This is a genomic window from Variovorax sp. Varisp85, from assembly GCF_047304045.1.
Classification (GTDB): domain Bacteria; phylum Pseudomonadota; class Gammaproteobacteria; order Burkholderiales; family Burkholderiaceae_C; genus Variovorax.
This window is the reverse complement of sequence record NZ_JBGLYN010000043.1, coordinates 1-52,783: the sequence shown is the minus strand read 5'-3', so window position 1 is coordinate 52,783 and position 52,783 is coordinate 1. Positions and strand designations below refer to the sequence as shown.

The window sequence follows — 52,783 nt, the reverse complement described above, 5'->3', positions numbered from 1 at the left end:
CCCCCCCCCCCCCCCCCCCGCCCCCCGCCGAGCGCAGCGATGGCGCGTTCGGTTTTCCAATCCCTTCTGGCTGCGCCGAGGAGCGCAGCGGTTCGCGGATCAGGGCCCGCCCTTGTCTGAGCGAAGCGAGTTTGGGCGGGACCCCGCGAACCGCGAGCACCGCAGGTTGCCCGGAGCGAAGCGCAGGGACGCAGACAGTAGGGTCGCCTTTCTTTTGCCTACGTTTCTTTGGCGAAGCAAAGAAAAGTAGGTCGCCCGCCGGGGCGAGACCCGGCCCCGGGAAACAAACCAAGTCAAGCAACGTCAAGCCAACACCCACATCACGGTAGCCAGTGGCGGCACACTGATCGAAACAGAGTCCGCCTTCCCATGCCATGGCACGGGAGAACTCTCGACAACGCCGTTACCGACCCCACTGCCCCCATAAATCGAGCCGTCCGTATTGACAATCTCCCGATAAGAGCCAGCACAAGGAACCCCCAGCCGATACCCATGCCGAGGCACCGGCGTGAAATTGCAGACCGCCACCACGAACGCCCCATCCCGAGCCCGCCGAACAAACGCAAACACCGACTGGTCCGCATCGTCATGCACGATCCATTCGAACCCCGCACCCTCATGGTCGAGCTCATGCAGCGCAGGAAAGTGCCGATACACGTTGTTCAGGTCGCGCACCAGCCGCCGCACCCCTTGATGCGCCGCATGCTCCAGCAGATGCCAGTCGAGGCCGCGGTCGGCATTCCACTCCGCGTACTGCGCGAACTCGCCCCCCATGAACAGCAGCTTCTTTCCCGGATACGCCCAGAGGTAGCCATACAGGTTACGCAGGCCCGCGAACTTCTGCCACTCGTCGCCAGGCATCCGCCCGATCATCGAGCCTTTGCCGTGCACCACTTCGTCGTGCGACAGCGGCAGCACGAAGTTCTCGCTGTGCGCGTACATCAGCCCGAAGGTGATCTGCTGGTGGCGATGCTTGCGGTAGACCGGATCGGTGCCCGCATACGCCAGCGTGTCGTTCATCCACCCCATGTTCCACTTGTAGTGAAAGCCCAGCCCGCCGTCTTCCGGCGGCCGGGTCACGCCGGGGAAGCTCGTAGATTCCTCAGCCACCGTCACGGCCCCGGGCCGCTCGATGCCCACCACGCGGTTCATGCGCCGCAGGAAGTCGATGGCCTCCAGGTTCTCGCGCCCGCCGAGCACGTTCGGCACCCACTCGCCGGCCTTGCGGCTGTAGTCGCGGTACAGCATCGAAGCCACCGCATCCACGCGCAGGCCGTCCACGCCGTAGCGCTCCAGCCAGTACAGCGCATTGCCGACGAGGTAGTTGCGCACCTCCGTGCGTGCGTAGTTGAAGATCAGCGTCTGCCAGTCGTTGTGGAAGCCTTCGCGCGGGTCGGCGTACTCGTACAGCGCGGTGCCGTCGAAGCGGCCGAGGCCGTGCGAATCGGTCGGGAAGTGCGCGGGCACCCAATCGAGGATCACGCCCAGCCCTGCGGCATGCGCCGCTTCCACGAAATGCCGGAAGTCGCCCGGCGTGCCGAAGCGCGAGGTGGGCGCGTAGAGCCCGATCGGCTGGTAGCCCCATGAGCCGTCGAAGGGGTGTTCGCTGATCGGCAGCAGCTCGATGTGCGTGAAGCCCATGTCGCGCGCGTAGGGCACCAGCGTGTCGGCCAGCTCGCGGTAGTCCAGCCATTCGTGGCCGTTGTTCTTGCGGCGCCACGAGCCCAGGTGCACTTCGTAGATGCTGATCGGCGCATGGCGCCCGTTCGCGGCGGCGCGGCCTTCGGGCAGCTTCACCGGCGCGGGCAGGGGCTGCACCACGCAGGCGGTGTCGGGCCGCAGCTGCGACGAGAACGCGAAGGGATCGGCCTTGCGCAGCACCTCGCCCTGCGCCGACAGGATCTCGAACTCGTAGCTGTCGCCCACCGTCACATGCGGCGCGAAGATCTCCCACACGCCGCACTCGCGGCGCAGCCGCATCATGTGGCGCCGGCCGTCCCAGTTGTTGAAGCTGCCCACCACCGACACGCGCTTTGCGTTCGGCGCCCAGACGGCAAAGGCCACGCCCTTCACGCCGTCCATCTCGCGCAGGTGCGCACCCAGCCGCTCCCACGGCCGCAGGTGCGTGCCCTCGGCCAGCAGCCACACGTCGGTTTCGCCGAGCACGAACGGAAAGCGGTAGGGGTCTTCGAGCCGCGAGGTGTGCGCCTCCCAGTCGACCTGGAACGAGTAGCCCATGCGGGCCTCCGCGGCCGGGACCAATCCGCTGAACAGGTCCGATTCGGCATGCCGTGCCAGGATCGCAAGCGGCCAGCCGGTGCGCGAATGCAGCACGGCCACGCGCTGCGCACCGGGCAGCAATGCGCGCACTTCCAGGCCTTCGGGCGTCTCGTGCGGGCCCAGCACGGCGAACGGGTCGCCATGCTCCGCGCGCATCAGCGCATGGACTTCGGATTCGGGCAGCGGCTTGGAGGAGGGCATGGTGCTCAGCTTTGTCCTTCGGCGGCGGGCGTGCCGAAGAAGACGCCGTACGGCGCCAGCGCGAGCATGCGCTTTCCGCCTTCGGCCTGCATGACGGCGCTCGGCGCGAGCGGATGTCCGACGAGAGGCATCAGGGCTTCGGCCAGCGGCATCGAAACCGGTTCGCTCCCGAGGTTGAAGACCGCCTGCAGCGACGAATGCCCGTCGCGCCGCTCGAAATGCAGCAGAGGGTCGGGCGCATCGATGAAGCGGATGCCGCCGGTGCGCAGCAGGGGCTGCGTGCGCCGCCAGTGCAGCAGCGTGCGGCTGAAGGCGAGCATCGAATCGGGCCGCGCGGCCTGCCGTTCGACGGCCAGCGGAAGGTGGGGGCCGTACACCGGCAGCCAGGGCGTACCGGTGGTGAAGCCGCCGTTCGGCGCCGCGGTGGTCCACGGCATCGGCGTGCGGCAGCCGTCGCGGCCCTTGAACTCGGGCCAGAACGCGCGGCCGTACGGGTCCTGCAGCAGTTCGAAGGGCACTTCGGCCTCGGGCAGGCCCAGTTCCTCGCCCTGGTAGATGCTGGCGCTGCCGCGCAGTGCGAGCAGCAGCGCCAGCCAGAGCCGGTCGCGCCGGGCGTCGGCCGGGCCGCCGTCGCTCCATCGCGTGGCGACGCGCGGCACATCGTGGTTCGACACCGCCCAGCAACCCCAGCCGCCGGTGGGCGCCAGCGCGTCGTCGAGCGCCTCGACCTGGTGGCGCAGGTGGGCGGGGCGGTGGTCTGCCGTCAGCAGGCTGAAGCTGTAGGCCAGGTGCAGGCGCTTGCCGAGCTCGGTGTATTGCGCCATGACGGGCGGCGCGTTCTCGTCGCCGACCTCGCCCAGCGCCACCGCGCCGTAATCGTCGAGCAGGCGGCGCAGGCTTTCGAGGAAGGCCAGGTTCTCCATCTGGCTCTTGTCGTACAAGTGCTGCTGCATCGCGTAGGGGTTGTCGGCGCGCACTGTGCTGACCCCGTCGATCGACGCCGGTGAGGCCGGCGGGTTGTCGCGCAGCAGCGCATCGTGAAACTGGTGGTTGCAGGCGTCGAAGCGAAAGCCGTCCACGCCGCGCTCGCACCAGAAGCGCACCTCGCCCAGCAGGGCCTCCTGCACGGCGTCGCAATGGAAGTTGAGGTCGGGCTGCTCGGCGAGGAAGCTGTGCAGGTAGTACTGCCGCCGGCGCGAGTCCCACTGCCAGGCCGAGCCGCCGAACACCGATAGCCAGTTGGTCGGCGGCGTGCCGTCGGCCTTGGGGTCGGCCCAGACGTACCAGTCGGCCTTGGGGTTGTCGCGGCTGCTGCGGCTTTCGGCGAACCATGCGTGCTGGTCGGAGGTGTGCGAAAGCACCTGGTCGATGATGAGCTTCAGGCCCAGCGCGTGCATGCGCGCCAGCATGGCGTCGAAGTCGGCCAGCGTGCCGAACAGCGGGTCGACTGCGCGGTAGTCGGCCACGTCGTAGCCGAAGTCCTTCATCGGCGAGCGGAAGAAAGGGGAAACCCAGACGGCATCGACGCCGAGGCTGGCCACGTGCTCGAGCCGGGACGTGATGCCCGGCAGGTCGCCGATGCCGTCGCCATCGCTGTCCATGAAGCTGCGCGGGTAGATCTGGTAGATCACCGCGCCGCGCCACCATTCGCTGTCGCTCTTGCTGCCCATGCCGGCCCCTGTGGTCTGAAAATCATTGTGGCATGCGAAATCCGGGCCACCCGCGAAGCTTTCTACACTGGGCGTCGTTCCCCGCTCTTCAAGATGACATCAGATTCCGCTTCCTCCCTCGCCGCGCTCGAAGCGCGGCTCGCCCAGGACCTCGAATATCTCGGCTGGCCCGGCCGCAACTGGATGCCCGCCCGACAGGCCGGCGATGAATCCATGCTCGACGTGGCCATCATCGGCGGCGGCCAGGCCGGCCGGGCCGCCTCGGTCGCGCTGGCGCAGCTGGGCATTCGCGCTGTGGTGTTCGACCGCTCGCCCGCGGGCAAGGAGGGGCCCTGGGCGACGACGGCGCGCATGGAGACGCTGCGCTCGCCCAAGGAGCTCACCGGCCCCGCGCTTGGCCTGCCGTCACTCACCTTTCGCGCCTGGTTCGAGGCCCAGTTCGGGCTGGAGGCCTGGACCGCGATGGACAAGATCCCGCGCCTGCAGTGGATGGACTACCTGGTCTGGTACCGCCGCGTGATGGACGTGGACGTGCGCAACGACACCGCGGTGGTCGGCATCCACCCGCTGCCCGATGCGTCCGGCGTGCGGCTGGCCCTGCGCACGCCGCAGGGCGAGCGCAGCGTGCTGGCGCGCCGCGTCGTCCTTGCGACGGGGCGTGACGGCCTCGGCGGGCCGGCCGTTCCGGCTTTCGTCGACGCACTGCCGCGCTCGAAATGGGCGCATTCGTCCGACGACATGGACTACGGCCGGCTCGAAGGCCTGCGCGTGGGCGTGGTCGGCGCTGGCTCCTCGGCCATGGACAGCGCGGCCACCGCGCTGGAGGCCGGTGCGCGCAGCGTCGAGCTGCTGATCCGCCGCAGCGACCTGCCGCGCGTCAACAAGGGCAAGGGGGCGGGTGTGCCGGGGCTCACGCAGGGGCACTACGATTTGCCCGACGAGCTCAAGTGGCGCATCCGCCACTACATCAACGTGGCGAACGTGCCGCCGCCGCACGGCAGCACGCTGCGGGTGTCGGGGCACACCAATGCCTTCTTCAACTTCGGTTGCCCCATCCTCGCCATCGAGCCGCGGGGCGAGGCCATGCGCGTGTCGACGCCGAAGGGGGTTTTCGAATTCGACTTCCTGATCGTCTCGACCGGCTTCAAGGTCGACTGGCCGAACCGTCCGGAGTTTGCCGGCATCTCGGCCCACATCCGGACATGGAAAGACCGCTTCGAGCCCGCGCCCGGCGACGAAGACCAGGAACTGGCCGACTCGCCCGACCTCGGGCCCGCCTTCGAATTCCGGCAGCGCGTGCCGGGCGAATGCGCGGGGCTCGGGCGCATCCACTGCTTCTGCTACCCGGCCGCGCTGTCGCACGGCACGGTGTCGGGCGACATCCCGGCCATCAGCGATGGCGCCAGGCGGCTGGCGAGCGGCATTGCCAGCCTGTTCTACCGCGAGGACTTCGACCACCACTACGCCAACCTCGAGGCCTACGCCGAGCCGGAACTGTTCGGCGACGAATGGACGCCCGCGCTGCCGCCCCAAGAAAGAAACCGACCATGACAAGCACTCCCCACGATGTGATCGATGCCGCCGTCCCGCTGGCGCCGGACCACCCCCTCTGGGCGCTGCGGCGCCAGCGCGACAAGGTCGTTGCAGCCACGCAGGGCAGCTATGACGCGATGTTCTCGCCGGCCGTCGAAGGCCTGTCGGTAAGCGAGCGGCTGCTCGTGGCGCTGCATGCCTGCCGCGTGTCGAAGGCGGACAGCCTGGCCGCGCACTACCGCGACAGGCTGGCGGCCGAAGGCGCGGATGGCGACGTGATCGCTGCCGTGGACGCCGGGCGGCCCGTGGCCGATGCGCGCCTGCAGGCCGTGCTGGCCTTCACCGGCAAGCTGATCGAGCGCCCCATCGAGGGCGACAAGGCCGCCGTGCAGTCGCTGGCCGCGAGCGGCCTCTCGACGCCCGCCATCGTGGCGATGAGCCAGTTGATCGCCTTCCTCTCGTACCAGATCCGCGTTGCCGCGGGCCTGAAGGCGCTGGTCGCCGCGGAGGCTGCGGCATGACGGCCCCGATCCGCATCAAGGGCTTCACCACCGAGGTGCTCCAGTGGAAGCCGTGGCTCGACACGGTGAACCTCGACACCGCCACGCCGGCCCAGCTGGCCGCACTCGACGAGATGAGCCCGCAGGCGCGCAGCTCGCCGTACTTCCTGGTGCTGGCGCATCAGCCCGAGATACTGCTGCAGCGCTCCATCGCTTTCAACGCGATCATGTTCGCACCGGGCGGCATGCCGCGTGCCGAGCGCGAGCTGGGCGCCACGGTGGAATCGCGCGTCAACGGCTGCGTGTACTGCGCCTCGGTGCATGCGCAGCGCTTCGAGCAGCTGGCCAAGCGCAACGACGTGATCTCGCAGGTGTTCGAGGAGCCGCAAGGCGCCGGCACCACGGCGCGCGAGAAGGCCATCGTCGCGTTCTCGATCCGTCTCGGTGCCGAGCCCGACAAGGTCTCGGCCGACGACGTGCGCGGGTTGAAGGAGGCCGGGCTGACCGAGCAGGAGATCCTCGACCTGATCCATTCGGTCGCCCTGTTCGCCTGGGCCAACCGGCTGATGCTCAACCTCGGGGAGCCGGTGTTCCCCGAAGCCGACGCTTCATAGGCGCTCGAGCAGCCCGGCGACGGTTTCGTTCGCCAGGCCCAGCGGTTCGAGCAGGTCGTTCTCGCAGCGGAAGTCGATGCCGTTGACCAGCGAGGCCGCATCCACGATGGTACGGGTCGCGGGCGTCGGCACGCCGGCGATGGCGCCCAGCGCCTCGACGAACGCCAGGCCGTAGGGCATGTCCTCGGTGACGTAGCGGGTGTTGGCCTGCGTGGGGCCGGGCGGACCGCCGCGCTTGGCGTGCAGCTCGGCGGCGATGTCCTCCAGCTTTGCCGACGCGGTGCCGAAGGAGCGCGCGAAATGCGCTTCGATGGGACCGAGCTCGATGCCGAACGCGGCGGCCACGGCGCGCCGCTCCCGGTCCAGCGCCTCGATCACGCGCGACACGCCGGGCGTCATGCAGTGGTACTGCGGCCAGTTCTCGGCGCGCTCGATGCGCGTCCAGTTGAACACCGCGAGCGGGCCGTGGGACTGCGGATTGACGTTGGCCAGGGCGCTCGCGAGGGCGCTGCCGTCGGGGAAGAAGCCGTCACCGAAGAGGGCGGTGCACAGCGCGACGGCCTCTTCCACCCGCGAGCCGGGCAGGGCGGAGACGCCGACCGCCTTGCGCCGCGTCATCACCCTGACCTGCGTGCCGGACTCGCGGCGCGCGGTCAGCACGGTCGTGCCGAAGCTGGCGACCGTGATCCGCCGGCCTGCGCGCGCAGCTGCTTCGTGCAGATAGAGCGAGGACAGCGAGGCCATCGAGCTGACGATCACGGTCTGGCCGTCGCGCAGGAAAGGGAGCAGCGCGTCCATCACGCGCCTGTGGCCGTTGACGGGGAGGGCGAGCAGCAGCACGTCCGAAGCGGCGCAGAGCCCGGCCGCGCCGTCGGCGACCTCGACCTTCACCGAGAACGACTGGATGCCGCAGGCTTCCAGCGGCTGAGTGCGCAGCCCGTCCGCGCCCCGGCCGCCCGGCGACCACACCGTGACGCCATGGCCCGCCCGCCGCAGCCACGCCGCGCCGGCCAGCGCGATCGCCCCGGCACCCGCAATGCCGACGTGATACCGCTTCGCCGCGACCGTCACAGGCGCATCCCCATTCGTGAACACCGTGGAACCGGCTTTGCCGGGCCACCGGTGTTGCCCCCGGCGGGGGGGGTGGCGAAGCGACACGAAGTGCGCGAAGCCTGGGGGAGAGCCAAGCTAGTCAACCTTGATTCCGCCTTGCTTGATCACTTTCGCCCAGCGCTGGCTGTCTTCCGCCACCACCTTGCCCAGCGCGGCCGGGCCGCCGCAGGTATTGACCGCGCCCAGCTGGGCGAAGCGCTGCTTCGTCTCCGGCAGGTTGCACACCTCGACCAGCGCCGCGGACAGCTTCTCGACGCTCGCCGCCGGCATGCGCGCCGGCGCCATCACGCCGACCCAGACCGGCACTTCCATGCCCGGCAGGCCCGTGGCCTCGCCGATGGTCGGGGCCGTGCCCATGCCGGGCAGCGCCGCATGGGAGAAGGTGCCGAGCACGCGCGCCTTGCCGCTGGCGACCATCGGCTCGATCGAGGCCACGCTGGTCACGATGGCCGCCACCTGCCCGCCCAGCAGGTCCGTCATGGCGGGCGCGGCGCCCCGGTAGGGCACGTGCAGCAGGTTCACGCCGCTCGCCTGCGCCAGCAGCGCCCCGGTCAGGTGTGACACGGTGCCGTTGCCGGTCGAGGCGTAGGTAACCTGGCCTGGCCTGGCCTTGGCGTCGCGCAGCACGTCGGCCACGGTCTTGTAGGGGCTTTCGGTGCGCACGGACAGCGTCATCGGCGTGTCCGCCACCAGGGCCACCGGCACCAGTTCGTGCACCGGGTCGTAGGGGAGCTTGGCCTGCAGGTGGGGTGCGATGGTGATGGCGCCGCCCGTTGCCAGCAGCACCGTGGCCCCGTCCGCCGCCTTGGCCACCGCGTCGGCGGCCACGATGCCGCCGGCGCCGGCCTTGTTGTCGACGATGACGCTCTGGCCAAGCCTGTCGGTGAGCTTGGCGCCCAGGTAGCGGGCGATGACATCCTGGGCGCCGCCGGTGGCGAAGGGCACGACGAGGCGCAGGGGCTTGTCGTTCTGCTGGGCCCACAGCGGCGTGGCGGCAAGGCCGGCGGCGGCCGCGAAGGACAGGGCGAGATGTTTCCAGAGCAATTTCATTGTGTCTTTCCGTCCGCATGAGGCGGCAAGCTGGGGAGCGAGTCTAGTCCGGCGCGATAATCCGTCCTCCCCGGCCACCCCGCGCCGGGTCTTGCCGAACCCGTCATGAATCCCAGCTACAAACCCAGCGACGTCGAGTCCGCTGCCCAGGCGCAATGGAGCGCCGCCGATGCCTACCGCGTCACCGAGGACGCGAGCCGCAAGAAGTACTACGCCTGCTCGATGCTGCCGTACCCCAGCGGCAAGCTGCACATGGGCCACGTGCGCAACTACACCATCAACGACATGCTCACGCGCTACCTGCGCATGAGCGGCTACAACGTGCTGATGCCCATGGGCTGGGACGCCTTCGGCCTGCCGGCCGAGAACGCGGCGCTGAAGAACGGGGTGCCGCCGGCCAAGTGGACCTACGAGAACATCGACTACATGCGCGGCCAGCTCCAGGCCATGGGCCTGGCGATCGACTGGAGCCGCGAGATCGCCACCTGCGATCCGAGCTACTACAAGTGGAACCAGTGGCTGTTCCTGAAGATGCTCGAGAAGGGCATCGCCTACCGCAAGACCCAGGTCGTCAACTGGGACCCGGTCGACCAGACCGTGCTGGCCAACGAGCAGGTGATCGACGGCAAGGGCTGGCGCACCGGCGCCACGGTCGAGCGCCGCGAGATCCCTGGCTACTACCTGAAGATCAGCGACTACGCCGAAGAGCTGCTCGAACACACCCAGCACAAGCTGCCGGGCTGGCCCGAGCGCGTCAAGCTGATGCAGGAGAACTGGATCGGCAAGAGCGAGGGCCTGCGCTTCGCCTTCACGCATGACATCCATGGCGCCGACGGCAAGCTCATCCAGGACGGCCGCATGTACGTGTTCACCACGCGTGCCGACACCATCATGGGCGTGACCTTCTGCGCCGTCGCGCCCGAGCATCCGCTGGCCGCACACGCCGCCACGCTCGATCCGAAGGTCGCGGCCTTCATCGAGGAGTGCAAGGCCGGCGGCACCACCGAGGCCGAACTCGCCACGCAGGAGAAGAAGGGCGTGCCCACCGGCCTCACGGTGATGCATCCGATCACCGAGGAGCAGGTGCCGGTGTGGGTCGGCAACTACGTGCTCATGGGCTATGGCGACGGCGCCGTGATGGGCGTGCCCGCGCATGACGAGCGCGACTTCGCCTTCGCCAACAAGTACGGCATCGAGATCATCCAGGTCGTGCTGGTCGACGACGAGCCGCACTTCGACTATCACAAGTGGCAGGACTGGTACGCCGACAAGCAGCGCGGCGTGACCATCAACTCCGACAACTTCAGCGGCATGACCTACAAGGAGGCCGTGGCCGCCGTGGCGCACGCACTGGGCCAGAAGGACCTGGGCGAGCTGCAGACCACCTGGCGCCTGCGCGACTGGGGCGTGAGCCGCCAGCGCTACTGGGGCACGCCGATCCCGATCATCCATTGCGAAGAGCACGGCGCGGTGCCGGTCCCCGAGAAGGACCTGCCCGTGGTGCTGCCGACCGACTGCGTGCCCGACGGCTCGGGCAACCCGCTGAACAAGCACGAGGGCTTCCACGCCGGTGTGACCTGCCCCGTGTGCGGCAAGGCCGCGCGGCGCGAGACCGACACGATGGACACCTTCGTGGACAGCTCGTGGTACTTCATGCGCTACTGCGACCCGAAGAACGACGACGCCATGGTGGCCGGCGGCGCCGACTACTGGATGCCGATGGACCAGTACATCGGCGGCATCGAGCATGCGATTCTTCACCTGCTGTACGCGCGCTTCTGGACCAAGGTGATGCGCGACCTCGGCCTGGTGAAGGCCGACGAGCCCTTCAGCAAGCTGCTCACGCAGGGCATGGTGCTCAACCACATCTTCTACAAGCGCAACGAGAAGGGCGGCAAGGACTACTTCCCGCCCCTCGAAGTCACGGCGGTGCTCGACGCGCAGGGCCGCATCACCGGCGGCACGCTGGCCGACGGCACGAAGGTCGAGTACGGCGGCGTCGGCAAGATGGGCAAGAGCGAGCGCAACGGCGTCGACCCGCAGGACCTGATCGAGAAGTACGGCGCCGACACCGCGCGCCTGTACACCATGTTCACCGCGCCGCCCGAGGCCACGCTCGAGTGGAACGACGCGGCCGTCGAAGGCAGCTACCGTTTCCTGCGCCGCGTGTGGAACTTCGGCGTGGCGCAGGCGGACGTGGCGCCGGTCGCGATCGAGGGCCAGAGCTTCGGCAAGTCCGCCCAGGCGCTGCGCCGCGAGGTGCACACCGTGCTGCGCCAGGTCGACTACGACTACCAGCGCATGCAATACAACACCGTGGTGTCGGGCGCGATGAAGCTGCTCAACGCGCTGGAGGGCTTCAAGCCCGACGGCAGCACCGGCGACGCGGCCGCGCTGCGCGAAGGCTTCGGCATCCTGCTGCGCTGCCTCTACCCGGCCACGCCGCACATCGCCCAGCAGCTCTGGAACGAACTCGGCTACGACAAGGACCTGGGCGGCCTGCTCGACGCGGCCTGGCCCACGGTCGATGTCGGCGCGCTGGTGCAGGACGAGATCGAACTGATGCTGCAGGTCAACGGCAAGCTGCGCGGCAAGCTCAGCGTGCCGGCCGGCGCTTCGAAGGACGAGATCGAGAAGCTCGCACTCGCCTGCGACGACTTCGTCAACTTCGCCGAAGGCGCTCCGCCCAAGCGCGTGATCGTGGTTCCCGGCCGCCTGGTCAACGTGGTTCTCTGAACGACTCAAGCAAGCATGAACACTCGCAATGTCTCGCTGCCGCGCCGCGGCTTTCTTCTCGGGCTGACGGCGGCGGGCGCATCGCTCTGCCTGGCGGGCTGCGGCTTCGAGCTGCGCAAGGCGCCGGTCTTTGCGTTCAAGACGCTGTCGGTGTCGGGCAACTCGGCCATGATCAACCAGATCCGGCGCGAGCTGCGGGCTACCGGCTCGGTGACGTTGGTGCCGGCCGACCAGTCCTCCACCGCCGACGTGGTGCTCGAGATCCTCGGCGAGGACCGCAACCGCTTCGTGATCTCGACCAATTCGGCCGGCCTCGTGCGCGAGTTGCAGCTGCAGTTGCGCGTGCGCTTCCGCCTGCGCACGCCGGGCGGCAAGGATCTGCTGCCGGCCTCCGAGGTTTCGCAGACGCGCGACCTGAGCTTCAACGAAACCAATGCGCTGGCCAAGGAAGGCGAGGCCGATCTGCTGTTCCGCGACATGCAGGCGGATATCGCGCAGCAGCTGATGCGCCGCTTGGCCGCCGTCAAGGAACTCTGAGGCCGCGCGCTCCGGCCTCCATTCGATTGCCATGCAACTCGCCAGCGCCCAGCTCGGGGCCCACCTGCAGAAGGGCCTGAAGCCGCTCTACACGATCCACGGCGACGAGCCGTTGCTCGCGCAGGAGGCGGCCGACGCCATCCGCACCGCCGCGCGTGCGCAGGGCTACACCGAGCGCAGCTCGTACACCGTGGCCGGCGCGCACTTCGACTGGAGCGCGGTGCTTGCGGCCGGGGGCTCGCTCTCGCTGTTCGCCGACAAGCAGATCGTCGAGATCCGCATTCCCTCGGGCAAGCCCGGCAAGGACGGCAGCGCGGCGCTTCAGCAGCTGGCCGAGGCTGCGCCGGGCAACGACAGCACGCTCACGCTCGTGATGCTGCCGCGGCTGGACAAGGCCACGCGCACCGGCGCCTGGTTCTCGGCGCTGGAGAACAACGGTGCGAGCATCCAGGTCGACCCGATCGAGCGCAACGCGCTGCCGCAATGGATCGCGCAGCGCCTGGGCCAGCAGGGCCAGCGCGTGATGCCCGGCGACGAAGGCCAGCGCACGCTGCAGTTCTTCGCCGATCGCGTGGAGGGCAACCTGCTCGCCGCGCACCAGGAAATCCAGAAGCTCGCGCTGCTGCACCCGGCCGGCGAGCTGAGCTGGGAGCAGGTCGAGGCTGCGGTCAACAACGTGGCGCGCTACGACGTGTTCAAGCTGTCCGAAGCCGTGCTGGCCGGCAATCCGCAGCGCGTGGCGCGCATGCTCGACGGCCTGCAGGCCGAGGGCGAGGCCGAGGTGCTGGTGCACTACACGATCGCGGAGGACATCCGTGCGCTCAAGCGCGTGAAGGACGCCATGGCCTCGGGGCGCCCGCTGCCGATGGCGCTGCGCGAGAACCGCATCTGGGGCCCGCGCGAGCGCGCCTTCGAGCGCGTGCTGCCGCGCCTGGACGACCGCATGCTGGCCCGGCTGCTGCGCGCGGCGCACGTGGTGGACGGCATCGTGAAGGGCCTGAGGCAGCCCGACTGGCCCGCCAGCGGCTGGCAGGCCCTGCAGCGGCTGGCGCTGATGCTGTGCCGCGCCTGCAGCAGCGCGGCGACCGCTCCGCGACGCGCCTGACTCGGCCCGCGCACGATGGCTCCAGCCATCAAAAGGCCCGTGTAAGCCGGGTCACAGGTCGGCGTGGGAAAATGAACACATGAATGCGTTCAACGTCAGCGAGCACATGCAGACCCTGGGTCTGCAAGCCAAAGCCGCTGCATTCCTCATGGCCCGTGCGGATGCAGCCACCAAAAACAAGGCATTGAAGGCGCTGGCCCGGCGCCTGCGCGAAGCCGGCCCGGTGCTGGCCGTAGCCAACCAGAAGGACCTCGAGCGCGCCACGGCCGCCGGCCTCTCGGCGCCGATGGTGGACCGCCTCAAGCTCACGCCCAAGGTCATCGAGACCGTGGCGCTCGGCTGCGAGCAACTCGCCGGCATGGCCGACGTGATCGGCGAGATCATCGGCATGAAGCAGCAGCCCAGCGGCATCCGCGTGGGCCAGATGCGCGTGCCGATCGGCGTCTTCGGCATGATCTACGAGAGCCGCCCCAACGTGACCATCGAGGCCGCGAGCCTGGCCATCAAGAGCGGCAACGCGGCCATCCTGCGCGGCGGCTCGGAAGCCATCGAGTCGAACAAGGCGCTGGCGCTCCTGGTGTCCGAGGCGCTGGCCGAAGCCGGCCTGCCGGTCGATGCGGTGCAGCTGGTACAGACCACCGACCGCGAAGCCGTCGGCCAGCTGATCGCCATGCCCGAGTTCGTCGACGTGATCATTCCGCGCGGCGGCAAGGGCCTGATCGAGCGCATCAGCCGCGACGCCAAGGTGCCGGTCATCAAGCACCTGGACGGCAACTGCCACGTCTACGTGGACGATACGGCCGAGTTCGACATGGCGCTGCGTATCGTCGACAACGCCAAGACCCAGAAGTACAGCCCCTGCAATGCCGCCGAAGGCCTGCTGGTGTCGGCCTCGGTGGCCGACGACTTCCTGCCCGAGATCGCCGCCATCTTCGCGGCCAAGGGTGTGGAAATGCGCTGCGACCCGGCCGCCGCCGCCATCCTGCGCGCCGACGGTGCGATCGATCCGAAAGCCAGGGTGGTCGATGCGGTCGAATCCGACTGGTCCGAGGAATACCTGGCCGCCGTCATCAGCATCAAGGTGGTGGCTGGCGTGGACGAGGCCATTGCGCACATCAACCGCTATTCGAGCCACCACACCGACGCCATCGTCACGCGCGACCACGTGCATGCGCAGCGCTTCCTGCGCGAGGTTGATTCGGCCAGCGTGATGGTCAATGCGAGCACACGCTTCGCGGACGGTTTCGAGTTCGGTCTGGGCGCCGAAATCGGCATCAGCACCGACAAGTTCCATGCGCGCGGACCGGTGGGGATCGAAGGGCTGACCTCGCTCAAGTACGTGGTGCTGGGCCAAGGCGAAGTGCGGACCTGATGCGCGCCGCTGTCGTGGTCTTGTCTTCGGGATGGGCACCCCCAATTCCTACAATTCCGCTCTACCTTTAAGCACAAAACCAACAAGGCCGCCCGCATGGTTCCGCATCTCGTCACCGCCCTGACCGGCCCGATCAACGAACTGGAGCAGCGGGTGCTCGACTCGATGCCTGCCATCGAGCGCTGGTTCCGGCTCGAGTGGATGGAGCACACGCCGCCGTTCTACAGCGCCGTCGACATCCGCAACGCCGGCTTCAAGCTGGCCCCGGTCGACACCAACCTGTTCCCGGGCGGCTGGAACAACCTCACCAAGGAAATGCTGCCGCTGGCGGTGCAGGCCGCGCAGGCGGCCATCGAGAAGATCTGTCCGGAAGCGCGCAACCTGCTCGTCATTCCGGAAAATCACTCCAAGAACACCTTTTATCTCGCCAACGTTGCGCAACTGGTGCGCATCTTCCATATGGCGGGGCTCAATGTGCGCATCGGGTCCATCGACCCCGCCATCAAGACTTCCAAGAAGATCGAGTTGCCCAACGGCGACACCGTGACGCTCGAGCCGGTGGTGCGCAGCAAGCGCCGCCTGGGGTTGAAGAACTTCGATCCCTGCACAATTCTCCTCAACAACGAGCTTTCTGCAGGAACGCCTGGCATCCTCGAAGACTTGCACGAGCAGTATCTGCTGCCGCCGCTACATGCAGGCTGGTCGGTGCGCCGCAAGAGCAACCACCTGCACAGCTACGAGGAGCTGTCCAAGCGCTTCGGCAAGCTGCTGGGCATCGACCCCTGGCTCATCAACCCGATCTATGCGCGCGCCGAAGGCGTGGACGTGGCCGAGGGCCGCGGCATCGACGTGCTGACCAGCCATGTGGACGCGGTGCTGACCAAGGTGCGCCGCAAATACAAGGAATACGGCATCAACGAGAAGCCGTTTGTGGTCGTCAAGGGCGGCCACAGCGGCAGCGGCAGTCCGGGCGTGGTGACGGTGCGCGACGCCAAGGACGTGGAGGCGCTGATCGGCAAGCCCCGCGCTGCGGCCGGCATTCCCGCTGCCAGGCCGGGCGCCAGCCGCGATCTGCGCGACCCCACCGAGCTGATCGTGCAGGAAGGCGTGCTGACCAACGAGCGCGTGCACAACGGCGTGGCCGAACCGGTGGTCTACATGATGGATCGCTACGTGGTGGGCGGCTTCTACCGCGTGCATGCCGAGCGCGCCGCCGACGAGAACCTGAAGCTGCCGGGCGCGAGCTTCGTGCCGCTGGCTTTCTCTGAAAGTGCGCACTTGCCTCAGCCCGGTGCCAAGCCTGGCGCCAGTGCCCCGAACCGCTTCTACATGTACGGCGTGGTGGGCCGGCTGGCCATGGTGGCCGCCAGCTACGAAATGGAAGCGACCGATCCGGACGCCGAAATCTACGAATGATTTCCCGGGGTGGCTGGCGGCGGCTTGCGCCGGTCGCAAGCAGCGGCAAAATAGCGGCCCCACAGCAACGGAAACAAAAGGGCGGGAGGGGTGACAATGGTGAACTAAAGTTCCCCCGTGTCGCACCCTGGCGTGTCTGACGCGTCGATTCCAGCAGCCTGTCCTTTTCCCATCGACCTCGTGTCAGCCCCCAAAAATCTCTCAGCCGGCCTGATCGTCGGCGCCATCGGCGTCGTCTATGGCGACATCGGCACCAGCGTGCTGTATGCCGTCAAGGAAGTGTTCGGCCACGGCCATGTGCCGTTCACCGTCGGGAACGTCTACGGCATCCTCTCGATGTTCTTCTGGACGCTCACCGTCATCGTCTCCATCAAGTACGTCGTGCTCGTGCTGCGCGCCGACAACGAAGGCGAAGGCGGCCTCGTCGCCATGCTCGCGCTGGCCTCCCGCGCGGTGGCCGACAAGCCCAGGCTGCGCCACGTGCTGCTGGTGGTCGGCATCTTCGGCACCTCGCTTTTCTATGGCGACGGGGTCATCACCCCGGCCATCTCGGTGCTCTCGGCGGTCGAGGGCCTGGAGGTGGTGTCGCCACACTTCACGCACTACGTCATTCCGCTCACGCTGGTCGTGCTGTTCTGCCTGTTCGTGGTGCAGAAGCGCGGCACGGCAGGCATCGGCAAGTTCTTCGGGCCGATCACGCTGGCGTGGTTCCTGGCGATCGCCGTGCTCGGCGTGTCCCAGATCCTGCACCACCCCGAGATCCTGAAGGCGCTGAATCCGTTCTACGCGCTGAAGTTCATGTGGGACAACCCCGGCACCAGCTTCATCCTGCTGGGCGCCACCGTGCTGTGCGTGACCGGCGCCGAGGCGCTGTACGCCGACCTGGGGCACTTCGGCAAGAGCCCGATCCGCATCGCGTGGTTCTCGGTGGTGATGCCGGCGCTCACGCTCAACTACTTCGGCCAGGGCGCGCTGCTGCTGGAGAACCCCGAGGCGGTGAAGAACCCGTTCTTCATGATGGCGCCCGAATGGGCGCTCATCCCGCTGGTGCTGCTGGCCACCGCGGCCACCGTGATCGCGTCGCAGGCCCTGATCACGGGCGCCTTCAGCGTCACGCGCCAGGTCATCCAGCTGGGCTACCTGCCGCGCCTGAACATCGAGCACACCAGCGTGCGTACGGCGGGCCAGATCTATATCCCGCTGGTCAACTGGGGCCTGTTCGTGGCCATCGTGCTGGCGGTGGTCATGTTCCGCTCGTCGAGCAGCCTGGCCGCGGCCTACGGCATCGCCGTGACCACCGACATGCTGATCACCACGGTGCTGACCTTCTTCGTGATCCGCTATGCGTGGAAGCTGCCGCTGGCGCTGTGCATCGCGTCGACCGCGGTCTTCTTCGTCGTCGACTTCCTGTTCTTCGCGTCGAACCTGCTCAAGCTGTTCGAAGGCGGCTGGTTCCCGCTGCTGATCGGCGGCTTCGTCTTCACGCTGATGATCACGTGGAAGGAAGGCCGCCGCCTGATGGGCGAGGCGCAGCATGCCGATGCGATCGACCTGAAGTCCTTTCTCGGCTCGGTGTTCGTGAGCCCGCCGGCACGCGTGGACGGCACGGCGGTGTTCCTCACGGCCGAGCCGGGCACCGTGCCCAACGCGCTGCTGCACAACCTGAAGCACAACAAGGTGCTGCACGAGCAGAACATGTTCGTGACCGTGCGCAACCACGAGGTGCCATGGATCCCGATGGACAAGCGCATCGAGATCGAGGCGCTCGGCCACCACTGCTGGCAGATCATGGTGCACTACGGCTTCAAGAACGACATCGACCTGCCGCGCGCACTCGAAAACGCGCGCATGCGCGGCTGCCAGCTGGAACAGATGACGACCAGCTACTTCCTGTCGCGCGACGTGGTCATCCCCACGCTCGGCAGCGGCATGGCGCCGTGGCGCGAGAAGCTGTTCGCGCAGATGCACCACAACGCGAGCGGAGCGGCGGCGTTCCTGGGGCTGCCGAACAACGCGGTGGTGGAGCTGGGGTCGAAGATCGAGATCTGAGGCCTGGCGCGGTGCGCCTCAGCCGAACTCCCCGGGCCGATCCCTCTCGAGCCTCGCCACATGCGAGGCGATCGCGCCCGGCGTGGTGAACCAGACATCGCCTCGCTCGCGCGCCTGCGCCAGGCGCGCGAGCGCGGTGCGCAGGTGTCTCAGCCGGTACGGCTGCCCGACGATGTACGGATGCAGCGCCAGGCCCATCACCAGCGGCTGCGCGCGCGACTGGTCAAGCATTTCCTCGAAGTTGTCGATCACCATGGCGCTGAAGTCCTTCGCGTCCATCAGGCGGCCGACGATCATCGGGATGTCGTTGAGTTCCTGCGGGTACGGCACCGACCACAGCGAACCGCCACCGCGCGTGCGCATGCGCAGCGGCTGGTCGTCGTGGCACCAGTTGAGGGTGTAGCCGTAGCCGGTTTCGGCCAGCAGGTCGGGCGTGAGGACGCTTTCGGAGATCCATGGCGAGAGCCAGCCGGTGGGCGCCTGCCCGCTTTCGCGCAGCATGCGCTCGCGGCAGCGCAGCAGCAGTGCGCGCTCGTGCTCCTCGTCGAGCACGCCCTGGCGCTCGGCATTGCTGTGGCCGTGGCCGATCAGTTCGTCGCCGCGCGCCACCAGCGCCTGGACCAACTCGGGGCAGTGGTCGTACAGCGCGGTGTTGACGAGCGCGCCTGTGGGCAGCGCGAGCGCGTCGAACAGTTCGAGGCAGCGCCACGCACCGACGCGGTTGCCGTACTCGCGCCAGCCGTGGTTGAGCACGTCGGGCTGCGGCGAGGCCGGGCCGATGCATGCGCCCAGCCCGTCGCCGAAGGCGAAGTGCTCGACGTTGAAGCCGATGTACACCGCCAGCCGCGCGCCGTTCGGCCAGACATAGTCGGGCCGCCGCGTGATGGGCCGGTAGTCGAAGCGATCGTGCGTGGGGAGCCGGTCGGGCCAGCGCGTCGTCATGCCGCTGGCCTCACAGCACGGCGAGGCCGGCGCGCACCAGCAGCCATTCGGCGCTGTCGTTCCAGACGTCCATCTGCACGATCAGGCCGTGGCGCACCACATAACGGTCGACATAGCGATTGCCTTCGAAGGCCGTGCCGTCGGGCCATGCACCGTAGAGCGTGCCGAGGCTGTAGACCACCGTTTCCTCGGGCGTGCCGCCAGCCACCGTTTCGGTGCGCTCGATCTTCTTCTTGACCCATGCATAGCGCTTCGCGTTGAAGGCCGAGGTGTCGCCGGGCGCCTTCATCGGGCGGTTGCCGGTGAAGCGGATGCGGATGTCGGGCGCGGTGAAGCGGGAGGCCGACTGCGGGTCCGGGATCATCACCAGGCGAAGGAATTCGTCGACCACGGCGGCGGGATCGGGAGCAGGGCTGCCCTGCGAAACGGATGTCTCCACGAGGTTCTCCGGTAGTTGTCGGAGCCGGATTCATGCAATTCCCGTGCCGGATGGTTGACGTTACGAGGCCGGGATTGTTGACAATCCTGCGATTGCGGGCTCCCGGCACAATCGTCCGGTGCTGCGGATTCAAGAGGGGAAAAAGCCCCCGCCGGCAAGGACATCGCCGCTTCCGGCAACATCGCGCCCGATATCCCATGCCATTGGCCACCGTACCCCGGCACCGCAAGAAAGAACGCCTGATGAAAAACATCCTCTTCGTCGCCGATCCGCTCGATCACTTCAAGATCTACAAGGACACGACCTTCTCGATGATGCGCGAGGCGCAGCGCCGCGGTTATCGCATCGCCGCCTGCCTGCCGCAGGACATCCAGTGGAAATCGGGTGGCGTGGTCACGGCCACGGTGCAGCAGATCACGCTGACCGGGCACGCCCGGGACTGGTACGCCGTCGACATCACCGAGGCCAAGGCGCTGAAGGATTTCGACGCCGTGCTGATGCGCAAGGACCCGCCCTTCGACGCCGAATACATCTATGCCACGCACCTGCTTGAGCAGGCCGAGCGCGAGGGTGCGCAGGTGGTGAACTCGCCGCGTGCGCTGCGCGACCACCCCGAGAAGCTCGCGATCATGGAGTTTCCGCAGTTCATCACGCCCACGCTGGTCACGCGCAGCGCGCAGGCGGTGCGCGACTTCCACGCGGAGCACGGCGACATCATCCTGAAGCCGCTCGACGGCATGGGCGGCATGGGCATCTTCCGCGTGAAGCAGGACGCGCTGAACCTCGGCTCCATCGTCGAGACGCTCAACAAGGACGGCGCCGAAACGATCATGGTGCAGCGCTTCGTGCCGGAAGTGGTACAGGGCGACAAGCGCATCCTGATCATCGCGGGCGAGCCGGCGCCTTTCGTGCTGGCGCGCATTCCGCAGGGCACCGAGGTGCGCGGCAATCTGGCGGCCGGCGGCAAGGGCGTGGCGCAGCCGCTCACGGCGCGCAATCGCGAGATCGCCGAGACCGTGGGGCGCACGCTCGCGCCGCGCGGTCTGCTGCTGATCGGGCTCGACGTGATCGGCGACTCGGTCACCGAGATCAACGTGACCAGCCCGACCTGCTTCCAGGAAATCACCGAGCAGACGGGCTTCGACGTGCCGGCGATGTTCGTCGATGCGCTCGAGGCGCACCTGGCCCGGGCTTCAGCGCACTGAGCGCTGACCGTCCACGAACACATGCAGTTCGCCTGGCGTGAACTGCGTCCATGTTTCGTTGGTGGTCAGCGGTGCGGTCACGACCACGGCCACGCGGTCGTTGGGCGTGGTGTGCCGTGCGAAGTCGATCTCCAGGTCTTCGTCCGACAACTGCGCCGTCACGAAGGGGTGGCGGCGCTCCACGTACCAGAGGTTGGTCGAGGCATGCGCCCACAGCGCCTGCCCGTTGGACAGCATGAAGTTGAAGGTGCCGTGCGCCGCGAGCTGCGGTGCCAGTTCGCGCAGCGTGAGCGTCAGCTCATCGATGCTCGGCACGCCCGCATGCGACTTGGCCAGCTCCTGCATGATCCAGCAGAAGGCGTGCTCGCTGTCGGTGTTGCCCACCGGATGGAAGTTGCCGTGCAGGCGCGGGCGGAATTCCTTCAGGTCGCCGTTGTGGGCGAACACCCAGTAGCGCCCCCAGAGCTCCCGCACGAACGGGTGGCAGTTCTGCAGGTTGACCTCGCCCTGCGTCGCCTTGCGGATGTGCGCGATGACGTTGCGGCTCTGTATGGGGTAGCGCCGGATCAGCTCCGCCACCGGCGATTCGCACGCCGGCTGGTGATCGACGAAGTGGCGCAGCCCGCGGTCCTCGAAGAACGCGATGCCCCAGCCATCGGCGTGATGATCGGTGCGGCCGCCGCGTTGAGCGAAGCCGGTGAAGCTGAAGGTCACGTCCGTGGGCGTGTTGCAATTCATTCCAAGCAATTGGCACATGGCGCCATTAAAGCGCGAGCGCCAGCCGCTTGGCGAATCCGCTCGCCCTTTCAGCGCACGAAGCGGCCTTCGGGCGTGACGCGCACCATCTCGATGAAGCGCGAGCCGGTGGTGCCGCCGGTCGAGAAATCGATGTCCATGCCGGCCAGGCGCAGCTTGAGCGCGCGCAGCGTCGCATGCAGGCGCGCGCGCGTCAGGTCGCGGCCGGTGCGCTTGAGCGCCTCGATCATCACCAGTGCGTTCAGGTAGCCCTCGAAGCTGCCGTAGCCCACCGGCACCTGCGCCCGCTCGGCCAGCCGGCGATAGTCGCGCGTCACGGTTTCAACCTCGCCCCAGGGATAGGGCATGACCTGCGAGATCGCCAGGCCGCCCGCCTGCAGGGGCACCACCTTGGCCGTGACCTCGCCCGGCACGATCGACATGCCATAGAACATTGGCTTGCTGCCGGCGTCGTAGGTGGCCTTGATCACCTCGCCCGCCACGGTGCCGGCCAGGTACATCAGGATGGCCTGGGACTGGCTGTCGGCCAGCGCCTTGCCGGCGGCGGCGGCGTTCGAGCCGTCGCCCTTGACCATGACCGTGGCCGTCGGCGCGAGCTTGCGGGGGGCCATGGCCGCCTCGATCAGCTTGACCGCCTCGGCGCCGCCGGGGTTGTCGAGGTGGGCGATGGCGATCTTGTTCACGCCGATGGTGGCCAGGTGCTCGACCAGGGCCTGTGCTTCGCGTGCGTTGCTGGCGCGCACGAAGTAGGCCGAGCCCGCCACGCGTTCGCGCGCGCTGTCGCCCACCCCGTAGCCGCCCACGCTGGGCGCGCCGCTCTGCTGCAGCAGCTTGGCCGCAGCGGCCGTCGTGCCCGAGCCCACGCAGCCGAAGAAGGCGAACACGCGGTGGTCGTTCAGCAGCTTGCCGTAGTTCTCCACCGCCTTGTCGGCCTTCAGCTCGTCGTCCAGCGCCACCATCTTGATCTTGCGTCCGCCCACGCCGCCCTGTTCGTTGACCGAATCGAACGCCAGCGCGGCACCGTTGTGCACGACCTTGATCTGCGAGCCGAGCGGACCGCTCAGCACGGCCGAGCTGCCGAGCACGATTTCACTGTCGCTCACCCCCGCCTCGGCGGCTTGCACAGACGAGAGCCGCGCGAGGCCGCCGGCGAGAACTGCCGTCGAGGCGATAAAACTTCTGCGTTGCATGATGTAAGACCCACTCTAACTGTGTTTAACAACTGTTAACAATTAGAAACGATGGGGTCTTAGGTAGTACTGAGTGCTTACCCTTGTTGTGGCGGGTGGCGCAACTGCCAAGCCGCGCAGATTGCAATCGCGCAAAGCCCTGCCAGCATCGCGAACACCTCATCGAAGGCGGCCAGCCGCGCCGGGCTGCTCATCGGGTTGGCGAGCGAATCGCCATGCGCCGCCAGCCGCCACTCGAGAACGATGGCGCACAGGCTCACGCCCGCCGCGCCGCCCAGCATGCGTACGAAGTTGATGGCGCTCGCGCCCTGCGGGATCAGCGGCTTGGCCAGTGGCCGCATCGAGCCCAGGTTGAGCGAGGGCAGGATGAAGCCCAGCCCGATGCGCCCGATGATCGCGAAGGCCACCAGCAGCCACAGCGCGCTGTCGAGCCGCAGCACCATCATCAGCGCGAACGATGCCGCCAGCAGCGCGAGGCCGATCGTCACCAGTACCCAGGTCGGGTGCTGGTCGGCCAGCCGGCCGACGCCGGCGATGGTCAGCGCAAGCACGATGCCCGCCGGCAGCAGGATGGTGCCCACGTGCGAGGCCGACAGATGCAGGCCCACCTGCATGTATACCGGCAGCAGGTAGGTCGAACCGAACAGCGCCGTGCCGTAGATGAAGGCCACCACGCTGCCCATGGCGAATTGCCGGTACTGGAACAGCGCGAGGTTCATCAGCGGCGTGCCGCCCGAGGCCGCGAGCCGCCGCTGCCACCATACGAAGGCGGCGAACGACACCAGCGCGCCCGCCAGCAGCAGGCCGGCCTGCAGGGGCGAATCGCCGCGCAGCGCGACCAGCCCGTTCAGCAGGCACAGCGTGCCGACCGTGCCCAGCGCCAGCCCGCGCGCGTCGAGCCCCCCGCCGCGCGCCGCGGCCACGCCGCCCGGCGCGGTGGTCGGCACGAACTTGTAGGCCAGCCACAGCGAGGCCAGGCAGAACGGCACCACCATGAAGAAGATCGAGCGCCAGCCGAACAGGTCGACCAGCACCCCGCCGATGCTCGGCCCCACCGCCGGCGCCAGCACCACGCCCATGCCGAAGATGCCGCTCGCGCGTCCCTGCTCGTGCGGCTCGAAGGCGCGCAGGATGATGATGGCCGGGATGGGCTGCACCACGCCCGCCGCCAGCCCCTCGGCCACGCGCGCGAGCAGCACCAGCGAGAAGTCGTTGGCCACGCCGCCCACGATACCGCCTGCGAGCAGCAGCAGCATGGTGCCCACGTAGGTGCGCCGGTAGCCGTAGCGCGACAGCAGCCAGGGCGTGGTGAGCATCGACACCGTCATCGCCACCATGAAGCCGGAGCTCACCCACTGCGCGCGTTCCTGGCCGAGCGAGAAGTGGTGGCTCATGCCCGGGATCGCCACGTTGACGATGGTCGAGGACATGATCGACGCCATCGTGCCCACCATGACCGACAGCAGCAGGTACCAGCGGTAACGCTCGCCATAGCGTTCGCGCAGCGTGCCGATGGAGGGCGGGGCCGGCGTGGTCGCTGCTTCGGAGGTCTGTGGGGAGGTCATGGGGGCGGCGGAATGTCTCGGGTCCGTCGTCCTACAAGCATATCGGTCTTTGCGCGGGCGGGGGCGCGACGGGTGGCCCGCACAATGCGTCGGCTGTCCCCTCAGCGTCAGGAAGAAGATCGAGACAACACATGGACGCCATGCCCGACGAACAACAAGCCAACGCCCAACCGGCCCCCGCCGAGCCGGAAGGCACCCCCACGCTCGCGACCGAGCTGGCCGCGCCGACCGTGAGCCGCGCCTACCGCTGCCAGTGCGGCCGCCCCGTGTTCCTGCGCAACAGCAAATGCCTGGCCTGCCACACGCCGCTCGGCTACGTGATCGATCGGCTCGGTGTGATGCCGCTCGCGCCGGCGGTGGGCGAGGGCGCCCAGCCCGACACCTTCACCGTGTTCGGCGATCCGCATGGCAAGACCTACCGCCGCTGCACGAACCTCATGACCCCGGCCGCCTGCAGCTGGATGGTGCCTGCCGCACGCGAAGGCGAGACCCTGCCCGACGACACCCAGGGCCTCGCGCCCGGCTACTGCCTGGCCTGCAGCGTCACCCGCACCATTCCCGATCTTTCGGTGGAAGCCAACGGCGAACTCTGGGGCAAGCTCGAGACCGCCAAGCGCCGGCTCATCTCGCAGCTGCTCGCACTCGGCCTGCCGGTGGTGAGCCGCCACGCCGATCCCGTGCACGGGCTGACCTTCGACTTCCTGAGCAACATGCCGGGTGGCCCGCACGTGATGACCGGCCACCAGCACGGCGTGATCACGCTCAATGCCGAGGAGGCCGAGGACGCCGTGCGCGAGCGCATCCGCGCCGAGATGCGCGAGCCCTACCGCACGCTGCTGGGCCACTTTCGCCACGAGGTCGGCCACTACTACTGGGACCTGCTGGTGCTGCCCACGCCGTGGATCGACGACTTCCGCGCGCTCTTCGGCGACGAACGCGCCGACTACGCCGCTGCGCTGCAGCACCACTACGAACAGGGCCCGCCGCCCGACTGGGCCGACCGCTTCGTGAGCAGCTACGCGAGCACGCATCCCTGGGAAGACTGGGCCGAAACCTGGGCCCACTACCTGCACATGGCCGATACGGCGGACACCGCGATGAGCTTCGGTGTCGACGCAACCAACGTCGAGCTGGCAAGCGACCTCTTCACCACCGACGACCTCTGGCAGCCGGGCGCTCCCGATGCCGGCAAGTTCCTCGACTTCATCAACGGCTGGGTGCTGCTCACCAACGTGCTCAACGAGCTGTCGCGCAGCATGGGGCAGCCCGACTACTACCCCTTCGTGCTGCCGCACGCGGCCGTGGGCAAGCTGCAGTTCATCCACCGGGTGATCACTCAGCAGCGGCCGGGCAGTGCGCCGACGATGGTGGTGGCCAGCGATGTGGCCGATTCCGCACCCGACGAACAGGAGCAGTCACAGGGGCAATCGCAGAGCCCTGCTCAGTCCTGAGCCGGTGGTGCGCCGGTCGCGCAGCGCATGCAGATGCACGCCAGCCCGCGCATGTCTTCCGGCAGGTTCGTGAGCGGCGCCTTGCCGAAGTCGGCCTGCATGCACCAGCAGGGCGGCTGCGCCTGGCCCGTCTCGCGTTCGATTTCCATTGCGCAGCGGTTCGCCTCGCCGCACAGCGGGCAGCGCGTGGCGTCGATCAGGCCGGTGGCCGCCGCCGAAGTCGTCATGCGATCTCGAAAGCCGACAGCTTCTTCGCCACCGCCACGTTCTGCAGCGTCACGTAGACCGGCAACCCGCCGCTGTAGTCCGGGTAGTCCTCGCCCTCGATCAGCGGCAGCAGGTAGCGCCGGCACTGCTCGGTGATGCCGTAGCCATCGTCCGAGATGAAATCGCGCGGCATCGGCTTCTCGACGTTGGCCACGGATTCGAGCGACGCGCAGCCCAGGCGGTAGGCATAAGGCACATCGGACGTGCGCTCGATGGTGGGCATGACGGCATTGCGGCCTTCGAGCGCCAGCTCCACCGCGCGCTGTCCCAGCTCGTAGGCCTGCTTCACGTCGGTGGCCGAGGCGATGTGGCGCGCCGCGCGCTGCAGGTAGTCGGCCACCGCCCAGTGGAACTTGTGGCCCAGCGCTTCCTTGATCATCTGCGCCACCACCGGCGCCGCGCCGCCGAGCTGCGCATGGCCGAAGGCGTCGCGCGTGCCCTGTTCGGCAAGGAAGGTGCCGTCGGGGTGGTGGCAGCCTTCGGACACCACCACCGAGCAATACCCGTGCTGCTTCACCAGTTCGTCGACGCGCGCGATGAAGCGCGGCTTGTCGAACTCGATCTCCGGGAACAGCACCACCACCGGAATGCCCTGGTCCGCTGCCAGCCCGCCCGCCGCGGCGATCCAGCCCGCGTGCCGCCCCATCACTTCGAGCACGAACACCTTGGTCGATGTTGCCGCCATCGAACGCACGTCGAACGAGGCCTCGATGGTCGACACCGCCACGTACTTCGCAACCGAGCCGAAGCCGGGACAGCAGTCGGTCAGCGGCAGGTCGTTGTCGATGGTCTTGGGCACGTGGATGGCCTGCAGCGCATAGCCCATCGACTGCGACAGCTGGCTCACCTTGAAGCAGGTGTCGGCCGAATCGCCGCCGCCGTTGTAGAAGAAGTAGCCGATGCCGTGCGCCTTGAACACCTCGATCAGCCGCTCGTACTCGCGCCGGTTCTTCTCGAGCGACTTGAGCTTGTAGCGGCACGAACCGAAAGCGCCCGAGGGCGTGCTGCGCAGCGCCGCGATCGCCTCGGGCGATTCGGCGCCGGTGTCGATCAACTCCTCGGTCAGCGCGCCGATGATGCCGTTGCGCCCCGCGTAGAGCTTGCCGATGCGGTCGGGATGTTTTCGCGCCGTCTCGATCACGCCGCAGGCCGACGCGTTGATGACCGAGGTGACACCGCCCGACTGGGCGTAGAAGGCGTTGAGGATGGGCATGCGCGGCATTCTCCCGCAGCCCCCCGGCAGGCGCCAGTGTCAGGGTGACAGGATGTCAGCGGCTTTCGAAGACCGGCGGGCGTTTCTGCAGGAAGGCGCTCACGCCTTCGCGGAAGCTCGGGCGGTCGATCAGCTCGCGCTGGCGCTCGCTCTCGTAGTGCAGCTGCTCCTTCAGCGTGTGGCGCTCCGAGGCCTCGAAGGCCTCGCGTGCCTCGAGCACTGCATGCGCCGGCAGGCGGGCGAGGCGCTGCGCGATGCCCTTGGCCTCCTCCATCAACTGCTCGTCGTCCACGCAACCCCAGATCAGGCCCCATTGCACAGCACGCCCCGCGCCCACGCGCTCGTCGAGCAGCGCCATGCCCATGGCGCGCGCCCGGCCGGCGCGGCGCGGAATGGCCCAGGTGCAGCCTAGGTCCGGCACGATGCCGAGCTTGGGCAGAAAGGGCAGGTAGAAATACGCGCTGCGCGCGGCAATGGTCACGTCGGCTGCCAGCGCAAGGCCCACGCCGGCGCCGGCCGCGGGGCCATTGACGGCGGCGACCACGGGAACAGGCAGCGTGCGCAGCGCCTCGATCAGTGGATTGCTGAGCTGTTGCATCCACTCCGCCGTCTGCGTGCCGAGGGACTTGCCCTCGTCGCCCGGCGCCATCGCGCTCAGGTCGGCGCCCACGCAGAAGGCCTTGCCGGCGCCCGTGAGGATCACTGCGCGCACCGCGCGGTCGTCGCGGATGCGCTCGAGCGCATCGCGCAGTTCGACCTGCAGCTCGCGCGCGATCGGGTTGAGCTTGGCGGGAAGATTCAGCGTGAGCGTGGCGATGCCGTCGGCCAGCTCCTGGAGGATGTAGGGCTGGTCGCTCATCGGGCGGTGGAGGTGGGTGCGTCGGGGCTCATGGGCATCGATGGTTCGATGCACGCGAGCCCGGGTCAAGCCGGGGACAACCCGTGTGACGGAAGTCGCCAAGGCGACCGTGTGCCCGTGCCCTTCGACAGAGGCATGGCGGCCGGCCGCGCATCCGACACGGTGATGCACGACGCCTCCAGCGCCGACACCAGCACGCGCCGGTGCTCGGCGCTCTCGAAGCGATTGCCGGGCTCCAGCACGATGTCGCGCGGGTCGCGGTCGAGCGTGACCCAGACCGAGCCGCTTCGGCATTCGATGCCCACGCCCGCGCCATCGGGTACGGCGAAGACGGAACGTTTCGGCAGGCTGACGTGGAAGCGGGAAGAAGCGGGGGAAGAGGTGCTCATGGCAAGCTCCATTGCATTCGTGATACGAATGAATATAGTGAGCCGGTCCCTCATTTGCACACGGTCATTCGGAACTCTTTGCATGCGCCTAGAGAATGTCAAACCCTCCGGCGCCATGAATGGCGAGCTGCCGCCGCTCGAATTGCTGCGCAGTTTCGAGGCGGCCGCGCGCCGGCTGAGCTTCACGCTCGCGGCCGGCGAGCTGCACCTGACGCAGTCGGCCGTGAGCCGGCAGATCCAGCAGCTCGAAGCCAGCCTGGGCGTGCTGCTGTTCGAGCGCCGCCACCGCGCGCTGTCGCTCACCGAGGCCGGCGGCGTGCTGCAGCGTGCCGTCACCGACAGCCTGGAGCGCCTGCGCGACGCCACTGCGCGCGTGCGCGCCAGTGCCGCGCCGCGCCAGGTGGCGATCACCACCACGCCGGGCTTCGCATCGCTGTGGCTCATTCCGCGGCTCGTGCGCTTCACCGGCAGCCATCCGCAGGTCGACGTGCGCGTGTCGGCCACGCTCGACGTGCTCGACCTGGAGCGCAGCCGCATCGACCTGGCGGTGCGCTTCGTGCCGATCGATCGCGGCGTCGGCGCGGCGCTGTTCGAGGAGTCGGTGGTGCCGCTGTGTGCCCCGCAGCTCGCGGCGGCCTTGCACGCGCCCTCGGATCTTTCGGGACTCACGCTGCTCACCATCGAGTACCCGGACCACAGCGAAGCACCGACGACCGACTGGGAGCCCTGGCTCAAGGTCATGGGGCTCGCCGACCTGCGCATGAAGAGCACGCTGCGCTTCACGCAATACGCCGACGCGGTGGCCGCGGCCGTGGCGGGCCAGGGCGTGGTGATCGGCCGGTTGCCGCTGCTGCAGGACCTGGTGAGAGACGGCCACCTGGTCGCACCGCTGGGCGAGGGCGCCGCGTCGCGCCGCGGCTACTTCGTCGAGATGTCGAAGCGCGCCGGGAGCAACCGCGACGCGCAGGATTTCGCGCAGTGGCTGCGCGACGAAGCGGAAGCGGCGCGGCGGACCTGAAGGCCCGTCGCGCCGGCGCTGAAGAAGGTTGCGATCAACCCGGCAGCAGCACCTTGTTCACGACGTGGATCACCCCGTTCGATTGGTAGACGTTGGCGATCGTCACCATCGCCGTGCCGCCCTTGGCATCGGTCACCATCACGTTGCTGCCGCTCATCGTCGCGATCAGCGTGCCGCCGCTCGCGGTCTTCAGCGTGGCCTTGCCGCCGCCTGCGTTGATGGCGCTCATCAGCGCCGGGCCATCCATCCGGCCGGGCACCACGTGGTAGGTCAGCACCTTGCTCAGCGTGGGCTTGTTCTCGGGCTTGAGCAGCGTGTCGACCGTGCCGGCCGGCAGTGCAGCGAAGGCCGCGTTGGTCGGTGCGAACACGGTGAACGGGCCGGGGCTCTTGAGCGTGCCCACGAGGTCCGCGGCTTTCACGGCCGCGACCAGCGTGGTGTGGTCCTTCGAATTCACGGCGTTGTCGACGATGTCCTTCGTCGGGTACATCGCCGCGCCGCCGACCATCGGGTTCGACGACATGCCGCCGCCGCGCTCGCTCATGGCCGTGCCGCTCGCGCAAGCGCCGAGCAGGACCGAAACGCCGACTGCAATCATGAGTTTCTTCATTGAAGGCTCCTGGAAAGAAAGGTTCTTGGTGGAAGGTGACTGTGGAAACCGCCAGCAGCTCGGAGGCGCGATGCGCTTGAGTCGGATACGGCGCGGCCGCGCAACTGGATTCACGCGACGGCACCGCGTCGGCTTCGCGCCACAACCACCCATGCGGCGCTTGCGCGTCGCATGCGGGCTCGCCAAAATCCGCCCTTCGTTTTTCAGCGACTGTTTCTTTTCACCGCGCCTGGCGACGACCAACCTCCCGGGCGACAAACCAATCCAATGAACCGTTTCCTGAACACCTGATCCGCACACCGACCGCCCCGGCCGGACGTGCATCCATGCACCCGCCCGAGGCCCGTCGACAAAGGCCCCGCGCAGCCATTCGCCGGGGCCTTTCTGTTTTTCGGAGTGTGCGCACATGAGTGCTCAACGAAAGGCCCGAGACGACGATAAGCGTCTGGGCCGGTTTTACTTTTCGGTGCCCGGCGTGGCACCTCGCAATCCTGTAGTGGCCGCGATGGCGCGCGGCGAATCGAACCAGAAGGCAGGGCGCCACCTGCGCACGCATCGCGCCGAGCGGCGTGCGCAGAAAGTTGCGCTACAGAAGGCGGCCCGCAGCCTGCAGGAAGACTGACGGCATGCGCGAAGACATGGACGAGGCCGTCGTCGCAATGATCGCGGGCGGCGTGCTGATGCTGGCGATCAAGCGCTGAGCCGCACCGGCGCCGCGCGCGGCAGCACGAGGAACGCGAGCGTGCCCGCGGCCAGCATGCCCGCGACCGTGAGGAACACCGCGCGGAACGGCTCGACGCCATTCGCCACGGCCCACGACGCGGCCACGCCCGTCGTCCACTGCATCAGCGACACGCCGAGGAACATCGCCATGTTGAGCAGCGCCATCGCGCGTCCCGTCATCGCAGCGGGGTAGGCGTTCCTGGTGTAGGCGTACTGCAGCACGCTGTAGCCCGAAAGCAGGCCGTAGAAGACCGGCAGGCCGATGTCCACCGCGCGCGATTGCGTCAGCGCCATGGCGCCGAACATCAGCGCGCCGGCGAACGAACATCCCATCATCCAGTGTGCGCGGCGTGCGCCGCCCGGGTCCATCCGGCCGAACAGCGCCGGGCTGAGCATGCCGGCGACGGTCATGACCAATGCGACATTGCCGCTGGCCACCAGCGACAGGCCGTGCCGGTCGTGCAACACCGGCCCGAGCCACAGGCCGCGCAGCGTGATGAAGGCCGCGTACGACACGCAGGCGAAGCACAGCAGGCCCAGGGTGTGCGGCATCGCGAACAGCGGCAGCAGCTCGCGCACCGCCTTGCGCAGCGACTGGCGCTCGGCCGGCACTGCCTGCGGGCTCGCCTGGTCCACCGCACGCACCGGCTCGTGCACGCGCCAGAAGATGACGATCCACGAGAGCACGGCGAACCCGGCCAGCACCGCGTACCCCGCGCGCCACGAGGAAGCCTCGATCAGCAAGGCCAGCGGCGTGCCGGTGAACAGGATGCCCAGGCCGGCCATGCTCATCACCAGTCCCGACATGGCGGTGAAGCGCGAGGCGTCGAAGTGCCGTGCGATGAACACCGTGCACACCAGGAAGGCCGGCGCGCAGCCGACGCCGATCAGCGCCTGCCCCAGCAGCAGGGCGCCGAAGCTCGACGCCATTGCGCACAGCGCCGCGCCCGCGATGGCCAGCGGAAAGGCGACCAGCACCGTACGGCGCACGCCGAACATGTCGATCGACACGCCCATCGCGAGCTGCATGATGCCGAACATGAAGTGAAAGGTGCCGGCCCAGGTGCCGAGCTGTTGTGGCGTCAGGCCGAAGTGACTGGCGAGCGGCGTTGCCATCATGGCGCCGACGGTGCGGAAGGCCTGGCTCAGGGCGAAGGCGCTGGCGAGTGCGACCAGCATCGCGGCGGCCGAGGTTGACCAGCGCGGCGGAGGCGGCAATGCCGCATTCGTGTTCATTGAAAGGGAAGGATCGGGAAGAGAAGGGGGCGCCAAGAATGCTAACGGCACGCGGCCCTCATGCAGAACGGCGCCCTCGGGCGCCGTTCGTTCGCTTGAACCCCGGCAGGGTGCCGGGGATGCAGATCAGGCCTCGCCCTTCACCTTCAGGCGCCACGCATGCAGCAGCGGCTCGGTATACCCGCTCGGCTGCTCGATGCCCTTGAACACCAGGTCCTGCGCCGCCTTGTAGGCCGACGAGGTCGTGAAGTTGCCGGCCATCGGCTGGTACAGCGGGTCGCCCGCGTTCTGCTCGTCGACCACCTTGGCCATGCGCTGGAAGGTCTCGTCGACCTGCGCCTTGGTCACCACGCCGTGCAGCAGCCAGTTGGCGATGTGCTGGCTGGAGATGCGCAGCGTCGCGCGGTCTTCCATCAGGCCGACGTTGTGGATGTCGGGCACCTTGGAGCAGCCCACGCCCTGGTCGATCCAGCGCACCACGTAGCCGAGGATGCCCTGCACGTTGTTGTCGATTTCCTGCTGGCGCTCTTCGGGCGTCCACTTGGCCTCGGGCGTGATCGGCACCTGCAGCAGCGCATTGAGGATGTTGTCGCGCTCGGCATCGGCGTCGATCTTCTCCAGCTCCTGCTGCACGGCGGTCACGCTGACCTGGTGGTAGTGCAGCGCGTGCAGCGTGGCGGCGGTGGGCGAGGGCACCCAGGCGGTGTTGGCGCCGGCCTTGGGGTGGCCGATCTTCTGTTCGAGCATGGCGGCCATCAGGTCGGGCATGGCCCACATGCCCTTGCCGATCTGCGCCTTGCCGCGCAGGCCGCACGAGAGGCCGACCAGCACGTTGTTCTTTTCATAAGCGCCGATCCAGGCACTCGACTTCATGTCGCCCTTGCGGATCATCGGGCCGCCCTGCATGGCGGTGTGCATCTCGTCGCCGGTGCGGTCGAGGAAGCCGGTATTGATGAAGGCCACGCGCGCGGCCGCTTCGGCGATGCAGGCCTTGAGGTTCACGCTGGTGCGGCGCTCCTCGTCCATGATGCCGAGCTTCACGGTGTTGGCCGGCAGGCCCAGCAGTTGCTCGACGCGGCCGAACAGCTCGCTGGCGAAGGCCACTTCGGCCGGGCCGTGCATCTTCGGCTTGACGATGTAGATGCTGCCGGTGCGCGAGTTGCCCTTGCGCTTGAGGTCGATGGTGGCGATGGTGGTGGTCACCACGGCGTCGAGGATGCCCTCGGGGATTTCCTTGCCGCCGGCATACAGCACGGCGGGGTTGGTCATCAGGTGGCCCACGTTGCGCAGGAACATGAGCGAGCGGCCGTGCAGCTTCACGGGTTGGCCGTTGGCGCCGGTGTATTCGCGGTCGGGGTTCAGGCCGCGCGTGAAGGTCTTGCCGCCCTTGGCGACTTCTTCCGTGAGCGTGCCTTCGACGATGCCCAGCCAGTTCGAGTACGCGACCACCTTGTCGGCCGCGTCGACCACGGCCACCGAGTCTTCGAGGTCGAGAATGGTCGAGAGCGCGGCTTCGAGCACGAGGTCGCTCACGCCGGCCGCGTCGGTCTTGCCGATGGCGGTGTTGCGGTCGATGCGGATGTCGAGATGGATGCCGTTGTGCTTCAGCAGCACGGAAGACGGTGCCGCCGCATCACCCTGGTAGCCGATGAACTGGGCGGGGTCGGCCAGGCCGGTGCTGCTGCTCTGCAGCGCAACGACGAGCTTGCCGTCCTTCACGCTGTAGCCGGTGGCGTTCTTGTGCGAGCCGTTGGCCAGCGGCGCGGCCTGGTCGAGCACGTTGCGCGCGAACTCGATGACCTTGGCGCCGCGCACGGGGTTGTAGCCCTTGCCCTTCTCGGCGCCGCCGGCTTCGGAAATGGCGTCGGTGCCGTAAAGCGCGTCGTACAGCGAGCCCCAGCGTGCGTTGGCGGCGTTGAGCGCATAGCGTGCGTTCAGGATCGGCACCACCAGCTGCGGGCCGGCCTGCAGCGCGAGTTCGGAGTCGACATTCGCGGTGGTGGCCTTCGCGCCCTTGGGCTGCGGCAGCAGGTAGCCGATCTTCTCGAGGAAGGCGCGGTAAGCCGGCATGTCGGCGATCGGGCCGGGATTCTTCTTGTGCCAGGTGTCCAGCTCGGTCTGCAGGCGGTCGCGTTCGGCGAGCAGGGCGATGTTCTTCGGTGCGAGGTCGCTGACGATGGCGTCGAAGCCCTTCCAGAAGACGTCGCTGGCCACGCCGCTGGCGGGCAGGACCTTGTCTTCGATGAAGCGGTGGAGCTCGGTCGCGACCTGAAGTCCGTGGGCGGTGGTGCGAGTGGTCATGGGGTTTCTCCTTGAGAAAGATGCAATCCTGAACCGAACTTTATTCGATACTTTGCTGGCGAGTAAGGGCCGGGGGCGGGATTTATCTGTGACAAAAATAGAGGTAATCGAAGCTCTTCCGCGATGGCGTCAGACCTGCCCGGTGAGCTCGCGCGCGGCCGCGCGCACTGGCTCGATATAGCGCTCGTCGTAGCGGTGCGTGGGCATCGTCAGCGTGACGGCCGCCGCGAGGCTGCCATCGGCATGGAACACCGGCGCCGAGATCCCCGCCAGTTCGGCCGTGCGGTCGCCCACCAGCGCGCAATAACCCTGCGTGCGGATGGCGTCGTACAGCTTGCGTTCCCTGGTGCCGCGCGGCCGCTCGGCCTCGGGTCCGAAGGCGATCAGCACGCGCGCCCCCGCGCCGCGGTCGTTGGGCAGCAGGTCGCCAGCGCGCACGTGGTCGCGCACCACATGCGATGAGTCGACCCGGAACTGGCACAGCCGCACCCAGCTGTCGCCCTGGTCCTGCCGCACGTGGTACGCGGCGCTTTCGCCCGTTGTTGCGGCGAGCGCGCGAAGCACCGGCGGCACGATGCGGTCGAGCGACAGCGACGCCGCGTACAGCCCGTGCAGCCGCGCGATCTCCATGCCCAGCGCGTAGCGGCCGTCGTCCTGCCGGCGGATGAGCCGCGCATGTTCGAGCGAGGCCAGCAGCCGCAGCACCGTGCTCTTGTAGAGCTGCGTGCGCTCGGCGAACTGCGCGAGCGACAGCGCCTCGTCGCCCGGCTGGAAGGCGCAGAGCAGGCTCAGCGCGCGATCGACCGCGGCGGCGCCGCCGGGGGCGGCATTGAGGTCGGACACCGATTCGGTCAGGGCTTTGCGGGGCATGGCGTGGCTTGACAGTCGATCGGATCGACTGTCTAATTCTGTTTGTTGGAATATAGTTCTATAAGATAGAACAGTCAAGCCCAAGGAGACAAGTTTGATGACCCCCCCCGACGTCCTCATCAGCGAGGTCGGTCCGCGCGACGGCCTGCAATCGGTCAAGGCCACCATGCCCACGGACCACAAGCTGCGCTGGATCGACGCGCTCCATGCGGCCGGCGTGCGCGAGATCGAGGTCGCCTCCTTCGTGCCCGCGAAGCTGCTGCCGCAAATGGCCGACGCCGCCGAGGTGGTGCGCCACGCCATCACGCTGCCCGGCCTCACGGTGATGGCGCTGGTGCCCAACCGCAAGGGCGCGCAGGCCGCGCTCGAAGCGGGCGTGCACAAGCTCACGATGCCGGTGTCGGCCAGCGTGGCACATTCGCTGGCCAACGTGCGCAAGACGCCGACGGAAATGGTGGAAGAAGTGCGTGCCATCGCCGAACTGCGCAACGCCGTCGCGCCGCAGGTGAAGCTGGAGGCCGGCATCTCCACCGCCTTCGGCTGCACGCTGCAGGGGCGGGTGCCGGAAGACGACGTGATCCGCCTTGCCGCGCAGTGCATCGAGGCCGGTGCCGACGAGTCGGGCCTGTCCGACACCGTGGGCTACGCCAACCCGGCACAGGTGCGCCGCCTGTTCAAGCGGCTGCGCGCCGAACTCGGCCAGCACGCCGGCGCGGCCCACATGCACAACACGCGCGGCCTCGGCATCGCGAACTGCCTCGCCGCGTGGGACGAGGGCGTGCGCACCTTCGATGCCTCGCTCGGCGGACTCGGCGGCTGCCCTTATGCACCGGGTGCGTCGGGCAATGCGGTCACCGAAGATCTCGTCTTCATGTTCGAGGCCATGGGCGTGCGCACCGGCATCGACCTGGAAAAACTCATCGCGGCGCGCGCGCCGCTCATGGCCGGGCTGCCCGGCGAACCGGTCTATGGCATGACGCCCGAGGCCGGCCTGCCCAAAGGTTTTGTTCAGGGCTTTGTCCAGGAAACCAGCGCACATGTCTGAAGCCAACCCACTTCCCTACGCCGGCGTGCGCGTCGTCGAGTTCACCCACATGGTCATGGGCCCGACCTGCGGCCTGCTGCTGGCCGACCTCGGTGCCGAGGTCATCAAGGTCGAGCCCATCGAGGGCGACAGCACGCGGCGGTTGCTCGGCTCGGGATCGGGCTTCTTCCCGACCTTCAATCGCAACAAGAAGAGCATCGCGCTCGACCTCAAGAAGCCCGAGGGCGTGGAGGCCGCGCTGCGCCTGATCGCCACCGCCGACATCGTGAGCGAGAACTTCAAGCCCGGCACCATGAAGAAGCTGGGGCTCGACTACGACACGCTCGCCAAGCTCAACCCGCGCCTCATCTACGTGAGCCACAAGGGCTTCCTGCCCGGTCCCTACGACCACCGCACCGCGCTCGACGAAGTGGTGCAGATGATGGGCGGCCTCGCCTACATGACGGGCCGCTCGGGCGACCCGCTGCGCGCGGGCACCAGCGTGAACGACATCATGGGCGGCATGTTCGGCGCCATCGGCGCAATGGCCGCGCTGCGCCAGCGCGACCTCACCGGCAAGGGCTGCGAAGTGCAGTCCGCGCTGTTCGAGAACAACGTGTTCCTGGTCGCGCAGCACATGATGCAGTTCGCCGCCACCGGCAAGGCGGCCGACCCGATGCCCAGCCGCATCTCGGCCTGGGCTGTGTACGACGTGTTCACCGTGAAGGACGGCGAGCAGATCTTCCTGGCGGCCGTGAGCGACAAGCAGTGGGCCATCTTCTGCAAGGCCTTCGGCCTCGAGGAGATGCTGGCCGACCCGCGCCTGAAGACCAACAACGACCGCGTGCTGGCGCGCGAATGGATGATGCCCATCCTGCGCTCGCACCTCGCCAACCACAGCGCGGCCGAACTCGCCGCGGTGTTCGAGAAGAACGAGCTGCCCTTCGCGCCCATCACCAAGCCGCAGGCGCTGTTCGACGATCCGCACCTCAACGCCACCGGCGGCCTCGCGCCGGTGCGCATGAACGACGGCAGCATGGCAAAGGTGCCGCTCATGCCGTTCACGCTGGCCGGCGAACGCCCGGGCATCCGCCTGCAGCCGCCGCGCGTGGGCGAGCACGGCCGCGAGCTGCTGAAAGAAGTGGGCTACAGCGACGAGGAAATCGCCGCGCTCCAAACGCACAACATCACCCTCGGAGACTGAACTCATGTTTTCCAATGCACGGCGCGCCTTTCTGGCGTGCGCCGCGGCCGCCGCATGGCTGAACGCCGCACCTGCCTTCGCCGACACCGCCTGGCCCGACAAGCCGGTGCGGCTCATCGTTCCCTACACGCCCGGCGGCGCCACCGACATCGTGGCGCGGCTGGTCGCGCAGAAACTGGCCGACGACACCAAGTGGACCTTCATCGTCGACAACCGCGCGGGCGGCAACGGCAACATCGGCATGGACGTGGTGGCCAAGGCCAAGCCCGACGGCTACACCATCGGCCTGGGCCAGACCGCCAACCTCGCGATCAACCCGACGCTTTTTCCGAAGATGCCCTACGACGCATTGAAGGACCTGATGCCGGTGTCGGTCGTGGCCTCGCAGCCGGTGGTGCTGGTGGTGCGTGCCGACGCGCCGTTCAAGACGCTGGCCGAGCTGGTCGCCGCCGCCAAGGCCAAGCCGGGCGAGATCCGCCAGGCGCTCGCGGGCACCGGCACGCTCGGCCACATGGCCGGCGAGGTGCTCGCCAAGCGCGCGGGCTTCAAGGTGCTCAACGTGCCCTACAAGGGCGCCGCGCCCGCCATCACCGACCTGCTCGGCGGCCAGACCGACTACATGTTCGCCACGCCGCAGGGCGCGCTCTCGATGGTCAAGGGCGGCCGTCTGCGCGCGCTGGCCGTCACCTCGGCCAAGCGCCTGCCGGTGATGCCGGACGTGCCCACCGTGGCCGAGAGCTACAAGGGCTTCGAGGCGGTGGACTGGAAGGCGCTGGTCGCGCCGGCCGGCACCAGCCCCGAGATCGTGAAGAAGCTCAGTGCCGCCGTCGACAAGGCGCTGGCCAAGCCTGCGACCATCTCTCAGCTGCTGGCCGAAGGCAGTACGCCCGTCGGCGGCAGCCCGGAGCAGGCGGCGCAGTACATCAAGTCGGAGCACGCGCGCTGGGGTGCCGCGGTGCGCGAGGCGGGCGTGCGGCCCGAATAAAGAAGAGGGCGGAACAAGGCGGGCGATATAGTTTCCGCCCCATGGACCGCCTCAAGCAGCTCGAATCCTTCGTTTCCGTCGCAACCCGCGGCGGTCTCACGGCCGCGGCCAAGGCCGAAGGCGTGGCGCCGGCCATCATGGGCCGCCGGCTCGATGCGCTCGAGGAGCGGCTGGGCGTCAAGCTGCTGGTGCGCACCACGCGTCGCATCACGCTCACGCACGAGGGCAGTGCCTTTCTCGAAGACTGCCAGCGCCTGCTGACCGAGTTCGCCAACGCCGAGGCCAGCGTGAGCGCCGGCGGCGTCAAGGCCAGCGGCCACCTGCGCGTGACCGCACCAGCGGGCTTCGGCCGCCGCCACGTCGCGCCGCTCGTGCCGCGCTTTCATGCGCTGCACCCCGAAGTGACGATCTCGCTGAACCTCAGCGACCGCGTGGTCGACGTCACCGGCGAGAGCTTCGACTGCGCCGTGCGCGTGGGCGACCTGCCGGATTCCTCGCTGGTGAGCGTGCGGCTGGCCGACAACCGCCGCCGCTGCGTCGCCACGCCGGAGTTCGTGCGGCGCCACGGCAAGCCGAAGCACCCGGGCGAGCTCTCGCGCTTTGCCTGCCTCGCGCTGTCCAGCGATGCCTCGCAGACGCGCGGCTGGGCCTTTCGCATTACCTCCGAGAGCGGCACGCAGGAACTGATCCACCTGCGCCCCAGCGGCCCGCTCGATTGCTCCGATGGCCAGGTGCTGCACGACTGGTGCCTGGCAGGCCACGGCATTGCATGGCGCAGCACCTGGGAGGTCGAGGCCGAGATCGACGCCGGCCTGCTGGTGCCGCTGCTCGACGAATTCGCCGCGCCGCCCAACGGCATCTACGCGGTGTTCGCGGGCGCCAAGCACCTGCCGCTGCGGGTGCGGCTGTGGCTTGATTTCCTCAAGGAGCAGTACGGGAAGCCGGAATTCTGGGGCGGGAGGGCGTAGAGCGCTTTCGCCGCGTCACAATCTGTTTACATTCCAATTCCATTGACGCTCCACCCACGCTGAAGGTGATCGCGGCTTCTTCGCGGAACACCGAGGGACCGGCTTTGCCGGGCCTCAGGTGTTGCCCCCGGCAGGGGGAAGGAGAAGCGACACGAAGTGCGCGAAGCCTGGGGGCGAGTCACAGCCTTGAAAGCCAACGATGACGCTCGAAGCCATCCTCGCCTATCTGCATTTGCTCGCCATCCTGACGATGGTCGTTTTCATTTCCAGCGAAGCGGCGTTGTGCCGTGTGCAGTGGCTCAACGCGGCCGTGGTGGAGCGGCTGGCCAGGGTCGACATGGTCTACGGCATGGCCGCCATCGCGGTGCTCGCCACGGGCATCGCGCGCACCTGGTGGGGCGTGAAGGGCACGGCCTGGTACTGGACCAACCCGCTGCTGCATGTGAAGCTGGGGCTCTTCATCATCGTCGGCGTGATCTCGATCTTCCCGACGCTGACCTACTTCCGCTGGCGCAAGACGCTGCGCGCCACCGGCAAGCTGCCGGCCGAGGCCGACGTGAAGAAGACGCGCCGGCTGGTGATGATCCAGGCGCACCTGATCGCGCTGATTCCGCTGGTGGCGGTGTTCCTGGCGCGGGGCTTCGGCAAGTAGGCCTCCGGGCGGGAAGAATCGCACGGGTTCGCCGGACTTCAGGGCCGGTCACGGACATGAAAAAGGCCCGCACGCGGCGGGCCTCGTTTCACAAGCAATGCCGTTTTCAGGCCTTGGCTGCATCCGCCGTGCACTTCTTCATGAAGCTGTTCTTGGCGGCGCCGGCCAGAGCTTTGCCGTTCTTGTCGACCGCCTTGGTTGCGCATGCGGGGGTCGCTGCAGCCTTGGCTTCCTTTTCGCACTTCTTGATGGAGCTGCTCTTGGCGGCGCCGGCCAGGGCCTTGCCGTTCTTGTCGACCGCCTTGGCTTCGCAGCTGGCGGCGGGTGCGGCCGCAGCGGCCGGGGCTGCCGCAGGCGCGGCCGCCTTGTCTTGCGCCTGTGCGGCACCGAAGGAAAGACAAGCGCCGAGTGCGACCAGGGAAAGGAGCTTCTTCATGGTGATATGTCCTTGCAGGGTTGAGTTGTGACAGGAGCCCCGCCTTTGGGGCCGGCCCTCCTAACGGCCGAAGACAACAATCGGATGACGATCGTTAAATGGGCCCGGGTTTGCCCCCGGTAAAATTCGCGGATGCTATTGGTCAAACAGGAGCTGCTCGCGGCGCTCGCGAACACGCTCGAATCCCTCTCGCCCGGCGCCGGCTCCAAAGCCGCGTTCGAGTCGCCCAAGGTGGCTGCGCATGGCGATTTCGCCAGCACGGCCGCGATGCAGTTCGCCAAACCGCTAGGGCGCAAGCCTCGCGAGCTGGCCGAGCAACTGAGCGCTGCGCTGCTCGCCACCCCCGCTTTCGGCCAGTGGGTCGAGGCGATCGAGATCGCCGGCCCCGGCTTCCTCAACATCCGCCTGAAGACGGCGGCCAAGCAGCAGATCGTGCGCGAGGTGCTGTCCGCCGCGAATGCTTTCGGGCAGCAGCCGGCCTCCGGCGAGAAGGTGCTGGTCGAGTTCGTCTCGGCCAACCCGACCGGCCCGCTGCACGTCGGCCACGGCCGCCAGGCCGCGCTCGGCGACGCCATCTGCAACCTGCGCGCCTCGCAGGGCGAGAGCGTCTGGCGCGAGTACTACTACAACGACGCCGGCGTGCAGATCCAGACGCTGGCCAACAGCACGCAGCTGCGCGCCCGCGGCTTCAAGCCCGGCGATGCCGAGTGGCCCAGTGGCGATAAGGCCCCGGCCTACAACGGCGACTACATCGCCGATATCGCGGCCGACTTCAAGGCGAAGAAGACCGTCAAGTCGGAAGACCGCGAAGTCACCGCCAGCGGCGACATCGAGGACATCGACGCCATCCGCGAGTTCGCCGTGGCCTACCTGCGCCGCGAGCAGGACCTGGACCTGCAGGCTTTCCGCGTGCGCTTCGACCAGTACTACCTGGAGTCCAGCCTGTACACCAGCGGCCGCGTCGAGGCTGCGGTGCAGAAGCTCGTAGCCGCTGGCAAGACCTACGAGCAGGACGGCGCGCTGTGGCTGAAGTCGACCGACTACGGCGACGACAAGGACCGCGTGATGAAGAAGCAGGACGGCACGTACACGTATTTCGTGCCCGACGTCGCGTACCACATCGCCAAGTGGGAGCGCGGCTTCCACAAGGTCATCAACATCCAGGGCACCGACCACCACGGCACCATCGCGCGCGTGCGCGCCGGCCTGCAGGCCGCGGGCGAAGGCATTCCCGAGGGCTACCCCGACTACGTGCTGCACACCATGGTGCGCGTCATGAAGGGCGGCGAAGAGGTCAAGATCAGCAAGCGCGCCGGCAGCTACGTCACGCTGCGCGACCTGATCGAGTGGACCAGCACCGATGCCATCCGCTTCTTCCTGCTGAGCCGCAAGCCCGACACCGAATACACCTTCGACGTCGACCTCGCGGTGACGAAAAACAACGACAACCCGGTTTATTACGTGCAGTACGCGCATGCGCGCATCTGCTCGGTGCTGGCCGGCTGGGGCGGCGACGCCGCCACGCTCAAGGACGTCGACCTGTCGCCGCTCGAAAGCCCGGCCGCCCAGGCGCTGATGCTGCTGCTGGCCAAGTACCCGGCCATGCTGACGGCCGCGTCGAAGGACTTTGCCCCGCACGACGTCACGTTCTACCTGCGCGAGCTGGCCGCCAGCTACCACAGCTACTACGACGCCGAGCGCATCCTGGTCGACGACGAAAAGGTCAAGCTGGCCCGCCTGGCGCTGGTCGCCGCGACCGCGCAGGTGCTGCACAATGGCCTCGCGATTCTCGGCGTCAGTGCGCCGAGCAAGATGTGAACTCCTCACCATGAAGAAGACAACCAGACAACGCGGCAACATCGTCATCGGCCTGATCATCGGGCTGGTGCTCGGCCTGGGCGTCGCGCTGGGCATCGCGGTCTACGTGACCAAGGTGCCGATCCCGTTCGTGACCAAGACGCAGCGCGGCGGCGCCGAGCAGGACGAGGCCGAAGCCCGCAAGAACCGCGACTGGGACCCGAACGCGCCGCTGGCCGGCAAGGCCGGCGCCGCCAAGCCCGCGCCGGCGGCCCCGGCCGCTCCGGTCAATCCCGTCACCGGCGAGCCGGCAACCACCGCCGTGGCCCCGGCCACCGCCCCGCCCACGACCGCACCCCCCGTGCCCGTGGTGGTGGCGCCCAAGCCGCCGCGCCCTGCGCCGGTGCCGGCCGAAGCCAACTCCCTGCCGGCATCGAACGATCCGCTCGGCGACCTCGCCCGCGCGCGCTCGGGCAACGTTTCGGGCTCCGGCACGACCACCGCCTCGGCCGCGCCGAGCAGCAGCAACAACAGCAACGCCAGCAGCAGTTCAGGCGCCGATCCGTTCATGTACTTCGTGCAGGCCGGCGCCTTCCGCACCACCGACGACGCCGAGGCGCAGCGCGCCAAGCTGTCGCTGATGGGCGTCGAGGCCAAGGTCACCGAGCGCGAGCAGGCGGGCCGCACCGTCTACCGCGTGCGCGCCGGCCCCTTCAACAAGAAGGACGACGCCGATCGCCTCAAGGAGCGGCTCGACGGCGGCGGCATGGATTCGGCGCTGGTTCGCGTGCAGCGCTGACCCGGCGGCCGACACGAATAGCCCCTAAGCTTCGCGCCGCGGCATTTGCCGCCACCATTCATCGTTGCCCTGGGCGCGCCGGGTGCGGGGGAACTCCCCGCCGCGCGCCGGCTCAGTCTGCGTACCAACTGGAGAACCTTTTCAATGAAACGTCGTGACTTTTCGCTGGCCGCCACTTCGCTGGGCCTGCTTTCGCTGGCTGGCAACACCGCGCACGCCCAGGCGCGCGCGCCCAAGGCGGGCACCGAGTACCTGGCGCTCGACAAGCGCGTACCGGTCGACGCGCCAGCCGGCAAGATCGAAGTGGTCGAGTTCTTCTCGTACAACTGCCCGCACTGCAACGACTTCGAACCGGCGCTGGAAGCCTGGCTCAAGACCGTGCCGAAGGAAGTGGCGTTCCGCCGCATTCCCGTGCCCTTCGTGGGCAACGACGTCGAGGCCAAGCAGCGCCTGTACTACGCGCTCGAGGCCATGGGCAAGGTCGACGAATTCCAGCCGAAGGTCTTCAACGCGATCCACGCACAGCGCCAGAATGTGAACGGCGACGCCAACATCATTGCCTGGGCCGCGGCCAATGGCCTGGACGGCGCCAAGTTCAAGGAGGTCTTCACCTCGTTCGGCGTGGCCAGCAAGGCCAAGCGCGCTTCGCAGATGACCGACGCCTACAAGGTCGCCGGCGTGCCGGCGATGGCCGTGGCCGGCCGCTGGTATGTGGATGGGGAAACCGCCGGCAACATGACCAAAGTGCTTCAGGTCGTGAACTATCTGGTCGGCGAAGCAAGGAAGGGCTGACCCCAGGCTGCGCGCACGTCGTGTCGCTTCGCCTGCCCCTTCCAGGGGGGGCAACACCTGCGGCCCGGCGGAGCCGGTTCCGCGGTGTTTCTGGTAGAACCAGAAGGAAAGTCAAGCCCGCTTCGGCGGGCTTTTTCATCTGTGCGGGCGGGGCTGACGCAATCAGCCGCATACAATGCCGAGCAAGTTTCGTGCCTCTATGACATTGCACTCTCACCCCACCACTTCCTTCCTTCGTCGCATCGGCCGCCTGGCCGCCGGCGCGCTGTTGCTGGCCGGCCTCGCCTCGGGCGCCGCGGCCGAGACCGCCGACCGCGCCAAGCCGATGAACATCGAGTCCGACTCGATGCGCTACGACGACCTGAAGCAGACCAGCGTGTTCACCGGTAACGTTCTGGTAACGAAGGGCACGATCATCATCCGCGGCGCGCGGCTGGACGTGCGCCAGGACGCCGAGGGCTACCAGTACGGCGTGGTCACCGCCGCGCCCGGCAAGCGGGCCTACTACAAGCAGAAGCGCAATGCGCCCGACGAGTGGATCGAGGGCGAGTCCGACGTCATCGAGTACGACAGCCGCGCCGACAACGTCAAGTTCATCCGCAACGCGACGATGCGCCGCCTGATCGGCGCCACGCCCAACGACGAAAGCCAGGGCGCGCTGATCGTCTACGACCAGAGCAACGACACCTACACGGTCAACGGTTCCACCGTGCCGCCGAACACCGCCGTCAACGCGGCCACCCCGGGTGGCCGCGTGAAGACCATCCTGACCCCCAAGGCCGCGACCGCGCCGGGTGCGCCCGCTGCCGGCGCCCCGGCCGGCGCCAAGGCGCCGCCGCCGGCGCCCACCCCGGCGCCCGGCAAGGGCCTGCGCCCGAGCACCACGCTCGGTGACGAGGGAGAAACCCGCAAGTGATCGAATCCGTTGTATCGCAGGACGCCAACAGCACGCCGGGCAGCCGCCTGGTCGCGCGCGGCCTGAAGAAGAGCTATGGCAGCCGCACGGTCGTGAAGGACGTCTCGCTCGACGTGCAGAAGGGCGAAGTCGTCGGGCTGCTCGGGCCGAACGGCGCGGGCAAGACCACCTCGTTCTACATGATCGTGGGGCTGGTGCGCGCCGATGCGGGCGACATCACCATCGACGGCGAGCCCATCGCCCACATGCCGATCCACCGCCGCGCCCGCATGGGCCTGAGCTACCTGCCGCAGGAGGCCTCGATCTTCCGCAAGCTCACGGTCGAGGAAAACGTGCGCGCCGTGCTCGAGCTCCAGAGCGAGCCCGATGCCAACGGCAAGATGGCGCCACTGTCGAAGCAGCACATCGAAGAGCGACTGTCCGAACTGCTGGCCGACCTGCGGGTGGACCACCTGCGCGACTCGCCCGCGCTGGCGCTGTCGGGCGGCGAGCGCCGCCGCGTCGAGATCGCGCGCGCGCTGGCCACCCAGCCGCGCTTCATCCTGCTGGACGAGCCCTTCGCCGGCATCGACCCGATCGCGGTGATCGAAATCCAGCGGATCATCAGCTTCCTGAAGGAGCGCGGCATCGGCGTGCTCATCACCGACCACAACGTGCGTGAAACGCTGGGTATCTGCGATCATGCGTTCATCATCAGCGACGGGCATGTGCTGGCACAAGGCACACCCTCGGAGATCGTCGACAACGCCGAAGTACGCAGGGTGTACCTGGGCGAACACTTCCGGATGTGATCGTGCGGCGAGGGTCAAGGATCATCGTGGCCACCGTCCGCGCGGAGCTTCCTCGCGGGGGCCGCCGCGCACGGCCGCCCGAAGCGGCCGGCCCGTCCCCGGTAGGGGGTTGGCGTAGCGCGAAGCGCGCAGCCTGGGGGGGGGCCATTTCCTCATGAAGCAAGGGCTGTCCCTTCGCGTCTCGCAGCATCTGGCACTGACGCCACAGCTGCAGCAGTCCATCCGGCTGCTTCAGCTTTCCACGCTCGAACTGAGCCAGGAAGTCGAGCAGATGCTGGACGAAAACCCGTTCCTCGAACGCACCGCGGAAGAAGCGGCGCGCGAGGAATTCGGGCTCGACACGGCTGATGCGCCGGTTCCGCGCGATGAGGGCGAGAGCGACTTCGCGCCTTCGGCCGCCAGTGCGCCCGCCGAGACCACCAGCACCACCACGGCGGATACCGACGGGCCAGCTGCCGAGATCACCGAGCGTGAGCCCGACTGGGAAGGCGACGGCACCGTCGACATGGCGGCGCCCGACGACAGCGAGTGGGGCAGCGACGCGCCCGCGCGCCAGAACAACCTCGGCGACGACGAACGTGCCGACGCCACTGAACTCGCGCGCAGCCAGGAGTCGCTGCAGTCGTTCCTGCACCGCCAGGCGCTGAGCCTGCGCCTGAACGAGAACGACAGCGCCGCGCTGCGCTTTCTCATCGAATCTCTCAACGACGACGGCTACCTCGAAGACTCGCTGCCCGCGCTGGCCTCGGGCCTGGCTGGCGACGACAACGACCAGTTCGACGACCTCGTGCATCACTTCCAGGTGGCGCTCGGACTGCTGCAGAGCCTGGAGCCCGCGGGCGTAGGCGCGCGCGACCTCGGCGAATGCCTGGGCATCCAGCTGCGCGCCATGGCCAGCGAGGACGAGACCGACGAAGAGGCGCTGGTCCGCAAGACCGCCATCACCGTCTGCAAGCAGCCGATGGAGCTGCTTGCGCGCCGCGATTTCAAGCGCCTGGCCACGCTCACCCGCAGCAGCGAGGAGCTGGTGCGCTCGGCGCTGCAGATCATCGCGCGGCTGGAGCCCAAGCCGGGCCGGCGCTTCGTCGACGTGGAGCGCAACATCGTCATTCCCGATGTGATCGTCACCAAGACCGGCCGCGGCACCAACGTGAAGTTCCGCGTCATGTTGAACCCCGAGGTGATGCCGCGCCTGCGCGTGCACGACATCTATGCCGGCGCGCTCAAGTCGCACAAGGGCGAGGGCAGCCAGGCGCTGTCGCAGCGGCTGCAGGAGGCGCGCTGGTTCATCAAGAACATCCAGCAGCGTTTCGACACCATCCTGCGCGTGAGCAACGCCATCGTCGAGCGGCAGAAGAGCTACTTCGTGCATGGCGAACTCGCGATGCGCCCGCTGGTGCTGCGCGAGATCGCCGACGAGCTGGGCCTGCACGAATCGACCATCTCGCGCGTGACCACCGCCAAGTACATGGCCACGCCGTTCGGCACCGTCGAGCTCAAGTACTTCTTCGGCTCGGCGCTGGGCACCGAGACGGGCGGCAATGCGTCGAGCACCGCGGTGCGCGCGCTGATCAAGCAGTTCGTGAGTTCCGAGAGCATCAAGAAGCCGCTGTCGGACAGCCAGATCTCCGAGATGCTGAAAGAGCAGGGCATCGAGTGCGCACGGCGCACCGTGGCCAAGTACCGCGAGGCGCTGCGCATCGCGCCCGCGAACCTGCGCAAAGCCCTGTAACTTGGCACACCCCCAGGCTATGCGCACTTCGTGTCGCTTCGCCAACCCCCTTGCAGGGGGCAACACCTGCGGCCCGGCGGAGCCGGTTCCGCGGTGTTCCCCGAACGGACCTGGACCGTATTGGCGCTGGGGCCTGGCGCTGTTGTTCGCGGCTTTCGCACTGCTCGCCACCGGCTGCGCCACCCTGCCCAACGAGGCCCCGCGCGCACCCACCAAGGCCATGGCCGTCTCGGCCGACACCGCACTCGGCAAGCTCGCGCTGGCCTCGCAGCCCGACCCCGACCTGAGCGGTTTTCGCCTGATGCCCGGTGGCGACTTCGCCTTCGACACCCGCATCCAGCTGGCCCGCCGTGCCCAGCGCACGCTCGACGTGCAGTACTACCAGATCGAGAACGACGAGACCGGCCGCTACCTGCTGCGCACCCTGCGCGACGCCGCCCAGCGCGGCGTGCGCGTGCGGGTGCTGATGGACGATCTCTACACCTCGGGCGAGGACGAACTGCTGCTCGGCTTTGCCGCCACGCCCAACGTCGAACTGCGCCTGTTCAACCCGTTCCCGGCCGGGCGCGCGAGCATCCTGAAGCGCTTCACTGCCTCGCTGTTCGACTTCAGCCGCGTCAACCGGCGCATGCACAACAAGCTGTTCATCGCCGACGGCGCGATGGCGGTGGCGGGCGGGCGCAACATCGGCAACCAGTACTTCACGCGCACCGCGGGCGAGAATTTTCTCGACCTCGACACCTTCGTCACCGGTGCGCTGATCCCGCGGCTGGGCAGCCTGTTCGACCAGTACTGGAACAGCATCTACGTGCGGCCGATCCAGTCGGTGGTGCGCAGCGAGTTGTCGGCCGAAGAGCTGCAGCGCCGCTTCGACACAGTCACCGGCCCCGACACCACTCCACCGCCGCCGAAGCCCGCGCCCAACGACCTGCTCGGCTACAGCCCGATGGTGGAAGACCTGAACGCCGGCAAGCTCGGCCTGATCTGGACCACCGCCGAGGCCTATGCCGATTCACCCGAGCGCGTGATCGGCAAGACCGCCTCCTACGGCGGCGTGCCGCTGCTCGACGTCGACAGCGTGCGCTACAACGTGGTCGAGCAGATGCGCCGCGCACGCTCCGAAGTGACCATCGTCTCGCCCTACCTGATCCCGGGCGCCACGGGGCTGGAGGTGATGCGCGAGATCCGCAACCGCAACGTGAAGATCAGCGTCGTCACCAATTCGCTGGCCGCCACCGACGAGCCGCTGGTGCACACCGCCTACCGCCGCTACCGGCCCGACATGCTCAAGCTCGGCGCCGACCTCTACGAGCTGAGCTCCACGCGCACCCGGCGCAGCGTGCGGCTGGGCCTGTTCGGCACCTCGGTGGGCAGGCTGCATGCCAAGTCGGCCGTGATCGACCGGCGCACGCTGTTCGTCGGCTCGATGAATTTCGACCCGCGCTCGGAGTCGGCCAACACCGAGATCGGGCTGATCATCCACAGCGCCGAGATGGCGCAGCAGGCGCTGAAACTCATCGACGTGCTCAAGCAGCAGGGCGCCTACCGGCTGCGCTTTGCCGAAGGCAGCAACGAGTCACGCATCGAATGGGTCAGCGACGACGCCGGCAAGCTCACCGTGCTGACCGAGGAGCCCGACTCCAGTTTCTGGGGCCGGGTCATGCTCGAATTGCTGGCGCCGCTGACGCCGGAGAGCCTGCTCTAGCTGGCGCTCGCGGCGCCGGCCAGGCCGGGCAGCGGTGTCATTGCACGTTGACCGCTTCGACCTGCACCAGCAGCTTCACCTTGTTCTCGAAGCCGAAGTTCAGCCCCCAGGTGATGCCCCAGTCGCTGCGCTCCACCGTGGTCTCGAAGTCGCCGCCGCACACCTGGCGGTTGATCAGCGGGCTCAGGTAGCAGTTGAAGCGCACGGCCTTCAGCGTCACAGGCCTGGTCTGGCCCATCAGCGTGAGCGTGCCGGGCACGTCGGTCACCTTGCCGCCGCTGAAATCGATGCGGTCGGCCACGAAGCGGCCGATCGGAAACTCGGCCACGTTGAAGAAATCCTTGCTCTGCACATGGCGGTTGAGCAGGTCGACGCCGGTGTTGATGGAGCTGATGTCCATCGTGATGTCGACCTTGCCGCTGGCGCCGGTGCCGTCAATCTGCACGGAGCCGTCCTTGGTGCTGAAGCGCCCGCGGTTGGTGGTGGTGCCGTAGTGCCCCATCTCGTACATCACGAAGGTGTGAGTCGGATCGATCACGTAGTTGGCGTTCTTCGCCGGCCCGCCCGCGGGCTTGGCGGCCACGGCCGGGGCGAATTCCGTTGGCAGTTGCTGTTGCTGCGCCGTGGCGCTGCCGGTGAATGCGGCGGCCGACAGGGCCGCGGCGAGAAGGAGCTTTTTCATGGTGTTGGATGCGGGAGGAAAGAGGAAAGTGAGTGAGGGGCGGACAGCCTGGCGCTTCACAACGGCCCGAAGCCCGTGAGCGTGAACCTGAAGCGCACCTGCACGTCGTTGCCGACCGTCGAGGTGTCGGTCCATTCGCCTTCGCCCACCTTGTAGTCGAGCCGCTGGATCGTGAAGCTCCCCGTGGCAACCGCCTCCTTGCCGCCGGCCGCGGCGATGCTGACGGGCACCGTCACGTATTTGGCGATGCCCTTGATGGTGAGCTTGCCCGCCATCTCGAACTTGCCGTCGCCCAGCGCCTTGATGGCGCTCGACTGGAAGCTTGCCTGCGGGAAGTGCGCGGCGTCGAACCACGGCTGCTTGGGCAGTTCCGCATCGCTCATCGGGACGCCGAAGCCGGCGCTGGCCGTGTCGATCTGCAGCGCGACGGTGCCGCCCTCGGGCTTCTTCGGGTCGAAGGCCACCTGCGCGTCGAATTTCTTGAACGTGCCTTCCACGGGCACGCCCATTTGCTTGCTGACGAAGACGATCTGGCTCTTGTCGGCCACGAGCTTTGCCGCTGCGGGCTCGGCGCCGGCCGGCAGCGCCAGGGTGGCGAAAGCCAGCGCCGCGAGCGACGGCGCGAGACGGAAAAACAGGCGCTTGATCATCGAGCTGGTTCCTTGCGTGGCCGGGGCCACATGCGTTTGAGAAGACCGTCGCGGTCGATCCAGTGGTGCTTGAGCACCGCCGCCACGTGCAGCAGCGTGACGCCCGCCAGCACGAAGGCGCAGTTGCGGTGCAGCGGCTGCAGCACCGCCTCGGCGAAGGCGTGGTCGACCGGGACGAAGTCGGGCAGCGGCAGCACGCCGAACCACGCCACCGGCATGCCCATGGCCGAGCTGTAGGCCCACCCGGACAGCGGCACCGCGAAGAACAGCAGGTACATCAGCGTGTGGCTGATGCGGTAGCTCGCCAGCTGGAGCGCCGACATGCCCGGCGGGAGCGCCGGTGGGCGATGCCCGAGCCGCCACAGCAGCCGCAGCGCCGACAGCGCGAGGATGGTGACGCCCGCCCACTTGTGCCAGCTGTAGATCTTCAGGCGCAGCGGCGAGAACGGCAGCCCCGTCATGTAGAGCCCTACGCCGAACGAGCCCACGATCAGGGCCGCAAGCAGCCAGTGCAGCGCCATCGTGAACGGGTCGTAGCGCGGGTCGGCGGCGAGGGGGGATGAGGATGTGTCGGCGGACATCGTGAGCAGGACAGGCGGCCTGTGCGCGGAGCATATATCGGAAGCGATGACATCACCGCACGGCCCGTGCCAGCCCGCCGCCCTGCCGGCCTCAGCCCTGCGACGGCTGTTGCGCCCTCAGCAGCACCCCGCGCAGTTCGTCCGGCTGCACCGGCTTGCGCAGCGCATGCCAGCCACGCTCGGCGGCGAGCCGCTGGGTGGCTTCGTTGATGTCGGCCGAAATCAGCGCGATCGCCAGCGACGGCTTCTGCCGCTGCAGCTTGTCGGCCAGCGCGATGCCGTCGAGCGCACCCGGCAGGCGGATGTCGCACAGCGCCGCGTCGAGCGCGCGCAGGTCGGCCAGCGCCAGCGCCTCGGCGGCGCTGGCATAGACGCGCGGCTCCACGTCCCATTGCCGCAGCAGGGCACTGAGACTGTCGGCCACCACCGTGTTGTCTTCCACCACCAGCACTGCGAGCCCGGGGCGCAGCGTGTGCGTTGCATCGGCGCCGTCGTCCTGCGGCGCGGAAGCAGGGCGCGCCGCCACCATCGCGCCGTCGGGCGCGGCAGGCAGCTCGAAGCTGAACACCGACCCCCGCCCCGGCGCCGAGCGAAGCGACACCGCAATGCCGAGCTGCGCCGCCAGCCGCCGCACGATCGCCAAGCCCAGCCCGTGGCCGCGCTGCAGGTTGCGCTCGACGTTGCCGATCTGCTCGAAGTCGTCGAACACGCGCTGCTGCGCGTCGGCCGCGATGCCGATGCCGCTGTCGCGCACCTCGACGCGCCAGGCACGGCCGGTCCCGCGCCGGCGCGCCCGCACCGCCAGCAGCACGCGCCCGCGCGGCGTGAACTTGACGGCGTTGTCGACCAGGTTGGCGAGCACGCGGCGCACCGACAAGGTGTCGCTCCAGGCGATGGCGTCGTGCGGGCAGCGCACCAGCACCCGGCCGTCGCCTGCCTGCCGCGCCAGCCCCAGCAGCAGGGGCGCCAGAGCCACTGCCGCCGGACGCAGCGGATCGACCGCGGCCTCGATGCGGCCGATTTCGAGCAGCTGGTTGGTCAGCCCTTCGAGCGCCTGCTGCGCGCGCGCCAGCGAGCCCACGGTGTACTGAACCGCCTCCATGTCCGCGCCGCTGTTCAGCTGCTGGCGCAGCACTTCGGCCTGCAGGCCGATGGCCATCACCGGCTGGCGCAGGTCGTGGTTGGCGGCAGAGAAGAAGCGCAGCCGCTCGGCCTGCGCCTGCTCGGAGGCGCGCAGGCCGGCCAGCGCCTGTTCGCGCAGCGTGCGCTCGTTGAGCCGCAGGCCGATGTTCTCCTCGAGCTGGCGCGAGCGCTCGGCCACCAGCTTCCACATCATCGCGATCAGCCCGATGCCGATGACCGCCACGGCCATCATCACCGGCGCACCCAGCCAGAGGCCTGTGACGATGATCGGCGCCAGCAGCAGCGTGATCGCCAACTGGGTGGCCGGCGTATAGAACGACACCGAGAAGGCCGACGACAGCGTCATGCCCATCAGGATCAGGCCCAGCAGCAGCTGCAGGTCGGCGCGCGCAGGGTCGAACAGCAGCACGCCGGCCAGCCCGTGCGCCAGTTCCCAGATGGCCGTGCGCAGCGTGTGCGTGCGCTGTTCCTCGCGCAGGGTTTCGGGCGTGAAGGGCTCGGGCAGGCGCTGCGGGAAGAAGCCGCGCATCACCGTCACCCCGGTGACCAGTGCGATCCACACCAGCGCGCGCGGCACCGAGTATTGCCAGGCGAAGAGCGCCGCCACGCCGCAGTTCAGCAGGTATTGCACCAGCAGCACCGGGCCGATGGGCCGGATGGACAGCCGCAGCACCTCGCACTGGATCGCGAAGCGGTCGCTGCTGCCGGTGGGGGCC

General features: G+C 68.3%; 47 protein-coding genes. 25 read left to right on the top strand and 22 right to left on the bottom strand.

Going from position 1 to position 52,783, the window contains the following annotated elements; all coding sequences use genetic code 11:
• Positions 1–303: 303 nt before the first annotated feature.
• Together glgB and ACCC97_RS17850 are read right to left on the bottom strand one after the other, a co-directional pair.
• Positions 304–2,481 (bottom strand): 1,4-alpha-glucan branching protein GlgB, encoded by a 2,178-nt coding sequence (glgB, locus tag ACCC97_RS17855; RefSeq protein ID WP_413334163.1) that lies wholly within the window; start codon positions 2,479–2,481, stop codon positions 304–306.
• Positions 2,482–2,486: 5 nt separating this feature from the next.
• The gene (locus ACCC97_RS17850) at positions 2,487–4,151 is read right to left on the bottom strand and encodes an alpha-amylase family glycosyl hydrolase (RefSeq protein ID WP_007837517.1); all 1,665 of its coding nucleotides are present in this window, start codon (positions 4,149–4,151) and stop codon (positions 2,487–2,489) included.
• A 93-nt stretch (positions 4,152–4,244) separates the two neighbouring features.
• Here ACCC97_RS17850 and ACCC97_RS17845 point away from each other — a divergent pair, with 93 nt between their 5' ends.
• The 3 genes from ACCC97_RS17845 to ACCC97_RS17835 are packed head-to-tail and all read left to right on the top strand — an operon-like array spanning position 4,245 to position 6,798.
• On the top strand, positions 4,245–5,702 hold the full coding sequence (locus tag ACCC97_RS17845; RefSeq protein WP_413334161.1) for an NAD(P)-binding domain-containing protein: 1,458 nt from the start codon (positions 4,245–4,247) through the stop codon (positions 5,700–5,702).
• A complete protein-coding gene (locus ACCC97_RS17840) occupies positions 5,699–6,205 on the top strand; it encodes a CMD domain protein (protein WP_413334159.1) in 507 nt (168 codons plus the stop codon). Before ACCC97_RS17845 ends, ACCC97_RS17840 begins: the two co-directional genes overlap by 4 nt.
• A complete protein-coding gene (locus ACCC97_RS17835; protein WP_413334158.1) occupies positions 6,202–6,798 on the top strand; it encodes a peroxidase-related enzyme in 597 nt (198 codons plus the stop codon). Before ACCC97_RS17840 ends, ACCC97_RS17835 begins: the two co-directional genes overlap by 4 nt.
• On the opposite strand, the gene ACCC97_RS17830 is transcribed toward ACCC97_RS17835, so the two are convergent.
• Positions 6,793–7,893: an NAD/NADP octopine/nopaline dehydrogenase family protein gene (locus tag ACCC97_RS17830; protein WP_413334156.1), complete on the bottom strand. Its 1,101-nt coding sequence runs from the start codon at positions 7,891–7,893 to the stop codon at positions 6,793–6,795. The genes ACCC97_RS17835 and ACCC97_RS17830 overlap by 6 nt on opposite strands.
• A gap of 93 nt (positions 7,894–7,986) precedes the next feature.
• Positions 7,987–8,961 (bottom strand): Bug family tripartite tricarboxylate transporter substrate binding protein, encoded by a 975-nt coding sequence (locus ACCC97_RS17825; RefSeq protein ID WP_007837633.1) that lies wholly within the window; start codon positions 8,959–8,961, stop codon positions 7,987–7,989.
• A gap of 105 nt (positions 8,962–9,066) precedes the next feature.
• On the opposite strand from ACCC97_RS17825, the gene leuS reads away from it, so the two are divergent.
• The 6 genes from leuS (at position 9,067) to ACCC97_RS17795 (ending at position 18,176) form a co-directional block, all read left to right on the top strand.
• Entirely contained in the window at positions 9,067–11,697 is a 2,631-nt protein-coding gene (gene leuS, locus ACCC97_RS17820; protein ID WP_413334153.1) for a leucine--tRNA ligase, read from the top strand.
• Between the two features lie 15 nt (positions 11,698–11,712).
• Positions 11,713–12,234 (top strand): LPS assembly lipoprotein LptE, encoded by a 522-nt coding sequence (gene lptE, locus ACCC97_RS17815; RefSeq protein WP_413334151.1) that lies wholly within the window; start codon positions 11,713–11,715, stop codon positions 12,232–12,234.
• 31 nt (positions 12,235–12,265) lie between these two features.
• Positions 12,266–13,339 (top strand): DNA polymerase III subunit delta, encoded by a 1,074-nt coding sequence (gene holA / locus ACCC97_RS17810; protein ID WP_413334149.1) that lies wholly within the window; start codon positions 12,266–12,268, stop codon positions 13,337–13,339.
• Between the two features lie 79 nt (positions 13,340–13,418).
• A complete protein-coding gene (locus tag ACCC97_RS17805; RefSeq protein WP_007837640.1) occupies positions 13,419–14,711 on the top strand; it encodes a glutamate-5-semialdehyde dehydrogenase in 1,293 nt (430 codons plus the stop codon).
• A gap of 96 nt (positions 14,712–14,807) precedes the next feature.
• Positions 14,808–16,127 (top strand): glutamate--cysteine ligase, encoded by a 1,320-nt coding sequence (gshA, locus tag ACCC97_RS17800; protein ID WP_007837642.1) that lies wholly within the window; start codon positions 14,808–14,810, stop codon positions 16,125–16,127.
• Positions 16,128–16,307: 180 nt separating this feature from the next.
• Positions 16,308–18,176 carry a potassium transporter Kup gene (locus ACCC97_RS17795; protein ID WP_413334147.1) on the top strand — a complete coding sequence of 623 codons (1,869 nt, stop codon included), beginning with the start codon at positions 16,308–16,310 and terminating at the stop codon, positions 18,174–18,176.
• Positions 18,177–18,194: 18 nt separating this feature from the next.
• Here ACCC97_RS17795 and ACCC97_RS17790 read toward each other — a convergent pair whose 3' ends face one another.
• Together ACCC97_RS17790 and ACCC97_RS17785 are read right to left on the bottom strand one after the other, a co-directional pair.
• Positions 18,195–19,118: a polysaccharide deacetylase family protein gene (locus ACCC97_RS17790; protein ID WP_413334145.1), complete on the bottom strand. Its 924-nt coding sequence runs from the start codon at positions 19,116–19,118 to the stop codon at positions 18,195–18,197.
• A gap of 10 nt (positions 19,119–19,128) precedes the next feature.
• Positions 19,129–19,557 (bottom strand): hypothetical protein, encoded by a 429-nt coding sequence (locus ACCC97_RS17785; RefSeq protein WP_007837651.1) that lies wholly within the window; start codon positions 19,555–19,557, stop codon positions 19,129–19,131.
• Positions 19,558–19,799: 242 nt separating this feature from the next.
• Between ACCC97_RS17785 and gshB the strand changes: the two genes are divergently transcribed.
• Positions 19,800–20,762: a glutathione synthase gene (gene gshB, locus ACCC97_RS17780; protein WP_413334143.1), complete on the top strand. Its 963-nt coding sequence runs from the start codon at positions 19,800–19,802 to the stop codon at positions 20,760–20,762.
• Here gshB and ACCC97_RS17775 read toward each other — a convergent pair.
• From ACCC97_RS17775 to ACCC97_RS17765, 3 genes are all read right to left on the bottom strand, one after another.
• Positions 20,751–21,518 carry a class II glutamine amidotransferase gene (locus ACCC97_RS17775; protein WP_042674183.1) on the bottom strand — a complete coding sequence of 256 codons (768 nt, stop codon included), beginning with the start codon at positions 21,516–21,518 and terminating at the stop codon, positions 20,751–20,753. The genes gshB and ACCC97_RS17775 overlap by 12 nt on opposite strands.
• A gap of 50 nt (positions 21,519–21,568) precedes the next feature.
• On the bottom strand, positions 21,569–22,708 hold the full coding sequence (locus tag ACCC97_RS17770) for an ABC transporter substrate-binding protein (RefSeq protein WP_007837654.1): 1,140 nt from the start codon (positions 22,706–22,708) through the stop codon (positions 21,569–21,571).
• 77 nt (positions 22,709–22,785) lie between these two features.
• Positions 22,786–24,273, bottom strand: coding sequence for a DHA2 family efflux MFS transporter permease subunit (locus ACCC97_RS17765; protein ID WP_413315458.1), 1,488 nt, complete (start codon positions 24,271–24,273; stop codon positions 22,786–22,788).
• Positions 24,274–24,404: 131 nt separating this feature from the next.
• Between ACCC97_RS17765 and ACCC97_RS17760 the strand changes: the two genes are divergently transcribed.
• Entirely contained in the window at positions 24,405–25,724 is a 1,320-nt protein-coding gene (locus ACCC97_RS17760; RefSeq protein WP_413334142.1) for a putative zinc-binding metallopeptidase, read from the top strand.
• Here ACCC97_RS17760 and ACCC97_RS17755 read toward each other — a convergent pair.
• The 4 genes from ACCC97_RS17755 to ACCC97_RS17740 all read right to left on the bottom strand — a co-directional run bounded on the left by ACCC97_RS17755 (position 25,715) and on the right by ACCC97_RS17740 (position 28,452).
• The gene (locus ACCC97_RS17755) at positions 25,715–25,951 is read right to left on the bottom strand and encodes a cysteine-rich CWC family protein (protein WP_007837657.1); all 237 of its coding nucleotides are present in this window, start codon (positions 25,949–25,951) and stop codon (positions 25,715–25,717) included. The genes ACCC97_RS17760 and ACCC97_RS17755 overlap by 10 nt on opposite strands.
• Positions 25,948–27,204, bottom strand: a complete 1,257-nt coding sequence (locus ACCC97_RS17750) for a 6-phosphofructokinase (protein WP_413334140.1) — start codon at positions 27,202–27,204, stop codon at positions 25,948–25,950. The genes ACCC97_RS17755 and ACCC97_RS17750 overlap by 4 nt, the downstream gene beginning before the upstream one ends.
• 55 nt (positions 27,205–27,259) lie before the next feature.
• Positions 27,260–28,063, bottom strand: a complete 804-nt coding sequence (locus ACCC97_RS17745; protein WP_413334138.1) for an enoyl-CoA hydratase-related protein — start codon at positions 28,061–28,063, stop codon at positions 27,260–27,262.
• A 65-nt stretch (positions 28,064–28,128) separates the two neighbouring features.
• Entirely contained in the window at positions 28,129–28,452 is a 324-nt protein-coding gene (locus tag ACCC97_RS17740; RefSeq protein ID WP_413334136.1) for a DUF2917 domain-containing protein, read from the bottom strand.
• 82 nt (positions 28,453–28,534) lie between these two features.
• Here ACCC97_RS17740 and ACCC97_RS17735 point away from each other — a divergent pair, with 82 nt between their 5' ends.
• Positions 28,535–29,470, top strand: a complete 936-nt coding sequence (locus tag ACCC97_RS17735; RefSeq protein WP_413334134.1) for a LysR substrate-binding domain-containing protein — start codon at positions 28,535–28,537, stop codon at positions 29,468–29,470.
• 34 nt (positions 29,471–29,504) lie between these two features.
• Here the strand turns inward: ACCC97_RS17735 and ACCC97_RS17730 are convergent, their stop codons facing one another.
• The gene (locus ACCC97_RS17730) at positions 29,505–30,080 is read right to left on the bottom strand and encodes a fasciclin domain-containing protein (protein ID WP_413334132.1); all 576 of its coding nucleotides are present in this window, start codon (positions 30,078–30,080) and stop codon (positions 29,505–29,507) included.
• 569 nt (positions 30,081–30,649) lie between these two features.
• Between ACCC97_RS17730 and ACCC97_RS17725 the strand changes: the two genes are divergently transcribed.
• The gene (locus tag ACCC97_RS17725; RefSeq protein WP_413334130.1) at positions 30,650–30,781 is read left to right on the top strand and encodes a hypothetical protein; all 132 of its coding nucleotides are present in this window, start codon (positions 30,650–30,652) and stop codon (positions 30,779–30,781) included.
• On the opposite strand, the gene ACCC97_RS17720 is transcribed toward ACCC97_RS17725, so the two are convergent.
• The 3 genes from ACCC97_RS17720 to ACCC97_RS17710 all read right to left on the bottom strand — a co-directional run bounded on the left by ACCC97_RS17720 (position 30,771) and on the right by ACCC97_RS17710 (position 35,210).
• Positions 30,771–32,039 carry an MFS transporter gene (locus tag ACCC97_RS17720; RefSeq protein WP_007837671.1) on the bottom strand — a complete coding sequence of 423 codons (1,269 nt, stop codon included), beginning with the start codon at positions 32,037–32,039 and terminating at the stop codon, positions 30,771–30,773. The genes ACCC97_RS17725 and ACCC97_RS17720 overlap by 11 nt on opposite strands.
• A 126-nt stretch (positions 32,040–32,165) precedes the next feature.
• Positions 32,166–34,340 (bottom strand): malate synthase G, encoded by a 2,175-nt coding sequence (locus ACCC97_RS17715; RefSeq protein WP_007837673.1) that lies wholly within the window; start codon positions 34,338–34,340, stop codon positions 32,166–32,168.
• Positions 34,341–34,469: 129 nt separating this feature from the next.
• The gene (locus ACCC97_RS17710) at positions 34,470–35,210 is read right to left on the bottom strand and encodes an IclR family transcriptional regulator (RefSeq protein WP_007837677.1); all 741 of its coding nucleotides are present in this window, start codon (positions 35,208–35,210) and stop codon (positions 34,470–34,472) included.
• Between the two features lie 97 nt (positions 35,211–35,307).
• Between ACCC97_RS17710 and ACCC97_RS17705 the strand changes: the two genes are divergently transcribed.
• The 5 genes from ACCC97_RS17705 (at position 35,308) to ACCC97_RS17685 (ending at position 40,043) form a co-directional block, all read left to right on the top strand.
• A complete protein-coding gene (locus ACCC97_RS17705) occupies positions 35,308–36,255 on the top strand; it encodes a hydroxymethylglutaryl-CoA lyase (protein WP_413334128.1) in 948 nt (315 codons plus the stop codon).
• Entirely contained in the window at positions 36,248–37,438 is a 1,191-nt protein-coding gene (locus ACCC97_RS17700) for a CaiB/BaiF CoA transferase family protein (protein ID WP_413334126.1), read from the top strand. The genes ACCC97_RS17705 and ACCC97_RS17700 overlap by 8 nt, the downstream gene beginning before the upstream one ends.
• Before the next feature lie 4 nt (positions 37,439–37,442).
• Positions 37,443–38,423, top strand: coding sequence for a Bug family tripartite tricarboxylate transporter substrate binding protein (locus tag ACCC97_RS17695; protein WP_413334124.1), 981 nt, complete (start codon positions 37,443–37,445; stop codon positions 38,421–38,423).
• A gap of 41 nt (positions 38,424–38,464) precedes the next feature.
• Positions 38,465–39,391 (top strand): LysR family transcriptional regulator, encoded by a 927-nt coding sequence (locus ACCC97_RS17690; protein WP_413334123.1) that lies wholly within the window; start codon positions 38,465–38,467, stop codon positions 39,389–39,391.
• A gap of 199 nt (positions 39,392–39,590) precedes the next feature.
• On the top strand, positions 39,591–40,043 hold the full coding sequence (locus tag ACCC97_RS17685; RefSeq protein WP_007829859.1) for a DUF2214 family protein: 453 nt from the start codon (positions 39,591–39,593) through the stop codon (positions 40,041–40,043).
• Between the two features lie 106 nt (positions 40,044–40,149).
• On the opposite strand, the gene ACCC97_RS17680 is transcribed toward ACCC97_RS17685, so the two are convergent.
• The gene (locus ACCC97_RS17680) at positions 40,150–40,479 is read right to left on the bottom strand and encodes a hypothetical protein (protein ID WP_056588666.1); all 330 of its coding nucleotides are present in this window, start codon (positions 40,477–40,479) and stop codon (positions 40,150–40,152) included.
• Between the two features lie 132 nt (positions 40,480–40,611).
• Between ACCC97_RS17680 and argS the strand changes: the two genes are divergently transcribed.
• The 7 genes from argS to ACCC97_RS17645 all read left to right on the top strand — a co-directional run bounded on the left by argS (position 40,612) and on the right by ACCC97_RS17645 (position 49,011).
• Complete coding sequence (argS, locus tag ACCC97_RS17675; protein ID WP_413334121.1) at positions 40,612–42,297, top strand: arginine--tRNA ligase; 1,686 nt, start codon at positions 40,612–40,614, stop codon at positions 42,295–42,297.
• Positions 42,298–42,307: 10 nt separating this feature from the next.
• Positions 42,308–43,075 carry an SPOR domain-containing protein gene (locus ACCC97_RS17670; RefSeq protein WP_007829865.1) on the top strand — a complete coding sequence of 256 codons (768 nt, stop codon included), beginning with the start codon at positions 42,308–42,310 and terminating at the stop codon, positions 43,073–43,075.
• Positions 43,076–43,219: 144 nt separating this feature from the next.
• Positions 43,220–43,867: a thiol:disulfide interchange protein DsbA/DsbL gene (locus tag ACCC97_RS17665; RefSeq protein ID WP_007829867.1), complete on the top strand. Its 648-nt coding sequence runs from the start codon at positions 43,220–43,222 to the stop codon at positions 43,865–43,867.
• A 199-nt stretch (positions 43,868–44,066) separates the two neighbouring features.
• Positions 44,067–44,783, top strand: coding sequence for a lipopolysaccharide transport periplasmic protein LptA (gene lptA / locus ACCC97_RS17660; RefSeq protein WP_007829869.1), 717 nt, complete (start codon positions 44,067–44,069; stop codon positions 44,781–44,783).
• Positions 44,780–45,574 (top strand): LPS export ABC transporter ATP-binding protein, encoded by a 795-nt coding sequence (gene lptB, locus ACCC97_RS17655; RefSeq protein WP_007829871.1) that lies wholly within the window; start codon positions 44,780–44,782, stop codon positions 45,572–45,574. Before lptA ends, lptB begins: the two co-directional genes overlap by 4 nt.
• 154 nt (positions 45,575–45,728) lie before the next feature.
• Complete coding sequence (gene rpoN / locus ACCC97_RS17650) at positions 45,729–47,306, top strand: RNA polymerase factor sigma-54 (RefSeq protein WP_007829873.1); 1,578 nt, start codon at positions 45,729–45,731, stop codon at positions 47,304–47,306.
• A gap of 19 nt (positions 47,307–47,325) precedes the next feature.
• Entirely contained in the window at positions 47,326–49,011 is a 1,686-nt protein-coding gene (locus tag ACCC97_RS17645; RefSeq protein WP_413334119.1) for a phospholipase D family protein, read from the top strand.
• A 37-nt stretch (positions 49,012–49,048) separates the two neighbouring features.
• On the opposite strand, the gene ACCC97_RS17640 is transcribed toward ACCC97_RS17645, so the two are convergent.
• From ACCC97_RS17640 to ACCC97_RS17625, 4 genes are all read right to left on the bottom strand, one after another.
• Positions 49,049–49,693: a YceI family protein gene (locus ACCC97_RS17640; protein WP_007829878.1), complete on the bottom strand. Its 645-nt coding sequence runs from the start codon at positions 49,691–49,693 to the stop codon at positions 49,049–49,051.
• 56 nt (positions 49,694–49,749) lie between these two features.
• On the bottom strand, positions 49,750–50,343 hold the full coding sequence (locus tag ACCC97_RS17635; RefSeq protein WP_007829880.1) for a YceI family protein: 594 nt from the start codon (positions 50,341–50,343) through the stop codon (positions 49,750–49,752).
• Complete coding sequence (locus tag ACCC97_RS17630) at positions 50,340–50,924, bottom strand: cytochrome b (RefSeq protein ID WP_007829882.1); 585 nt, start codon at positions 50,922–50,924, stop codon at positions 50,340–50,342. The genes ACCC97_RS17635 and ACCC97_RS17630 overlap by 4 nt, the downstream gene beginning before the upstream one ends.
• Positions 50,925–51,015: 91 nt before the next feature.
• Positions 51,016–52,783, bottom strand: a 1,768-nt coding sequence (locus tag ACCC97_RS17625) for an ATP-binding protein (RefSeq protein WP_413334116.1), incomplete at its 5' end; no start/stop codon positions are given.

Coding starts and splice junctions, on each gene's coding strand:
- glgB (WP_413334163.1), bottom strand. CDS start 2,481: ATGCCCTCCTCCAAGCCGCTGCCCGAATCCGAAGTCCATGCGCTGATG.
- ACCC97_RS17850 (WP_007837517.1), bottom strand. CDS start 4,151: ATGGGCAGCAAGAGCGACAGCGAATGGTGGCGCGGCGCGGTGATCTAC.
- ACCC97_RS17845 (WP_413334161.1), top strand. CDS start 4,245: ATGACATCAGATTCCGCTTCCTCCCTCGCCGCGCTCGAAGCGCGGCTC.
- ACCC97_RS17840 (WP_413334159.1), top strand. CDS start 5,699: ATGACAAGCACTCCCCACGATGTGATCGATGCCGCCGTCCCGCTGGCG.
- ACCC97_RS17835 (WP_413334158.1), top strand. CDS start 6,202: ATGACGGCCCCGATCCGCATCAAGGGCTTCACCACCGAGGTGCTCCAG.
- ACCC97_RS17825 (WP_007837633.1), bottom strand. CDS start 8,961: ATGAAATTGCTCTGGAAACATCTCGCCCTGTCCTTCGCGGCCGCCGCC.
- leuS (WP_413334153.1), top strand. CDS start 9,067: ATGAATCCCAGCTACAAACCCAGCGACGTCGAGTCCGCTGCCCAGGCG.
- lptE (WP_413334151.1), top strand. CDS start 11,713: ATGAACACTCGCAATGTCTCGCTGCCGCGCCGCGGCTTTCTTCTCGGG.
- holA (WP_413334149.1), top strand. CDS start 12,266: ATGCAACTCGCCAGCGCCCAGCTCGGGGCCCACCTGCAGAAGGGCCTG.
- ACCC97_RS17805 (WP_007837640.1), top strand. CDS start 13,419: ATGAATGCGTTCAACGTCAGCGAGCACATGCAGACCCTGGGTCTGCAA.
- gshA (WP_007837642.1), top strand. CDS start 14,808: ATGGTTCCGCATCTCGTCACCGCCCTGACCGGCCCGATCAACGAACTG.
- ACCC97_RS17790 (WP_413334145.1), bottom strand. CDS start 19,118: ATGACGACGCGCTGGCCCGACCGGCTCCCCACGCACGATCGCTTCGAC.
- gshB (WP_413334143.1), top strand. CDS start 19,800: ATGAAAAACATCCTCTTCGTCGCCGATCCGCTCGATCACTTCAAGATC.
- ACCC97_RS17775 (WP_042674183.1), bottom strand. CDS start 21,518: ATGTGCCAATTGCTTGGAATGAATTGCAACACGCCCACGGACGTGACC.
- ACCC97_RS17770 (WP_007837654.1), bottom strand. CDS start 22,708: ATGCAACGCAGAAGTTTTATCGCCTCGACGGCAGTTCTCGCCGGCGGC.
- ACCC97_RS17765 (WP_413315458.1), bottom strand. CDS start 24,273: ATGACCTCCCCACAGACCTCCGAAGCAGCGACCACGCCGGCCCCGCCC.
- ACCC97_RS17760 (WP_413334142.1), top strand. CDS start 24,405: ATGGACGCCATGCCCGACGAACAACAAGCCAACGCCCAACCGGCCCCC.
- ACCC97_RS17755 (WP_007837657.1), bottom strand. CDS start 25,951: ATGACGACTTCGGCGGCGGCCACCGGCCTGATCGACGCCACGCGCTGC.
- ACCC97_RS17750 (WP_413334140.1), bottom strand. CDS start 27,204: ATGCCCATCCTCAACGCCTTCTACGCCCAGTCGGGCGGTGTCACCTCG.
- ACCC97_RS17745 (WP_413334138.1), bottom strand. CDS start 28,063: ATGAGCGACCAGCCCTACATCCTCCAGGAGCTGGCCGACGGCATCGCC.
- ACCC97_RS17740 (WP_413334136.1), bottom strand. CDS start 28,452: ATGAGCACCTCTTCCCCCGCTTCTTCCCGCTTCCACGTCAGCCTGCCG.
- ACCC97_RS17735 (WP_413334134.1), top strand. CDS start 28,535: ATGCGCCTAGAGAATGTCAAACCCTCCGGCGCCATGAATGGCGAGCTG.
- ACCC97_RS17730 (WP_413334132.1), bottom strand. CDS start 30,080: ATGAAGAAACTCATGATTGCAGTCGGCGTTTCGGTCCTGCTCGGCGCT.
- ACCC97_RS17720 (WP_007837671.1), bottom strand. CDS start 32,039: ATGAACACGAATGCGGCATTGCCGCCTCCGCCGCGCTGGTCAACCTCG.
- ACCC97_RS17715 (WP_007837673.1), bottom strand. CDS start 34,340: ATGACCACTCGCACCACCGCCCACGGACTTCAGGTCGCGACCGAGCTC.
- ACCC97_RS17710 (WP_007837677.1), bottom strand. CDS start 35,210: ATGCCCCGCAAAGCCCTGACCGAATCGGTGTCCGACCTCAATGCCGCC.
- ACCC97_RS17705 (WP_413334128.1), top strand. CDS start 35,308: ATGACCCCCCCCGACGTCCTCATCAGCGAGGTCGGTCCGCGCGACGGC.
- ACCC97_RS17700 (WP_413334126.1), top strand. CDS start 36,248: ATGTCTGAAGCCAACCCACTTCCCTACGCCGGCGTGCGCGTCGTCGAG.
- ACCC97_RS17695 (WP_413334124.1), top strand. CDS start 37,443: ATGTTTTCCAATGCACGGCGCGCCTTTCTGGCGTGCGCCGCGGCCGCC.
- ACCC97_RS17690 (WP_413334123.1), top strand. CDS start 38,465: ATGGACCGCCTCAAGCAGCTCGAATCCTTCGTTTCCGTCGCAACCCGC.
- ACCC97_RS17685 (WP_007829859.1), top strand. CDS start 39,591: ATGACGCTCGAAGCCATCCTCGCCTATCTGCATTTGCTCGCCATCCTG.
- ACCC97_RS17680 (WP_056588666.1), bottom strand. CDS start 40,479: ATGAAGAAGCTCCTTTCCCTGGTCGCACTCGGCGCTTGTCTTTCCTTC.
- argS (WP_413334121.1), top strand. CDS start 40,612: ATGCTATTGGTCAAACAGGAGCTGCTCGCGGCGCTCGCGAACACGCTC.
- ACCC97_RS17670 (WP_007829865.1), top strand. CDS start 42,308: ATGAAGAAGACAACCAGACAACGCGGCAACATCGTCATCGGCCTGATC.
- ACCC97_RS17665 (WP_007829867.1), top strand. CDS start 43,220: ATGAAACGTCGTGACTTTTCGCTGGCCGCCACTTCGCTGGGCCTGCTT.
- lptA (WP_007829869.1), top strand. CDS start 44,067: ATGACATTGCACTCTCACCCCACCACTTCCTTCCTTCGTCGCATCGGC.
- rpoN (WP_007829873.1), top strand. CDS start 45,729: ATGAAGCAAGGGCTGTCCCTTCGCGTCTCGCAGCATCTGGCACTGACG.
- ACCC97_RS17645 (WP_413334119.1), top strand. CDS start 47,326: ATGCGCACTTCGTGTCGCTTCGCCAACCCCCTTGCAGGGGGCAACACC.
- ACCC97_RS17640 (WP_007829878.1), bottom strand. CDS start 49,693: ATGAAAAAGCTCCTTCTCGCCGCGGCCCTGTCGGCCGCCGCATTCACC.
- ACCC97_RS17635 (WP_007829880.1), bottom strand. CDS start 50,343: ATGATCAAGCGCCTGTTTTTCCGTCTCGCGCCGTCGCTCGCGGCGCTG.
- ACCC97_RS17630 (WP_007829882.1), bottom strand. CDS start 50,924: ATGTCCGCCGACACATCCTCATCCCCCCTCGCCGCCGACCCGCGCTAC.